Genomic DNA, 54,828 nt, shown 5'->3' on the forward strand with positions numbered 1-54,828 from the left:
CGCGACGAGCTTGCGCAAGCGCATGGGGAATTTCCTCTCGGCGGTGGGGACCGGGCCTGCGCGGAATGCTCGCCGCAGGTTGCCGAGAAGCATAAGAAACCGTTATTGCGATCAGGAACCTACTTTTGGCTGCCATTCGGCTTTGCGAATTGTTTACCATTCGATTATTGTCCAGATTGCCGGAGAACGTCGACTCGGTCGGCGATATCCCGGGCGTCCGCATTGCCGGAAAACCGCCGGGCCGCCGAGGTCAGCGAGTGCAGCCGCTGCCGGGTCCGCGGCGACCGCAACGCGGCCGCCAGCTCGATCGCCTCCCGCCCGACGGCCGAGGCGACGTCGAGGTCGCCGTCCAGCGCGTGCACCGTGGCCAGCCAGATCAAGGTCAGCGACCGGCTGCGGGTCATCCCGCGGCCGTATCCGGCGATCGCCTCGGTGAGCGCGGGGATCCCGTCCCGGCCGTGCCGGATGTCGACCACCTGCGCCAGTTCCGCGTGCACCGTGCCGACCATCGCCGCGAGGTCGGTGGGCCCGAAGAACTCGGCCCACGGCGAGGGCTGGCGATCGGCGGCTTCCGCGAACTCCTCGCGGGCGCGGCGCAGGTAGGTCAGCGCGCCGCCGACGTCGGCCTTCTTGGCGTAGGCCCAGGCCTGGTTGGCCGACAGGATCGCCTGCGCGAGCGTCGACCGCGCCAGCACCGCCGCGTCCCGGCCCCGCTCGAACTCCGCCAGCGCCGCGTCGACGGCGCCGTAGTGCAGGTGCAGCCGTCCGGTGCGGTAGTGGATGTTGGCCCGGAGGTCGTCGTTGCCCGCCTGCCCGGCGAGTTCCAGCGCCCGCGCGAACGCGGCCAGCGCGGCGGCCGGGCGGTCCTGGTCGAAGTTCGTCCAGCCGGCGAGGTTGTACAGGTCCGCGACGGCGGTGCAGAGCCGCGTGAAGACGCCGGGCTTGGTCACGCCGTCCAGCAGCGCGACAGCGGCCGGGAGCCGCGCTTCGACGGCCGCTCGGCAGGCGCCGCCGCCGTAGCGGTAGTCCAGCGCCCTCAGTTCCGCGACCGCGTCTTCCCACCGCCGCACGTCGGCTATCCCCACACGCGTACCGCGGAGGTCTTCCTGCCCGTCGTTGCCGGTCATGGCGGCCCTCCGTCCGAAGAGAGCCGCCACCACGGGCAGCCCTCGGGTCATTCCCCGCCGGGCCGGGCCGGTGCCCTCTCCTTCGGGGTGTTGGCACCGGGGAGCACCCCGGTGGCGGTCAGCACCACGCCGGTGGCGGTTTCCGCGATCTTGACGGCGGCCAAGAGGCCGGTGAGGGCGAGCGAGCCGCCAAGCCCCAGTCGGGCGAACTCGTCTTCGGAGGTTTCGGGGCCGCGCTGACGCGGCAGCGCGCCGGTCACGATTCGGCCTTCCGGCTCGTTCCGGACGCACTCGCGCGATAACCGCGGGTAATCAGCCGCTCCCGGGCGACAAAAATCCACCGGATGGTCACCATCCTGGTTTCTTGATGGCCCCTCATCGAATTGACCGCGAACCGAATACGCGCGCTCACAGCGCCGCCTCCTGTGTTGGCCGAACAATTCTTGACACCATTGGGGCGCTCCGCGACCCGCCCGTCTCCGGTCGCGCCGCCCACCGGAATCTGCCACTGCTCCACGACTTCAAGCTCACGATAGCCAGCGCCTGCCACAGCTTCAGCCACCAAGCAGGCGAACCAGGGTACTGCACGTGCAGTTGCACAACCGACGTCGAACCGGCATTCGCAAGGCCCGAATGCAGTTTCATACAGCCGATTCAAGAAAACGGATACTGGTATGACCGGCTGCGGATTCCCGATTCCGGAAGCGGCACCCTTGCGGGTTTCGCAGTGGATCAGGATTTGACGAGATCCACCCAGTCACGCACGGTTTCCGCGGCCACCGGCGCCTGCCACCCGCCCGGCCGCACCGCACTCCCGACATGGAACCCGCGCACCCCGCCCGCGCGCAACAGGTGCACCTGCTGCGCCCGCAAACCCCCGCCGACGAGCAACTCCGGCCCGCTGTCGCGCTGCGCGAGCCGCTGCAGCACCGAAAGCCCGCTCGCGACGCCGTTCGGGTGGCCCGCGGCGAGCACCGTGTCGCAGCCGAGCGCGGCCAGCTGGTCGTACGCGCGCAGCGGGTCGCGCGTCCGGTCGATGGCGCGGTGGAACGTCCACGGCAGGCCGTCGATCTCCTTGATCAGCGCTTCGCAGGCGTCCACGTCGATCTCGCTGTCGACGGTGAGGAAGCCGAAGACGAACTCGCGTGCGCCCGCATCGATCAGCCGGGCGGTGTCCGCGCGCAGCCCTTCGAGGTCGCCGACGGCGAAGGACCCGTTGTCCCGCAGCATGACCCGGACCGGGAGATCGGTCGCCGACTGCACGTCCCGGAGCGTCTCGACCGACGGCGTCAGGCCGTCCTGAGCCATGTCAGCGACCAGTTCGAGGCGGTCCGCCCCGCCCGCCTGCGCGCCTTCGGCGTCCGCCGCGTCCAGCGCGATCACTTCCAGCAAGGGCGTCTTCGAGCTCATGCCTCAATCCGTTTCACTGGTTCCGGGTGTCGTCTCCCCTCGCGTGCCGCCCTCGCCGGAAGCCGCCTTGAAGGCTCGTCATCCGCTCGCGCACCGCTTCCGGGGAAAGTGAGAGTATCGGCCGCTGTTCCGGCACCGCTCCCGGCCCGGCGGCCACGTCGTCGGTCTGGAGGAACGGCCACGTGTCCTCCGCGCCGTCTTCCTGTTCCAGTTCGGCCGGGGTCGGCCACTCGTACTCGGGCTCGATCGCGGCCGGCGGCGAGACCGGCCGGAGCCGCGGTTCGGTGTCCTCGTCGTCCGGGTTCGCCGCCCCGCCCGCACTTTCACGTGAAAGTGCGGCGCTCGCGTCCCCCGCACTTTCACGTGAAAGTGCGGGGGTGGGGGCGGGGGTGGGGGCGGGGCGGCGGCGAGCGCGTGCCGCGGCTCCGGTTCGGCCGGGCGCGGTTCTTCGGCCACCGGACGCGGTTCCGCCGGGCGGCGTGGCTGTTCGGGCGCCGCGGCCGCGTCGAACCAGCGGGACAGGACGTCGCGGTAGGCGGGCATCCGCTCGGTCGGGGCGTCGAAGTCGAGGTGCGTGTCGTCGTCCGCGACCGGCCACTCGGGCGCCTGTTCGCGGGCCACCACCGGGGCCCGGCGCGGCGGGCCGGCCTCGATCGACGGCGGGGACAGCTCTTCCGGTTCCGGCTCCGGCTCGGGTTCCGGCGGGGTCAGCGGGGCGAGCGGCGCCAGCAGTTCGGGCTCCGGCTGCGCGGCCGGTTCGGCGGGCGGGGGCGGTGCGGGCATCGGCGGCAGCTCGACGATCAGGGCCGACGGCACCAGGACCGTCGCGACCAGCCCGGACTCCGCGCCCGCGCTCAGGCTGACGTCGATGTGGTGGCGGGTGGCCAGCGTCGCCACCACGAACAGCCCCATCCGGCGCGACACCTCGACGTCGACGTCCGGCGGGTGCGCGAGCCGCACGTTGGTGCGGTCGATCTCCGCCTGCGGCATGCCGGCGCCGTGGTCGACGATCTCGATCTGCCAGTCGCCGTCGTGGGTTTCGGCGCTGGACACGGTGACCGTCTCGTCGCCGGAATAGCGGGTCGCGTTCTCGAGCAGCTCCGAAACGACGTGCACGAGGTCGTTGACGGCCTCGCCGCGCACCGCGACCTGCGGCGCCGGGCCGAGCTCGATCCGCTGGTAGTGCTCGACCTCCGAGAGCGCGGCGCCGACGATCTCGTCGGCCGAGACCGCGCCGGCGTCCTCGCGCGCGGAGTCGTGGCCGGAGAGCACCAGCAGGTTCTCGCTGTTGCGCCGCATCCGCGTGGCGAGGTGGTCGAGCTCGAACAGCCCGGCGAGGGTGTCCGGGTCCTGCTCGTCGGCCTCCATCCGGTCGAGCACCGACAGCTGCCGCTCGACGAGGTCCTGGCTCCGCTGCGAGAGGTTGACGAACATCGCGTTGACGTTCTCGCGCAGCATCGCCTGCTCGCCGGCGAGCCGGACGGCCTCGCCGTGCACCGCGTCGAACGCGCGCGCCACCTGGCCCACCTCTTCGCGGGTGAACACCGGCACGGGCGCGACGGCCAGCCGTTTCCGCAGGTTCTCCGGTGCGGGCTCGGGGTCGGTGAGCAGGTTCTGCACGGCCGCGGGCAGCCGGTGCTCGGCCACCTCGAGGGCGGTCCGGCGCAGGATCCGCAAGGGGCGCAACAGGGACCGCGCGATGACCACCGACAGCACGCCCGCGACGAGGAGGACGCCGAGCACCACGCCGCCGTCCCAGAGCGCCGCCGTGCGGGCCTGCGCCGCCAGCGCGTCGGTGCGTTCCTGCAACTGGACCAGCAGCGCCTGCTGCACCTGGTGGGTGAGGTTCACCGTGTGGGTCGCCGAGGTGTCCCACTGGTTCGGGTCGAGGCCCGAGAGGTTCTGGGCGTTCTCGGTGCGGGTGAGCGCGGACTCGACCATGTCGTTGCCGATGTCGACGACCAGCCCGATCACCGTGTCGTCGAACATCCGCTGCTGGTCGGGCGTCGCGAAGGTGCGGTAGTCGTTGCGCGCGGCGGCCAGCTCGGCCTCCGCGCCGAGCAGCGCGCGCGTGCGGTCGCGGTTCAGCGTGCCCGCCGCGAGCGCCTCGGCCATCACCGCCCGCTTGACCGACATCTGGTCCTTGATCCGGGCCAGCGCGTTGCCCGCCAGCCGCAGCCGCGCGAGCTCCGGGTCGGAGACGTCGGCGGCGGCCGAGTCGCTGATGTCGAGCAGGCCGGAGATCAGCTCGCTGTAGGAGCGCAGGACCGCGTCGGCGGGGAACGCCGAGTGTTCCGCGGAGAACCGGAGGCCGCCGAGCACGCGCAGCCGGTCGTCGGTCTGCTGCAGGCTGTCCGCGGCCTTCGCGTCCAGCCGCGGCTTGCTGTCGGCGAGCGTCCGCTCGAACGTGCCGATCGCCTGGTCGACGCGGTTGCGCTGGGCGGTGAGGTCGGCGGTGTCGCCCTGGCGGTTCTGGGCGACGAACCGGACGGTGAGGTCGCGCTCGCGCTGCAGTTCGTGGACGGCTTCGGCGACGGTGCTGTCGACGCGGCCGCGGGTGGCGAACTCGGCGAGCTGCTGCGCGTCGCGCAGGTCGGAGCTGATCCGCAGGCCGACGAGCGCGATCACGGCGAGCGCCGGGATCAGCAGTACGGCGAAGAGCTTCGTGCCGAGGCGCCAGTTCCGCAATCGCCAGCGGCCACCGGCCGGACGCGGATCCGCCGCGTCGCCGCCCTTGCGGGGACGCTTGTCGCGACGGGTCACCTGGTTTCCTTTTCCACCGCGGGCGGGAACCCGCGGATCTGACAACACTCGAACCTACTGAACGGTAGCCCGCACCGTGGAGATCCGAAAGCCGCGCTGGCGCGATCCGGCCCTGCCCGCGATCGTATGGGGCGCGGACCATACGATCCAGCACGAGAACCAGATTCTCGCGGTAGGTGAAGGTTCATGATCAGACGCGGACGGACGATTCCGCTGGTAGCGGCGCTTCTGGCGACCGCAGGGTGCAGCGTGTTCTCTTCGGGCACCCCGGCGGCCCCGCCACCGCTGGAACGGACGACCCTGCGCGTCGGTGTGGGCAACGCCATCGACACGGCCCCGCTGCGGATCGCCGTGGCGAGCGGGAAGTTCGGCACCACCGGGCTGAACGTCCAACTGGTGGAACTCGGTGCCGACGACGGGCTGGCCAAGGTGGCCGCCGGCGATCTCGACGTCACCTTCGCCTCCGACATCGCGATGTTCCGCGCGGCGGCCGGCGGGTCGGCGTTGCAGCTGCAGGGCGAGGCCTACACGGCCGGGCCCAACACGATGGCGCTGGTCACCCTGCCCGGCTCCGACTACACCGTGCCGACGGCGAAGAAGTCGCCCGAGATCGCGGTCAACACGCTCGACGACATCGGCGCGCTGGTCGCGCGTTCGGTGCTGGTCACCGCGGGCGTCGACGGGGCGAAGATCAAGTTCCGGCAGGTGGGCTTCGACGGGATGCCGCAGGCGCTCCAGGCGGGCGACGCGGACGCGGCGCTGATGATCGAGCCGTACATCACCCGCGCCGAGAAGGACCTCGGCGCGCACATCCTGGCCGATGGCGCCCGCGGTTCGACGCTCGACTTCCCGCTGTCCGGCTACGCGTCGGCCAAGCCGTTCGCGCAGGCCAACCCACGCACCCTGGCGGCGTTCCGCACGGCGCTGGGGTCGGCCCAGCAGAGCGCGACCGACCCGGCGGTGGTCCGCGACGCGCTCCCGAAGTTCTCCGACATCGACTCGACGACGGCGGCCCTCATCTCGCTCGGCTCGTACCCGGCGTCGCTCAACGGCATCCGGCTGCAGCGGGTGGCGGACCTGATGCACAACTCGGGCCTGCTGGCGAACCGCCTCGACGTCCAGGCGCTGCTCCCCGACCAGAACGGTTATTAGCTACCGCCATATTTGCACTTGGTCTACTTTTGCACTCAGTCTACTTGAGGAGTGCGTGATGACCGACGTCCTGATCACCGGTGCCGGCCCCACCGGGCTGGTGCTCGCCGCCGAACTCGCCATGGCCGGCGTCGAGGTGACCGTCCTGGAACGCCGCACGGGGCCCGGCCTGCCCCGGCCGGTCGGGCTCCAGCCCCGCACCGCCGAGCTGCTCGAACTCCGCGGCCTCGACCCCGCCGGCCAGGAGGTCGACGGCCCCAGCGGGCACTTCGCCGGGCTCCCGGTGCCGCTGGACCACAGCGTCTGGCGGACCCGCCACCCACGGGTGCTCAACCGCACCCAGGACGACGTCGAGGCGATGCTGGCCGAGCACGCCGTGAAGCACGGCGCGGTCGTCGAACGCGGCCACGACGTGACCACCGTCGAGGCCGACGACGACGGCGTCACGGTCGACGGCCGGCGGGCGCGCTGGCTGGTCGCCTGCGACGGCGCGCACAGCACCGTCCGGCGGCTCCTCGGGGTGCCGTTCCCCGGCCGCACCGAGACCTACGTCGCCACGCTCGCGCACGTCCGGCTCGCCACCGCGTCCGCGCTCGTCCCGGCCCGCGCCACGCACTTCAGCGAGGTCACGCGGCAGGCGAACGGCTACTGGGCGATGCTCACCCCGCTCGGCGACGACGGCCACCGGTTCGTCTTCGGCTCGGCGACGCGGCAGCCCGGTCGCGACGCACCCGTGTCGGACACCGAAGTGACCGAAGCGCTGACGGCCCTGTACGGCGCCGAGACGCGCCTGGGCGAGGTGTACGGCGCTTCGCGGTTCAACGACGCGACGCGGCAGCTGGAGCGGTACCGGCACGGCCAGGTGCTCTTCGCCGGCGACGCCGCCCACATCCACCCGCCACTCGGCGGGCAGGGGCTCAACCTCGGGGTGCAGGACGCGATGAACCTGGGCTGGAAGCTGGCCGCGACCGTCCGCGGCACGGCGCCGTCCGGGCTGCTGGACACCTACCACGCCGAGCGCCACCCGGCGGCCGCGCGCGTGCTGCGGCATACGGCCGCCCAGCGGGTGTTCACCACGCCCGACCGGAGCGAGAACGTCGAGGCGCTGCGCGAGATCGTCGTCGACCTGATGCGGACGCCGGACGGCAACCGGTACTTCAGCGGGCTGCTGTCCGGCCTCGGTCTCGGCTACCCGGGCGCGCACCGGGTCCCGGACCTCGACCTGACGACCGCGGCCGGCCCGACCCGGCTTTCGGCGTTGCTGCGGGACGGCCGCGGCCTGCTACTCGACCTCGGCGACCACCCGGTCCCGGCGGGCTTCACCGGGCAGGTGCGCCGGGTGCGCGCGAGCACCGGCGACGCGGAGTACCGCGGCCGGCTGCTGCTGGTCCGCCCGGACGGGTACGCCGTCGACCCCGCCGAGCTGGGCCGCTGGTTCGGCTAGATGTTCTCGCCGGTCTTCACCAGGCAGACCGTCCGCCGCGGCGGGCCCTGGTACATGAGGACCTTGTCCGCGTTCTCGCCGCAGGCGTCTTCGTCACCGAAGCCGGAGACGACCTGGACGCGGTCCTGCGCCGCCGGGTCGGTGCAGCTCACCTTGGTGATGGTCGTCTCGTCCTCGACACCGCGCACGCAGTCGCCGGACCGGACGTTCAGCACCAGGCAGAGCGTCTCGCCGGAGCCGGAACCGAGCCGGAACCGCACGTAGTCGCCGGACGCGCACGAGATGGCCCCGCGGTAGGCGTTTTCGACCTTGTACGTCGCGCTGTCCGAGCCGCAGCCGACGCGGTGGTAGGCGGTCCGGTCGCCGCTCTCCCGCGTCAGGTACAGGCAGTCGCCGTCCCCCGGCGTGCCGCTGCCGTCGAGCGAGTTGAGGCCCAGCGCGGCCAGCGAGCCGAGCCCCAGCGCCAGCACGACGCAGGCGGCGAGCGTGATCCGCACCTTCACGGTGAACCAGTGCGGGATGGCAGGCTGCCCCGAAACCGGCGGCATCGGCGTGTACTGCGTCGCGTAGTCGGGCGTCCGGAACGGGTTGTCGTCGGACGGTGGTGTGGTCAACGTGCCCTCCAGTGATCCCCTCGGCACCTCGTCCCATCGAAGCCGGCCGCGAGCGAGGCACGTATAACAGTAGTTGTGACTGATGGCCCGCTGATCGTCCAGTCCGACAAGACCGTGCTCCTGGAGGTCGACCACCCCCAGGCCGACGACGCGCGGATCTCCATCGCGCCGTTCGCCGAGCTCGAACGGGCGCCGGAACACGTGCACACCTACCGGATCACGCCGCTGGCCCTGTGGAACGCGCGCGCCGCCGGCCACGACGCCGAGCAGGTCGTCGACGCGCTGACGACGTACTCGCGCTTCCCGGTGCCGCAGCCGCTGCTGATCGACGTCGTCGACGTGATGGGCCGCTTCGGGCGGCTGCAGATCGCCAACCACCCGGCGCACGGGCTGGTCATGTCGACCACCGACCGCGCGGTGCTGGCCGAGGTGATCCGGAACAAGAAGATCAGCCCGATGCTGGGCGCGCGGATCGACGACGACACCGTCGTCGTGCACCCGTCCGAGCGCGGGCGGCTCAAGCAGGCGCTGCTGAAGGTCGGCTGGCCGGCCGAGGACCTCGCCGGGTACGTCGACGGCGAGGCGCACCCGATCGCGCTCGACGAAACGGACTGGCAGCTGCGCGACTACCAGCGCCAGGCCGCGGAGGCGTTCTGGGCGGGCGGCTCCGGCGTCGTCGTGCTCCCGTGCGGCGCGGGCAAGACGATGGTCGGCGCGGCGGCCATGGCGAAGGCGGCGGCGACGACGCTGATCCTGGTGACCAACACGGTCGCCGGGCGGCAGTGGAAGCGCGAGCTGATCGCGCGGACGTCGCTGACCGAGGAGGAGATCGGCGAGTACTCCGGCGAGAAGAAGGAGATCCGGCCGGTCACCATCGCGACCTACCAGGTGATCACCCGCAAGACCAAGGGCGAGTACAAGCACCTGGAGCTGTTCGACTCGCGCGACTGGGGCCTGGTCGTCTACGACGAGGTCCACCTGCTGCCGGCGCCGGTGTTCCGGATGACGGCCGACCTGCAGTCCCGGCGCCGGCTCGGCCTGACCGCGACGCTGGTGCGCGAGGACGGCCGCGAGGGCGACGTCTTCTCGCTGATCGGGCCGAAGCGCTACGACGTGCCGTGGCGCGACATCGAGGCGCAGGGCTGGATCGCGCCGGCGGAGTGCACCGAAGTCCGCGTGACGCTGACCGACGCCGAACGGCTCGAGTACGCGACGGCCGAGGCCGACGAGCGCTACAAGCTGGCCGCGACGGCGTTGACGAAGACCCCGGTGATCAAGTCGATCGTGCAGAAGCACGCTGGCGAGCCGACCCTGGTCATCGGCGCCTACCTCGACCAGCTGGAGATGCTCGGCGACGAGCTCGACGCGCCGGTCATCCAGGGCGCGACGCGCAACAAGGAGCGCGAGGAGCTGTTCGACAAGTTCCGCCGCGGCGAGATCAAGACGCTCGTGGTGTCGAAGGTCGCGAACTTCTCGATCGACCTGCCCGAGGCGTCGGTGGCGATCCAGATCTCGGGCACGTTCGGTTCGCGGCAGGAGGAAGCCCAGCGCCTCGGGCGGTTGCTGCGGCCCAAGGGCGACGGCCGGCAGGCGCACTTCTACTCGATCGTCTCGCGCGACACGGTCGACACGGAGTACGCGGCGCACCGGCAGCGGTTCCTCGCGGAGCAGGGCTACGCGTACCACATCGTCGACGCCGACGACCTGCTCCGGCCGCTTTGACCGGCCCCATCGACGACCTGGACCGCGCGGTCGCGGCGGCCGGCGGCCTGCTCGACCGCGTCGGCCCCGGGCAGTGGACCGCGCCCACGCCGTGCGAGAAGTGGACCGTGCGGGACCTGACGGGTCACCTCGTCGGCCTGGACCTCGTGCTCACCGCGATGTTCTCGGACACCCCACCGCCCGACCGCGCGGCCGACCACCTCGGCGACGACCCCGCGGGCGCGTTCCGCCGGTCGTCGGCGGCCCTGCGCGCGGCCGCGGCCCGCCCCGGCGCACTGGACCGCGTCCGCACGACCCCCCTCGGCACCACGACCGGCACCGACCGGCTGCGGTGGCGGGTCGCGGACCTGCTCACGCACAGCTGGGACCTGGCGCAGGCGACCGGGATCGAGGTGGCCGTGCCGGACGACCTCGTCGAGCGGTCGCTGGCGTTCGTGCTGGACCAGCTGCCCGCGCAGGATCGGAGCGGCCGGTTCGCCGAGGCGCGTTCGATCGACGACGACGCCCCGGCCCTCGACCGGCTGGCGGCGTTCACCGGGCGTGCGGTTCCGTGGCGCGCTGAGCGTTGAGCGGGCGGCGCCCCGGCTGTTCAGCGCAGGAGCCCCTGGCGGCCCCGGCCGTCAAGCGCGCGACCTTCGCGCCCCTCACCGGCTGAGCGGGCCCCTGGCGCGCTGACCGTCGACCGAGCGTCCCTCGGCCCCGCCCCGTCCGGCGCGTGGCCCCTGGCGCCCCAACCGCTAAGCGAGCCGCTCGAGTTCGGCCCGGGCGTGCGCGACGCGGCCGGTTTCCTCGCCGCCGGCGCGGGAGATCTCCCGCGCGAGGTCGCCCGCCGCGTCGAGGAGGTGGCGGGCGCGGCGGCGGCTGTGCACCTGCTTGCGGAACTTCTTGCGGTCCTTGCGCAGACCGCTGACCGCGTCGAGCAGCGCGGGCCCGACCACCCCGGCCTCGGCTTCCGGCCCGAGCAGGTCCCGCATCCAGCTCCGCTCCCGGCCGGCGGCGCGGCGCAGCACCGCGACCAGGGCGACGAGCTCGACGGCCGCGATCGCGAACGGCAGCACGACGGCCAGCGAACCGCCGCCGGCGAGCCCGGTCATGTCGTCCCAGGCGAAGTGGAACACCATCGCCACCGCCATGCACAGCACGCCGAGGACCACCCGGCGCTCGCCCCGCGCGCGGCCCAGCACCCACATCAGGCCCGTGCAGAAGATGGCGCTGAACAGCGCGTGCGACACGACCCCCGTCGCGCCGCGGATGACGAAGATCTGCAGCGACGTGCCGAGCTGGTTCGCGCCGAAGGTCTGGGCGGCGCCGTTGTAGACGTAGAGCACGTCCTCGAACACCTGGAAGCCGAGGCCGATGAACGCGCCGATGATGAACCCGTCGTAGGCGCTGCGGACCAGCCGCGGGGCGAGCCCGATCAGCAGGACGAGACCGAGCGCCTTGCCCCACTCCTCGTTGATCGGGGCGGTGAGCCCGGCGGCCCAGCTGTTCGCGAAGGCGGTGCCGCCGAGCTTCGTCCAGATCTCCAGCAGCGCGCTGTTGGCCGGGAGCGCGATCCAGAACGTCGCGGCGACGCCGCCCCAGGCGAAGCCCGCCGCGAGGAGCCCGCCCGGCTGCGCGGTGTAGCGGTTCTGGTGGCGCAGCAGCAGCAACCACGGTACGAGGTACAGCGCGAACAACAGCACGCCGCCGGTCAGCGCCGGGGTGTAGAAGCCGCCGTCGCCGAAGTACCGCACGATCGCCAGCGCCCCGCCGCCGAGGCCGAGCAGGTACACCCAGAAGGCCAGGTTCTGCGGCTGGAAGAACCGGAACGGCTCGCCCCAGCCCGACTCCTCGATCGCGGCCAGCTGGGCCGCCTTGGCGCTCATCGGGCCGCGCCCGGGGTGATGCTGCGCAGGAACGCCGTCACTTCGTCGCGGTAGCGCTCGAACTGGTCCGGCCCGGTGCGCACCCGGACCAGCAGCGCGGGTGCGGCGTCGACCGGCTGCCCGACCTTGAAGGCGACGTCCAGCGCGTCGCCGGCCGGCCCGGTGCCGGCCTGGACGACGCCGGTCAGCCCGGCGGCGGTCGTGACGCTGCCCCGGGCCCCGTCGACTCCCGGCGCGTCGCCCTCGGCCCGTTCGACCTGGTCGAGGAACGCGTCCGCCGACCCGGTGTAGGGCGCGCCGCGGAGCTCGATGGACGCGCCGCCGGTGGCCAGGGTGATCTGCAGGTTCGTGGGGCTCGCGGGTACGGCGGTGCCGGTCAGGGTGCCGCTTTCGAGCTGCCAGCCCACCGGTGGGACCGCCGTCGCCCCGCCGCCGAGGTCGAGGACGTCGCCGGCCTTGGTCTCGTTGTGCCACGGGATCGCGGAGTTGAGCGCGGGCAGCCCGTAGATCAGCACGAGCGCCACGCCGAGCGCGAGCAACGCGGGTTTGAAGGTCCGCCGGTCCAGCCCGGCGAACCGGTGCTCCACGGGCACCCAGCCCCGCGGCGGTTCCTGTGCGCGGTCGGTCACCGGCGGCCCCCTCTTCTCCGCGGGAACTGTAAGCAGGCTCCATCCGGTTCGCACCTTCTCCGCTTCGGCCACCCCTTCGGCCCAGCGAATCGTCACAGGAGCAACTTCCACCTCACGAGTCTCGCTCATGCTCCTGACCTGCAGGTTTGCGGATTCACTCGAACGGATGAGCGGGGGAATCGCTGGAAATTGTCGGACCCTCGAACTACTGTTCGAGGAGCAGTAGCCGAACACAAGTTCGAGGGGACGTCCATGACGATCGCACCGCTCCGCCCCGGTACGCCCGCGCCGCCGGTCCAGACCCTGCCACCGGGGTCGTGGCACGGCCGGCTGTGGGTGTCCGACCTGCCCTTGACCCGGCCGGAGCGCTACCTCCGCTGCGTGGCGGAGTTCGAGCGGTCCGGGTTGTGGCCGGTGCTGATCCCCCACGACCAGCGCTTCGCGGCGAACGGCGAGGACTGGATCGACGACCGCGGCCGCCTCGCCCCGGCAGGCCACCGGGTGGCGGCCGCCGACCCGGCGGCGGCCCTGTCCCGCTGGTGGGACACGTCCTGCTGCGACGGCGCCTGCCTCCGCCCCTTCGGCGCCCGCTTCCCGGGGCTGGCGAAGCGAAGCCCGCGCAAGTCGGACCCCTTGGCGGAAGCGGGCAACACGGGTTCGATCCTGGCCACCCGAGCCCCGCACCGGCTGGGCTTGGTCCAGACCGAGCGCCCCGCCGACATCCCGGCGCTGCTGGGCTGGACGGGGATGATCAAGTGCACGGACCAGGTGGCCGAGCTGTCGGCGGTGTTGCGCAGCTGGGAGGACCGGTTCGGAGCAACGCTGGTGGTGCTGGGCTTCGACGCGATCGAGCTGTCGGTGGCAGCACCCCCACGCAACCAGGCGAGGGCATTGACGGTGGCGGCGGAACACCGGGCGTTCAGCCTGCCGACGTTCGCGGGGCAGCCGGGGAATTTGCGGGAGTACGCGTCGGGGTTGGTGCAGTCGCGGCATTGGAGGTTCTCCTGGGCGTAGCGAGAAAGCGCCCACGGGTCTCCGCTGCGGGGAGGTCGATCGCGGGCGGGGATCCCGGGCGGGGCGGCGGATCCAGGCAGGGCCGGGACCCGAGCTGGGCCACGGGCTCCGAGCGGGGCGCCGGGTCCGCGGCCGGGAGACGGCGCAGCCAGGTCCACCGCTCCAGGCAAGGCTGCGGATCCGGGGCCAGGGCAGCGGCTCCGGGCAGGTCCACGGTCCGGAGCGAGGCGGCGGATCCGGATCCGGGGCTGGCGGCAACTCCGGGCAGCACGACGGTTCCGGGGCGGGGCGGCGGATCCGGCCAGGGCGGCGGATCCGGGCACCGCTGCGGTTCCAGGCAGGGCCGGGACCCGAGCTGGGCCGCGGACCCGAGCGGGGCGCCGGGTCCGCGGCCGGGCGACGGCGCCGACCAGAGCCCCCGCTCCGGGCAAGGAGGTGGGTTCGGGGCCAGGGCAGCGGTTCCGGCCAGAGCACCGGGCCGGGCCAGCCTGCTTCCCTTGCCCGGCCACGTCTCCGCGCGACCGTCGTGACCGTGCGCGCCCCGCGTGGTCAGGCAATCACCCGACTCCACTTCACCCCGGCGGTGCGATGAGCAAACGCTTCAAAGGCCCACTGAGACGGCCGTCCCCGAACTCAGGTCGCTTGTCCCGACCCCCGGTCCACCAGTCCGGCCGGCGCCGGGTTTCGACTCGCCGTCGAGCGGGAAACACCCCTCGCGGGAAGGCGGTGAGGGCGATCGCCGAAATCCGGATCGGGACGTCGGGCTGGCGCTATCCGCCCTGGCGGGGCGTCTTCTACCCGCACGGGCTCGCTCAACGGCGGGAGCTCGAATACCTCTCGCGGCGGATGAACGCCGTCGAGATCAACGGCTCCTTCTACTCGCTCCAGCGCCCCGAGCGGTACCGCGCGTGGTTCGACGAGACGCCGGCGGGGTTCCTCTTCGCCGTCAAAGGCGGTCGCTTCATCACGCACATGAAGCAGCTCCGCGACGTCGAGACCGCTCTCGCGAACTTCTACGCCTCCGGAGTCCTCGCTCTCGGCGCGAAACTGGGTCCGTTCCTCTGGCAGCTCCCGCCCCGGTTCGCGTTCGACCCGGACCGGCTCGCGAACTTCTTCGCGCTCCTGCCCCGCACCACCACCGAGGCCGCCGAGCTGGCCAAGAAGCACGACGACAAGCTCAAAGGCGCGCCCTACCTCGAAAGCGGACCGCGGAAACCGCTGCAGCACGCGCTCGAAGTCCGGCACCTCAGCTTCGCGCAGCCCGCGGCGACGCACCTGCTGCGGGAACACGACATCGCGCTCGTCGTCGCCGACACCGCGGGCAAGTGGCCGTTCCTCGAGGACCAGACCGCCGGCTTCGCCTACGTGCGGCTGCACGGCGACGAGGAGCTCTACGTCAGCGGCTACTCCGACCAGGCCCTGCGCACCTGGGCCGACAAGATCAAGACCTGGCACGACGGCGGGCGGCGGGACGTGCACGTCTACTTCGACAACGACGTCAAGGTGGAGGCGCCGCGCAACGCCGAGTGCCTCGCCGACCTGCTCGGGGTGGCTCCGCCGGGTGAGCAGTGAGCGGACAGTGAGCGGGGTCCGCTTGACTCGTCGGGCGGGCGGACCCGCTTGCGTGCTGTCGCTGGGGGTCGGCACGCGGGCGGTCCGCCGCACGTACCCCGTCACCCTCCCGCGCTCACCGACGCCGCCAGCTTGGCGCGGACGTCGTCGGCGTCCGGGTGGCCCAGTTCGGTCAGCAGCCGGACCGAGCTGAGCCAGCACTCGCGGGCCAAGGCCTCAGCGCCGTACCTCGAATAGATGGTGCCCAGCTGGGCCAGGACGTCCGCGGCTTCGTACTGCTCGCCCATCTCGAAGAACATCGTGACCGAGTCGTGGATGCACGCGATGCCCTCGTCGAACCGGCCGAGGCCGATCAGGGCCAGGCCTCTGGTGTGCTGGGTGAAGCGGGTGTCCACCGGCCGGCCGTCCGGGCCGACGACGGCCAGTGCCGCGTCCGCCAGGCGCAGGGCCTGCTCGTGGTCGCCCATCGACGTGCACACGTCGCCGAGCGCGCGCAGCACGCTCGCTTCGAACTGGCCCATCCGCAGCTCGCGGACGATCTCCAGGGCCTGCTTGCCGTGCTCGTACGCCCACGCGTACTCGTCCAAGTTGTGCGAAGCCAGCGCCAGGTTGTACTGCGCCCGCGCCTCGCCCTCCCGCGCGCCGAGCTCGCGCTGGATCGCCAGCACCTGCTCCAGGTACCGCCGCGATTCCGCGTAGTTCCGGGCGACGCCGTTGACGACGCCGAGGCCGCTGAGGATGCCCGCCTCGCCGGGGCGGTGGCCGCTCGCCCGGGCCGCTTCGAGCGCCACCGTGAACACCGAACGCCAGTCGTCCAGGCGCGAGCGCGTCACGAAGTAGCTCTGCAGCAGCCAAGCGAGCTTCCAGCAGACGTCGTCGCGGCCGAGCCGGCGCGCCAGGTGCACCGCGGCGATGAGGTTGGCGGACTCTTCGACGAACCAGTCCAGCGCCTCGTGGTGGGAGCCGAAGGAGAGACCGCCGTCGAGGTCGTCGAGCTCCAGCAGCCGGTAGTAGCGCTCCGGCCGCATCCGGCGGGACGCGTCGAGGGCCGACGCCAGGTACCAGCCCAGCAGCCGGTCCAAGGCCGCGGCTCGCTGCGAAGCCGAGTCGACCTGCGAAGCGACTTCGCCGGCGTAGGCCCGGATCAGGTCGTGGAACTGGTAGCGGCCCGGGCGCGGCTGGGCCAGCAGGTGCGCGGACGCCAGGGTCTCCAGGACCGCACGGGCCGTCGCGAGGTCCAGCCCGGCGACCGCGGCCGCCACCGGGGCGGTGAAGTCGGCGCCGGTGGCCAGGCCGAGCAGCCGCAGCAGCCGCGCCGCCGGTGGCTCCAGCGCCTGGTAGGAGTACGACAGCACCGAGCGGATGTTCGTCCCTTCGCCGTCGGCGAGGTCGAACGAACCGAGCAGGTCGTTCTCGATCGAGCCCGCGAACTCGTCGAGCGGCAGGTCGGGGAACTGCGCCGCCCGCACCGCGAGGATCCGGATGGCCAGTGGCAGCCCGCCGCAGTGGCGCACGAACCGTTCGGCCGCCGCCGGGTCGCGGGCCACCCGCTCGACGCCGATCGTGGCCGCGAGCAGCTCGGCGGCGTCCTCGTCGCCGAGCTCCTCCAGCGCGATCCGACGCGCGCCGTGCGTCGCGACCAGTCCGCGCAGCTGCCAGCGGCTGGTGACCACGACCAGGCAGCCCGGCCCCGGCAGCAGCGGGCGCACCTGCTCGGTGCGGTTGGCGTTGTCGAGCAGGACCAGCAGCCGCCGTCCCGCGGTGTGCGTCCGCCAGCTCGCCGCGCGGCCGTCGAGGTCGGCCGGGATCGCGTCGCACGGCACGCCGAGCGCGGTGAGCATCGCCTCCAGCGCCGTCGACGGCTCGACCGGTTCGCCGGGGCCGTAGCCGCGCAGGTTCAGGTAGACCTGCCCGCCGGGGAACCGGTCGGCGATCTCGTGCGCGAAGTGCACGGCCAGCGTCGTCTTGCCGAGGCCGCCCATGCCTTCGACGGACGCGATCGGCGTCGACGCGCCGGCGTCGACCGCCTCCGGCACCAGCGCGTGCAACGCCTTGAGGTCGGACTCGCGCCCGGAGAAGGTCCGCAGGTCGGCGGGCAGCTGGTGCGGCACCTGCGGTTCGGCGCCCAGCCGGTAGCGGGCCAACCGGGCGGACTCGTCGGCGCCGGTGAGGATCGCCTGGCGGGTGCGCTGCAGCGACGGCCCGGGGTCGAGCCCGAGCTCGTCGGCGAGCACCGCGCTGATCCGGCCGTACACGTCGAGCGCGTCAGCTCGCCGGCCCGACCGGTACAGCGCGGCCATCAGCTGCTCGTGCAGCCGCTCCCGCAACGGGTTTTCCCTGGTCAGCCGGGTCAGTTCGGGGATGACGGTGGCGTACTCGCCGACGTCGAGCAGCGCGTCCGCCCACTGTTCGCGGACCCGCAGCCGTTCCTCGGCCAGCTGGCCGGCTTCGTCGCGGTGGAGCGCGTCCGACTCGACGTTGAGCAGCGCCGGCCCGCGCCACTGTTCGAGCGCCTCGGCGAAGTGCGCGGCCGCCCGGCGGCTCTCGCCCCGGTCGAGTTCGGCCTTGCCGCGGGCGGCGAGGGCGCGGAACCGGGACAGGTCGAGCAGGCCGTCGTCGAGTTCGATCAGGTAGCCGCCGCTTTCGGTGCGGATCGCGACCTGGTCGCCCAGCGCCCGGCGCAGGCGCAGCACGTACGTCTGGAGCGCGCCCTTGGAGCGGCGGCGGTCGTCGGCCCACAGCCAGCGGCCCAGCTCCTCGACCGGCACGACCCGGTTCGCGCGCAGCAGAAGCCCGGCCAGCACGATCAGCGGCCGGCTGCCCCCGAGCGGTACCGGGCGGCCGTCGGCCGTGACCTCGGCCGGACCCAGCACGCGGAAGTCGAGGACCACGGGGTCATTCTCTCCTCCGAATGCGCGGTTCTGCATCCGTTCGCCGATCCTGGGACGGTGGCATGATCGGCCTTGATGAAGGTCTACGCGATTCCCCTGCGCACCCGGTTCCGCGGCATCACCGTCCGTGAAGGCGTCCTGCTGCGCGGCCCGGCGGGCTGGGGCGAGTTCTGCCCGTTCGCCGACTACTCGGACGCCGAGAGCGCGCCCTGGCTGCGGGCGGCGCTGGAAGCGAGCGAAGCCGGCTGGCCGGCGCCGGTCCGCGACCGGGTCGAGGTGAACACGACCGTCCCGGTGGTCGCGCCCGAGAAGGCGTACGAACTCGTGCGCGCGTCCGGCTGCCGCACGGCGAAGGTGAAGGTCGCGGACCCGCGCGTCTCCCTGGCGGACGACTGCGCCCGGGTCGAGGCGGTCCGCGACGCGCTCGGCCCGGACGGCGCGATCCGCGTCGACGCCAACACGGCCTGGGACGTCGACACGGCGGTCCGCGCGATCACGGACCTCGACAAGGCGGCGGGCGGGCTGGAGTACGCGGAGCAGCCGTGCCCGACGATCGACGACCTGGCCGCGGTGCGCCGCCGGGTGGGCGTCCGGATCGCCGCGGACGAGTCGATCCGCCGCGCGGAAGACCCGCTGAAGGTGGCGGTCGCCGGAGCGGCGGACATCGCGGTGCTGAAGGTGGCGCCCCTCGGGGGCGTGCGGCGGGCGCTGGAGGTCGCGGAGGCTTGCGGGCTGCCGTGCGTGGTGTCGTCGGCGGTGGAGACGAGCGTCGGCCTGGCCGCCGGCCTGGCACTGGCGGGCGCGCTCCCGGAACTCGAATTCGCTTGTGGACTGGGCACGATTTCGTTGCTGACCGGCGACGTCTGCGCCGACTCGCTGTCCCCTGTGGACGGTCACCTGCCGGTGCCGCGCCGGGCCCCGGAGCCCACGGACGCGTACCTGGCCGCACCCGGCGTCCAAGCCTCGTGGGAAGCGCGCCTGGCGAGGGTGCGCGCGCTCACCTGACCCCGAGTGCGAAGTTCAGGGTCGGGGTCCGGGCCGTTCCCGATGTGGTCAGGGTGACCTGCGAGCCAGTATTGAGCCATGACGAACAGCGTGTACACCCCCGCCAAGAAGCTCCGCCGCAGCCGCTCCGACAAGATGCTCACCGGCGTCTGCGGTGGCTGGTCCACCTACCTCGGCATCGACGCCAACGTCCTGCGCATCGGCCTGGTCGCCGCCGTGTTCCTCTCGGTCGGCATCGCGATCCCGATCTACGTCGCGGCCGCCATCCTGACGCCGGAAGAGGACTCCTGACGGGGGCGGGCGCCGGTTCGCAGGGGGAACCGGTGCCCGCCGGGGGTGCGTTCGGCCGAGCACGGTAGGCCGGGCGGCGCAAAAGCACGGCGCGGGCCCCGTTCGAGGGGTTAGGGTCCGCTCTCGTGGATCAAGGGAGCAGGACGGCCGCGAAGGTCGTCGTCGGGATCCTGGGCGGCCTGTACCTGATCGCCGGGCTGGGGTTGACCGCCTTCGCCGCGTTCTTCGCGCTCGCGTTCAACGACACCGGCAGCACGACGGTCACGAAGACCGTGCTCTACACCGCCGCCGGGCTGGCGATCTGGATCCTGCTCACCGGGATCGGCGCGATCGTCGTCGCGCTGGAAGCGGAAGAAGCGAGCACCGCCTGGCTCGGGGGCCTCGGCGTGCTCGCGCTCGGCGTCGTCATCTTGGGCGCCTACGCCGTCTGGTTCTTCACGAAACCATAGGAAAAGCCCGGCCCGCCGAAGCGGACCGGGCTTTTCCCGTCAAGCGACCGGACTCAGAAGTCCATGCCACCCATGCCACCGGACGGGTCGGCGGGAGCGGCCGAAGCCTTCTCCGGCTTGTCCGCCACGACGGCCTCGGTGGTCAGGAACAGCGCCGCGATGGAAGCGGCGTTCTGCAGCGCGGAGCGGGTGACCTTCGTCGGGTCCGGCACGCCGGCGGCGAGCAGGTCCTCGTAGACACCCGTGGCGGCGTTGAGGCCGTGACCCTGCGGCAGGCCCTTGACCTTCTCCACCACGACGCCGCCTTCGAGGCCGGCGTTGATCGCGATCTGCTTGAGCGGGGCCTCGACGGCCACCTTGACGATGTTGGCACCGGTGGCCTCGTCGCCCTCGAGCTTCAGGCCCGCGAACGCGGCTTCGGCGGCCTGGATCAGGGCCACGCCACCACCGGCGACGATGCCCTCTTCCACGGCGGCCTTCGCGTTGCGCACCGCGTCCTCGATGCGGTGCTTGCGCTCCTTGAGCTCGACCTCGGTCGCGGCGCCGGCCTTGATGACGGCCACGCCGCCGGCCAGCTTCGCGAGCCGCTCCTGCAGCTTCTCGCGGTCGTAGTCCGAGTCCGAGTTCTCGATCTCGGCGCGGATCTGGTTGACGCGACCCTGGATCTGGTCGGCGTCGCCCGCACCCTCGACGATGGTCGTCTCGTCCTTGGTGATGACGGCCTTGCGGGCCTTGCCCAGCAGGGACAGGTCCGCGTTCTCCAGCTTGAGGCCGACGTCCTCGGAGATGACCTGGCCACCGGTCAGGATCGCGATGTCCTGCAGGATCGCCTTGCGGCGGTCACCGAAGCCCGGGGCCTTGACGGCGACGGACTTGAAGGTGCCGCGCATCTTGTTGACGATGAGGGTGGCCAGGGCCTCGCCCTCGACGTCCTCGGCGATGATCAGCAGCGGCTTGCCGGACTGGATGACCTTCTCCAGCAGCGGCAGGACGTCCTTGACGGTGGAGATCTTGGAGCCGAAGAGGAGGATGTACGGGTCCTCGAGCTCGGCTTCCTGACGCTCCGGGTCGGTCACGAAGTAACCGGAGATGTAGCCCTTGTCGAAGCGCATGCCCTCGGTGAGCTCGAGCTCGAGACCGAAGGTGTTGCTCTCCTCGACGGTGACGACGCCTTCCTTGCCGACCTTGTCCAGCGCCTCGGCGATCAGCTCGCCGATGGTGCGGTCAGCGGCCGAGATCGAGGCGGTAGCAGCGATCTGCTCCTTGGTCTCGATCTGGACGGCGGCCTTGTGCAGCTGCTCGGTGACGGCCTCGACGGCCGCCTCGATGCCACGCTTGAGGGAGATGGGGTCGGCGCCGGCGGCGACGTTGCGCAGCCCCTCGCGGACGAGGGCCTGGGCGAGCACGGTGGCGGTGGTGGTGCCGTCACCCGCGACGTCGTCGGTCTTCTTGGCGACCTCCTTGACGAGCTCGGCCCCGATCTTCTCCCACGGGTCCTCGAGCTCGATCTCCTTGGCGATGGAGACACCGTCGTTGGTGATGGTCGGCGCGCCCCACTTCTTCTCGAGCACGACGTTCCGGCCCCGCGGGCCGAGGGTCACCTTGACGGCTTCGGCGAGGGTGTTCAAGCCGCGCTCAAGACCGCGGCGGGCGTCCTCGTCGAACGCGATCAGTTTGGCCATTGCGGTGTGGTCCTCCGGTATTGGGCGCCACCGCCGCGCTGGTCGACAGCGGCGGCAGCAGGACTCTTTCCTCGGCCAGGCTCGGTGCCCGCGACGGACGACTGCACCCGGGTGGGGGTCAGCCTCACCGTCCCGACCTTTGGCACTCGACGGCGTCGAGTGCCAAGACCGTGTTTAGCACTCTCGGGGGGAGAGTGCAAGAAGACCTGCTCAGCGCCGCACGATCAGTTGCTCGGCTTGATGGTGATCGACGTCGGCGGGGCGTTCAGCGACGACGTCGGGTTGGTCTGCGAGTCGCCGCCGGGGCCGACCGGGATGTTCGGGGCCGTCGTCTGGCCACCGCCGCCGCTGTCGTCGCCGTTGAACAGGAAGATCGCGCCCACGACCAGGCCGGCCACGACGACCAGCCCGAGGACGATGAAGATCCACTTCTTGCCGCCGCTGCTCTTCGGCTGGTGGAACGCGCCGGCGCCGCCCGCGGGCATCGGCGGGCGCAGGCGCATCGGGTCCTGGCCGTAGCCGGGCGGTGGCCCCTGCGGCGGCATGCCCGGCTGCTGCGGGTAGCCGTAGCCCTGCGGGGGCATGCCCTGCGGCGGCATGCCCGGCTGCTGCTGCGGGTAGCCGTACCCGGGCGGCGGGCCCTGCGGCGGCATCCCCTGGGGCGGTGGCCCCTGCGGACCGCCAGGACCTTGCGGCCCCTGGCCGTAGCCGGGCTGCTGCTGTCCTCCGTACGGGTGCACGGGGGCCCCCTCTCCCTGCGGTGCGCTGTTCTGGTGCGGCCCCTGTTGTACCTGACCAGGACGGTGCGGCGCGGGAACTCCACCCGAATTGGACCCGGGCGGGCCCGGCGGGGTGTCGGACGTGGCCAGCTGGCCGAGCGCGCGGCGGGCGGCCGCGACCATCTCGACGCAGCTCGGGTAGCGGTCGGCCGGGTTCTTCGCCATCCCCTTGCGGACGACCTCGTCGATCGACGGCGGCAGCGCGACGGCGCGCGAGATCGCCGGCGGTTCGCCGTTGAGGTGCCCCTTGATCACCGTCGGCACGTCGCCCTTGAACGGCGGGCTCCCCGTCAGGCACGCGTAGAGGACGCACGTCAGCGCGTACTGGTCGGTGCGCCCGTCCAGCGGCTCGCCGCGCAGGTGCTCCGGCGCCGCGTACGTGGGCGAACCGAGGAAGTCGCCGCCGCGCGTCCGGTGACCGGTCGCACCGCGGCGCGTCAGCCCGAAGTCGGCGACGTAGACGTGCTCGCGCGACGTCTCCTTCTTCGTCACGAGCACGTTCGCCGGCTTGACGTCCAGGTGGACCAGACCACGGTTGTGCAGGGTGTCGAGGGCGTCCGCGACCTGGTCGAGCATCGTCAGGGCGCGCGCGGGCGCGATCGGGCCGCCGGCGATCAAGCCGGCGAGGTCACCGCCGTCGACCATCCGCATGGCGATGTACAACATGCCGTCGAGCTCGCCGAAGTCGTACAGCGGCACGACATTGGCGTGGTCGATCGCGGAGGTGTTGCGCGCCTCGTCGACGAACCGCTCGCGGAACTCGGCGTCGGCCCCGAGGTGGTCACCGATCACCTTCAGCGCCACCTTGCGGCCGAGACGCACGTCCGTGGCCTTGTAGGTGACGCTCATGCCGCCCTTGCCGAGCACCCCGTCGATGCGGTAGTTGCCCAGCCGGCGACCGGTGAGGTCCCCCGACACATCGCCTGTCACGCCCGCAGCCTAACGCCCCAGGTTCGGCGCTTGCCGGGGGTTCGCCGATCAGGTGAGCGAGTGGCTACGAAACCTTCCGCACGTCGGCTGCCTGGCTACGACCGTCGCGGCCGGACTGCACTTCGAACTCGACGCGATCGCCTTCGTCCAGAGTGCGGAATCCTTCGGACTGGATGGCCGAATAGTGGACGAAGACGTCCGGCCCCTCCGTGGATTCGATGAACCCGTAGCCCTTTTCCGAGTTGAACCATTTGACGGTGCCGACAGCCACGGCGCCCTCCCTCAGCACAAAGGATCCGCTGGCCCGAGCGGATGCCAGCGGCGGAAGTGCCAATCACGCTACCGGAATTATTGTCCGCGGCAATGGGCAATTCGTCCGAAGATCACGTGCCCGAAAGGCGTCTGTTCCGCGCGTGCACGAGCACGGTCCCCGGCCCCGCGAAGTCGACGGCGAGCCCTTCACCGCTGCGCAGCGACTGCGAGCCGCCCGGGTCGAGCGCCCGCAGGCGGCACTGGACGGTGTCCGGGTAGGCCAGCAGGTAGTCCGGCCGGACCGTGACCAGCTCGCCCTTGCCCAGTTCGAACGCGTCCACCGGGCCGGGCGCGGCCAGCACGAGCGGGCCGGTTCCGCTGTAGTGCTCGAGGAACCCCGAGTCGGCGCCGAAGAGCTGCTGCAACGGCGTCCAGTTCGGGTCGTGCCGGACCGTCGAGGGCCTTACCAGCACCGCGTCGCGGTGCACCGACCAGCCGGTGCTGCCGCCGACGTCCAGCGGGTAGACGTCGCCGGGGCGCAGCGGCGCGAAGTCGATCCAGCCGCCGTCGGACGGCGCGGTGTAGACCACCGCCGTCGCCTTGCTCGCGCGGACGCCGCCGCGGCCGGCCGGGGTTTCGGTGACCCCGAACCGGCTGGCGAGCAACGTCTCGGGTGCCGCCTGCACGGCCTCGCCCGGGTCCAGCAGGACGCGGGCGACGCCGAAGCCGGGCGTGTGCCGGGTCTGGACGCGCATCAGCGGGAGGGGACGTGGGAGATGATCCAGTTCACCAACGCGGACGGGTTGCGCGTCTGCGTCATGATCTGGCCCGGGCCGACGAAGTCGAACACCAGGCCTTCGCCGCTCTTCATGGACTGGATGATGCCCTGCGCGACCTTCCGGATCTGGTACTGCACGGTGTCGGCGTACGCGACCACGTGCCCGGTGTCGACGGTGACCATCTCGCCCTGCTGCAGTGTGATGGTCTCGACCGCGCCGTAGCAGGAGACGAGCAGCTGGCCCTGTCCGGTGGCGTGGGTCAGGAACCCGCCCTCGCCGCCCATCAGGTTCTTCATGCCGCCCCACTTGGTCTCGGTCTGCACGCCGTGCGACGACGCGAGCCAGCAGCCGCGGGTGACGGCCCAGCCGGTGCGGCCGTCGAGCGGGATCACCTGGATGTCACCGGGCAGGTTGGCCGAGACGTCGACCCAGCCGCCGTTCTGCGGCGCGGTGAAGGTGGAGATGAAGAAGGACTCGCCGCCGAGGAAGGCGCGGCCGAGCCCCTTCATGATCCCGCCCTGTGCCTGCGACTGGACCTGCACGCCGTAGCTGGTGGCCATCATCGCGCCGGATTCCACCTGGCACGGCTCCCCGGGCGCCAGCATCAGCCGGGCGACGGCGAACGAAGGCTGTTGACGGACCTGAACCTGCATGCTTGCTCCCCATCGGCGTGCTCGTGACGGGCAGAGTCTTGCACGAGCCCGAAAGGCGGGGAGGATGGTCCGGTGATCTCCGTCGACGACTACCGCGACCGCGTCGCCGAACTGCTCGGCACCGCACCCGCGGCCACGCTGCCCCTCGCCGCCGCGGCCGGCCTCGTGCTGGCCGAGGACGTGCGGGCCGGCGTCTCCCTGCCGCCCTTCGACAACTCCGCGATGGACGGCTACGCGGTCCGCGCCGCCGACGTCACCGCGGCGCCGGTGACCCTGCCGGTGGCCGACGACATCCCGGCCGGCCGGGTCGACTTCCGGCCCCTCGAGCCGGGCACCGCGCACCGGATCATGACCGGTGCCCCGCTGCCGCCCGGCGCGGACGCGGTGGTGATGGTGGAGGACACCGACGGCGGCACGGAGACCGTGACGATCTCGGCGCCTGCCCGCGAAGGCGCGCACATCCGGCGGACCGGCGAGGACGTCGTGGCCGACAGCGTCGCCCTGCACGCCGGGACGGTCCTCGGCCACTCCCAGCTCGGCCTCGCGGCCGCGGTCGGGCTGGCCGAGGTCCGGGTGCACCGGCCGCTGCGGGTGCTGGTCGCCTCGACCGGCACCGAGCTGATCGACGCGCCCGCCCCGCTGCGGCACGGCCAGATCTACGAGTCCAACAGCGTGATGCTCGCCGCCGCGATCCGCGCCCTCGGCTGCGAGGTCGACGTCGTCCGCAGCGTCGTCGACGACGTCGAGGAGTTCCGCAAGGTCATCGAGCCGAAGCTGGCCGACGCCGACCTGCTGGTGACGTCCGGCGGCGTCAGCGCGGGCGCCTACGAGGTGGTCAAGGACGCGCTGACCGGCCAGGGCGTCGAGTTCGCCAAGATCGCGATGCAGCCGGGCGGGCCGCAGGGCTGCGGGCGCTGGCAGGGCGTGCCGGTGGTGACGTTGCCCGGCAATCCGGTGAGCGTCCTGGTGTCGTTCGAAGCGTTCCTGCGCCCGGCGCTGCTGACGGCCATGGGCCACACCGACGTCTCGCGGCGGCGCGTGCGGGCCCGGCTGACGGAGGAGATGAGCTCGCCCGCCGGCCGCCGCCAGTACCGCCGGGGCGTGTTCACGCCGTCCGACCGCGAGGTGACCGGGATCGTCGGGCCGCGCGGCGGGCCGGGGTCGCACCTGCTGGCCGCGTTCACGCAGGCCAACTGCCTGATCGTGCTGCCGGAGGACGTCACTTCGGCAGCGGTCGGGCAAGAGGTGGACGTGCTGCTGCTCTGACCGGGAACTCGCGCAGCTTCCGGTACGGCGCGAGCAGCGGCAACGCGACGATCAGCGAGCCCGCGGCCACCCAGAGCGTCTCGCGGATGCCGATCGCTTCGCCCAGCACGCCGCCGAGGACGCCGGCCACCGGGATCGAGCCGTAGTTGACGATCGACATGCTCGAGTTGATCCGGCTGAACAGCTCCGGCGGGCAGTACTGCTGCCGGAACGTCGTGACCAGCACGTTCGCGGCGACGACACCGGCGCAGACCCCGAACAACGCGAGCACGAACGGCACCAGGCCCCAGCCCGGCTCGCTCAGCGGCCCGAGCAGCAGCATCGGCGCGGCGAAGCCCTCGCACAGCAGCCACGCGCGCGCGGCGCCGAAGCGCGCGGCGAGCCGCCCGGCCGCGGCCGCGCCGAGCACCCCGCCCGACGCGGCCAGCGCCAGTACCAGCCCGACCAGGCCGGGCGCGGTGCCGAGCGTGCGGGACAGGAAGACGATCTGGATCGAGCTGTACCCGGTGAGGGCGAGGTTCGAGACGGCGCCGAACGTCATCAACGACCGCAGGTACCGGTCGCGCACGACGAACCGGAGGCCCTCGGCGATCTGGCTGCGCATCGACGCCTTCGGCTTCGGCACGACGGTTTCGCGCGCCCGGATCGCCCGCACGCACAGCACGGAGACGCCGAAGCTGACCGCGTCCGCCAGGATGCCGCTGACCGGGCCGAACACCTGGGCCAGCAGCCCGGCCACGCCCGGCCCGGCGACCTGCGTCGCGGACTCGCTGCCCTGCAGCTTCGCGTTGGCTTCGAGCAGTTCGTGGTCGCGCGCCAGCACCGGCAGGTAGGCCCGGTAGGCGAGGGTGAAGAAGACCTTCGCGACGCCGCCGAGCAGGGCGGCGGCAAGCAGGTACGGCAGGGTCAGCAGGCCGAAGGCGGCAGCGAGGGGCACGCTGCCGAACACCACCATCGAAACGGTGTTGCAGACCTGCATCACCGGGCGCTTCGGCAGCCGGTCGACCCAGGCGCCGGCCGGCAGGCCGATCACCAGCCACGGCAGCCAGGCCACCGCCGTCAGCAGCGCGACCCCGAAGGTGCTCGCCTGCAGCGTGACCACCGCGACCAGCGGCAACGCCGTGCTCGCGACCATGCTGCCGAGCATGCTGGTCGTCTCGCCGGTCCAGAGCAGCCGGAAGTCCCTGTTCCCCCAGAGCCCCTTCACGGCTTGCCCAGCGACGCCCGTGCGGCGAAGAAGACCGGCCGGCGCTCGACGGCGTCACCGGGTTCGGTGCGGTTCTCGAACTCGCTGATCAGGAGGAAGATCCGCTCGTTCAGCTCGTCGAGCTCCGCGCGCGAGAGCCGCACCCACGTGTCGATGCTGAACGGCGCGCCACGCCACTCTTCGGGGTAGCTCTCCCGGTTGGCGATCCATTCGCGGGCGACCGCCACCTGGTGGTCGAGCACGAGGACTTCGGCGGCCTCGGCGACCGGGTCGCCGGGGAAGTCGGCCGCGGCCCACCGCAGGGTCTTCGCACTGCGCTTCCACCACCGCTCCCGCTGGTCGCGGGCCAGTTCCGGGGCCTCCTCGACCAGCTTCGCCGCGGCCAGGACCTTCATGTGGTGGCTTACGTTGCCGACCGCCTGCCCGGTCTTCCCGGCCAGCATCGACGCGGTCGCGGGGCCGTCGAGGCGGAGCAGCTCCAGGAGCCGGCGGCGCAGCTGGTGCGACATGGCCGCCAGCACCTTCGAATCCCGGATCTCCCGGATGTCGTCGCTCATGACGCACAAGAGTAGTTGTACAAGAATAATTGCGCAATGACTCTTGTACAACTGCTCGCGTAAGCTCCCGCCATGGGTTTCGTCGCGTGGGTGATCTTCGGTGCGATCGTCGGCTGGGCCGCGAACCTGGTCGTCGGCGGCCGGGCGCGGCGCCGGCAGGGCTGCCTGGTCAGCGTGCTCGTCGGCGTGGTCGGCGCGGCGCTGGGCGGGCTGGCCTACCGGCTCGCGACCGGCCAGGAGAAGACGTTCGACTTCGACTTCCCCAGCTTCGGCGTGGCCGTCCTCGGCGCCGTCGTGCTGCTGGCGATCCTGCGGCTCGTGAGCGGGCTCGGCCGTCGTCCGAGTGACCGTTGGTAACTTTTCCCGGACGAATCGTGATCGACAGGCCTTCAGCCGCTAGACTGCTTCGTCACGCGCATTGCCCGGTGGCCGGGTGCATGCGCCGTCGGGGGGCGGATGCACCCGGCCCCCATTTCTCTTCGCTTCGATGACGACGTCGACGGCGCGCACCGGGTCCACCAGCGACGGCAGCGGCACCTCGTCGATCTCCGCGCGCCACGCACCGAACAGCTCGGCCAGGCGAGCGTCGGCGGGATCGCGGTGATCGGTCATCGTCCCTCACAGGTCGGGCGGGGCAGCGCCCCGAACGGCGTCAACTACTTAGAGTCATCGGTGAAATCGACCTTCCGTTACCGGGATGTGGTCGCTCCCACCCTTCGCGGTGACCCCCTCGCGGAGGAGCCACCGAGGGGGACTCGGACACGCTCACCTGGGGCAGCGGTAGCGTGGTGGCGCCCGTACGCGGCTGCCGGACCCCGGCGCCGACCCGTTCTTCCGACACGAAACCAGGGGACCCGACCATGAGCGGCACCCGGCCGGAGCCCGCCGGCAACCCAGTCGCGCACGCCGTCCAGCTCGCCCGCGAAACGCTGCCCCCGATGCACCCCGCCGGTCGCCCGTTCGTGGCGGGTGGCGCGGTCGCGACGCTGGTCGCCCGCCGGTTCTCCAAGCGCCTCGGCGTCGTCGGCGCGCTCGCGACCGTGGCGATGGCCGCGTTCTTCCGCGAGCCGAAGCGGGTCCCGCCGCCGCGCGACGGCGTCGCGCTCGCGTCGGCCGACGGTCTCGTGTCGCTGATCGAGGAAGCCGTCCCGCCAGCCGAGCTCGGCCTGCCCGCCGAACCGCGGATGCGCGTCTCGGTGTTCCTCTCGGTGTTCGACGTGCACGTCCAGCGCGTGCCGGCGAACGGCGTGATCGAGCGGGTCGCCTACCGCCCCGGCAAGTTCCTCTCCGCCGACCTGGACAAGGCCAGCGAGGACAACGAACGCAACTCCGTGCTGATGCGCACCGAAGACGGCCACGAGCTCGTCGTCGTGCAGATCGCCGGGCTGGTCGCGCGCCGCATCCTCTGCGAGATCCGCGAGGGCGACAAGGTCGGCGCCGCCGCGACCTACGGCATCATCCGCTTCGGCTCGCGGGTCGACCTCTACCTGCCGCCGGGCTCGCGCGTGCTGGTCGCCAAGGGCCAGCGCACGGTCGGCGGCGAGACCGTGATCGCGGAACTCCCTGCCTCGCCGGCGAAGGGCTGATCGATGGTCCGCGTGACCACCCCCGGCGTGCGGTTGCTGCCGAACGCCATCACCGTGCTGGCGCTGTGCGCGGGCCTCTCGGCCGTGCAGTTCGCGCTGACGAAGAACTTCGCGATGGCGATCGCCTCGATCGGCATCGCCGCGGTGCTCGACAGCCTGGACGGCCGGATCGCCCGCCTCCTCGATGCGACGTCGAAGATGGGCGCGGAGCTGGACTCGCTGTCCGACGGCATCTCGTTCGGCGTGGCCCCGGCGCTGGTCGTCTACGTCTGGCAGACCGGCGCGGACCGGATCGGCTGGGTGGCGTCGCTGATCTTCGCCGTCTGCATGATCCTGCGCCTCGCGCGGTTCAACACGCTGCTGGACGACACCGAGCAGCCGCCGTACGCCAGCGAGTTCTTCGTCGGCGTCCCGGCCCCCGCGGGCGGCCTGCTGGCGATGCTGCCGCTGGTGGCGTACCTCCAGTGGGGCGAGGGGTGGTGGTCCTCGCAGTACGTCGTGTGGGCGTGGACGATCGCGATCGCGGCCCTGCTGATCAGCCGCATCCCGACGCTGTCGCTGAAGACGGTCAAGGCCCCGGCCAAGGCGATCGCCCCGCTGCTGCTCGGCGTGGCCCTGCTGGCCGCGGCGATCATCCAGTTCCCGCTGGTCGCGCTGCTCGTGGCGATGATCCTGTACCTGGCGCACATCCCGTACTCGGTCTACCGCCACCGCTGGCTGGCCGCGCACCCGGAGGCCTGGACGGTCCCGCCGCGCGAGCGCCGCGCGATCCGCCGGGCCCGGTCGTCCCGCCGGCTGGGGCTGCGTCCCCCGCTGCGCCGCCGGGTCGCGGGCGCGGCGATGCGCGCGGTCCGCTTGCCGCGCGAAACGGTCCGGACGCCCCGAGGCAGCGAGAACGGCCAGGGCCCGCGCCGCCGCTCGTGGCGCCAGATCGGCCTGCGCCGCAAGTAGTCCTCAAGTCCGCGGGCCGCCGATCAGCAGGTCCAGCTGGTAGCCGAAGTCCGGCACGCAGTCGCCCGACTCCAGCGCGGGCAGCGCGCGGTGCAGGCTCGGCAGCGCTGCCGGCGTCACCACCCGCCGGACCACGACCCAGCGCGGCTTCCGGCCCCGCCGCTCGCCCGGCCGTGCGGGACATCACCTACTTCGACGCCTGGGAGCGCACCGGATCGCTAGGGTGAACGGCGTGAGCCACCCCCAGATCACGCTGACCGTCCGGCACACCCCGTCCGCGCTGGACACCCGCCGCGGCGTCGTGCGGCTGCACCCCGAAGTCCTCGACGCGCTGGGCCTGCGGGCCTGGGACGCGGTGCACCTCACCGGGGCCCGGGTCAGCGCCGCGCTCGCCGCGCCCGCCGACGAGGCCGGGGTGCCCGGGGTGCTGCTCACCGACGACGTCACCATGTCGAACCTCGGGGTCACCGAGGGCTCGGAGGTCGTGGTCGCGCCGGCCGAGGTCGCCGCGGCGAGGACGGTGACCGTCGCGGGGTCACGGCTCGCCAGCGTCTCGGTCAGCCCGCACGTGCTGCGGCTCGCGCTCATCGGCAAGGTGCTGACCGTCGGCGACGCCGTTTCGCTGCTGCCGCAGGACCTCGCGCCGACGCCGGGGTCCGACCCGGCCGGGCTGCGCGGTCAGCTGTCCCGGGCGATCGGCGCGACCTGGACCAACGAGCTGCTCACCGTCACCGCGACCGAGCCGGGCGGCCCGGTCGCGGTCGGACCGTCCACAGTGGTCGTCTGGCGCGACGGCGCGCGACCGGCCGCCGAGCCCGCCGCGCCCCGGACGGCGACCGCGCTGGTGCGCACCTCCGCCGTGACCGCGGCCGAGGAGTGGATCGATGCGGAGATCGTCGAGGACGAGGTCGCCGTCGAGGAGGTCGTCGAACCGGCCGTCCCGCTGGCGGACCTGATCGGTGCCGAAGCCGCCGTGCGCAAGCTCGGCGAGTGGTTCGACCTGGCGTTCCACCGGCCCGAGCTGCTCGCGCGGCTGGGCGCGCCCGCCCACCTCGGCGTCCTGCTGTCCGGGCCCGAAGGTGTCGGCAAGGCGACGCTCGTCCGGTCGGTCGCGAACGAGGCCGACATCCGCGTGGTGCCGCTGGCCGCGCCCAACCTCGCGGTCCTGGACCCGAACGTCGCGGTCGCGCGCCTGCGCGAGGCGCTCCGCTCCGCCGAGGGGCCCGCGGTGCTGCTGCTCACCGACGTCGACGCGCTGCTGCCCGCGGCTTCCCCGCCGCCGGTCGCCACGGTCGTGCTGGAAGAGCTGCGGACGGCCCTGCGCCGCGGGCGGTTCGCCGTCGTCGCGACGACGGCCCGTGCGGAGTCCGCTGACCCGCGGCTGCGGGCCGCCGACCTGCTGGACCGCGAGCTCGGCCTGGCGCTGCCGGACGCGAAGACCCGGCGCGAGCTGCTGAACGTGCTGCTCCGCGACGTCCCGCTCGACTCGGGCATCGACTGCGGCGTCCTCGCCGAGAAGACGCCCGGGTTCGTCGCGGCCGACCTGATCGCACTGCGGCGGGACGCGGCGCTGCGGGCCGCGCTGCGCCAGCGCGACACCGACGAGCCGCGGATCTCCCAGCAGGACCTGCTGGACGCGCTGGCCACCGTCCGCCCGGTGTCGATGTCCACTTCGGACAACCTGGCCACCGGCGGGCTGACCCTGGACGACGTCGGCAACATGGTCGACGTCAAGCAGTCCCTCACCGAGGCCGTGCTGTGGCCGCTGCGGTACCCGGACTCGTTCGCCCGGCTCGGCGTCGAGCCGCCGCGCGGGGTGCTGCTGTACGGGCCGCCCGGCGGCGGCAAGACATTCCTGGTGCGGGCGCTCGCGGGCACCGGCGCGCTGAACGTCTTCGCGGTGAAGGGCGCCGAGCTGATGGACAAGTGGGTCGGCGAGTCCGAACGCGCGGTGCGGGAGCTGTTCCGCCGGGCCGCCGAGGCCGCGCCGTCGCTGATCTTCCTGGACGAGATCGACGCGCTGGCCCCGCGCCGCGGGCAGTCGTCGGACTCCGGCGTCGCGGACCGCGTGGTCGCGGCGCTGCTCACCGAGCTCGACGGTGTCGAGCCGATGCGCGAGGTCGTCGTGCTGGGCGCGACGAACCGGCCGGAGCTGGTCGACCCGGCGCTGCTGCGGCCAGGCCGCTTGGAGCGGCGCGTCTACGTCCCGCCGCCGGACGCCGAGGCCCGCGCCGCGATCCTCACGGCCAGCTCGAAGAACACGCCGCTGGCCTCCGATGTGGACCTCGCCGAGGTCGCGTCCACTCTGGACGGTTACTCGGCCGCCGACTGCGCCGCGCTGATCCGCGAAGCGGCCCTGACGGCCATGCGCGAGTCCCTGGAGGCCCGGGAAGTCACGGCGGCGCACCTGGACGCGGCCCGCAAGACGGTCCGGCCCAGCCTCGACCCGGCCCAGCTCGCGACGCTGGAGGCGTACGCGAAGACGCAGGCCGGGGAGTGAACGAAGGGGCCATCACCCGATGGCCCCTTCCGGTCAGCTGCCCTTGTGGCCGGACTGGTATTCCTTCGTCACGATCACTATCAAGCCGGGGCTCGCGCTCTCGATGCCCGGGAAGCGCGGCTCGGCCTTGATGCCGAACTCCTGGGCGAGCTGCTTGGCCGCGGCTTCCTCGTCGGTGCCCGGGCGGTAGAACGCCGTCGTCGTCGGGATGACGCCCTGGGAGTAGTTGCTGACCTCGTTGACGTTCCAGCCGCTGCCGCGGAAGTCCTCCGCCGCCCGGTCCGCCAGGCCCTTGATCGTCGAGTTGTTGAAGACCCGGACGGTCACCCACTTGTTGGACGCCTGCTGGTCACCGGGCTGCCCCGGCTGCCCCTGCGTCGGCTGGCCGGGCGCCGGGCTCGTCGGCGACGGCGGCGTGGGCGAGGTCGGGTTCGTCGAGGTCGACGGCGGCGTGGCCGTCGACGAGGTGGCCGGCGGCGCGGACGTGCCGCCGGAGGTGCCCGGCGGCGTGGACGAAGTACCGCTCGGCCCGGCCTCGTTGGAGCCGTCGCCGCTCAGCGCCGTGATCCCGCCGACGACCGCCGCGACGATGGCGACGCCGATCAGCACGACGCCCGCGGCCTTCATCGGCCGGGACATACCCGAAAACACACTCATTTCAGCTCGATCCCCAGTCGCCGGGCGCCACGCTTGCGCTGACGGGCGGCTCGCGTCTTCTGCAGCCGCCGCACCAGCATCGGGTCGGCTTCGATCGCCTCCGGCTTCTCCAGCAGCTTGTTGAGCAGCTGGTAGTAGCGCGTGGCGGACAAGTCGAAGCGCTCGCGGATGGCGTTCTCCTTCGCCCCGGCGTGTCGCCACCACTGGCGCTCGAAGGCGAGGATTTCGACCTCGCGTTCGGTCAGGCCGGGCACGGGCTTCGGCGGCGACGGCTGCGGCTCAGCCATCGACTCCGCGGCGTCCATCCGAGTCCCTCTCAATCGGGCGTATGGCGAATCAGACCTAGCTCTTCCGCGGGCGCCATTCAACCACGGAAGCGGCCGCCGACGTGGGCATCGACCCCGGCGCGTCACGGTCTGATGCAGGTCTACCAGAAGGGTCCGACTAAACTGGCTCGCCGTGACCATCCACCCCATCGTTATCGCCGGCGAACCCGTGCTGCACCAGCCGACCCGGGAGATCACCGAGTTCGACGACAAGCTGAGCACGCTCGTCGACGACATGTTCGAGACGATGTACGCCGCCGAAGGCGTCGGTCTCGCGGCCAACCAGATCGGCCTCGACCTGCGGGTGTTCGTCTACGACTGCCCGGACGACGAGGGCGTGCGCCACAAGGGCGTCGTCGTCAACCCGAAGCTCGAGACGTCGGAGATCCCGGAGACCATGCCGGACCCGGACGACGACTGGGAGGGTTGCCTCTCGGCGCCCGGCGAGTCGTACCCGACGGGCCGCGCGAAGTGGGCGAAGGTGACCGGCTCCGACATCGACGGCAACCCGATCGAGGTCGAGGGCACCGGCTACTTCGCGCGCTGCCTGCAGCACGAGACCGACCACCTCGACGGCTACATCTACCTCGACCGCCTGGTCGGCCGGCACGCGCGCGCGGCCAAGAAGATGCTCAAGCACAACAAGTGGGGCGTCCCCGGCAACAAGTGGCTCCCGCCCAAGACCCCCGAGGACGATGGCGCCGTCATCTGATACCGCGAAGGGCCCCTCGAAGCCGAGGGGCCCTTCGCCGGTTCAGCAGCCGAGGAAGTGGCAGCGGACCACCCGCGGCGTCTCCAGGACCGAGCCCGCCTTGACGTCCCAGGCGAGGCGGACGTACTGGGCGTGCGTCCAGGCCAGCGGGGTCGCCGAGTTGTTCGGCGTGCCCGGCGGGAAGCCGGTCTGGCCGGACGGCGCGTTCTCGTCCCACACCTGCTCCGGCATGGTCTCCGCCGAGCTGCTCACCCGGCCGAGGTCACGCAGCCGCCGCGCGGCCGAGGCCGGGTCGCCCAGCGTCAGCTCGTACTCGCCGCGCTCGCCGGCGAGCAGCGGCCACAGCCGGCCGAACGTCGTGCGGCTCTCGGCCGGGAACGTGTAGTCCCACGGCGAGCCGTCGGCCTGCTCGCCGTAACCGTCCTTCGTGTACCGGTGCCAGAACTGCCCGGTGGGCGTGGTGAACGCGATGTCCTTGTCGGTGACCTTCACGCTGTTCTCGATCACCGGGTCGTCCGCCCGGTAGATACCGAGCCGGACCAGGTCGAGGAAGCCCGCGTCGGTGACCGCGCGCTGGTCCATCGTGACGCTCGAGTTGCCGAGGTTGTACTTCGTCGGAGCGTTGGCGTTCGCGTCCTTCGTGAGCCGGACGAAGTACGGGTCCTTCGACAGCGGCCCGTTCGTGGTGATCGTCTGCTTGGGCAGGTCGGCCTTGAACTTGTCCGCCGCGGCGAGGTACCGGGCGGCGTCCGCCGTCGCGCCGTTGTGCGAAGCCAGATCCGCGGCGCAGACGAGCCCGGCGATCACCGACGCGATGGTCGACGGGGACCAGCCGTCCTGCTCCTCCCAGCGCTCCTGCTGGGTGTACGGCGCCGGCTGCCCGTCCGGGCCGACGTAGCCGATGATGAAGTCGGCGGCCTTCCGGACGCCGGGCCACAGGTCGGTCCGCCCGAGCTGCTGGGCCAGCACGATCGGGAAAGCGGTTTCGTCGAGCTGGATCGACGTCCAGTACGGCACGCCGTCGACGCGGCTGTTCTGCGGCATGTGCCCGTCGGCCTGCTGCTGCGTGCCGAACATGTAGCTCACCGCGCGGTTCGCGGCGGCCTGGTCGCCGCCGGCGGCCAGGCCGGTCGCGATCTGGTAGAGGTCGCGCGGCCAGACCAGGTGGTAGGTGCCGGACGGCGACCACTCCGGGTCGTTGTTCCCGAACCGCCACGGCATGCTCGGCGACGCGATGAAGGCGCCCGGGTGGTGCTTGTCCTCGCTCGCGGCGAGGGTCAGCATCGACGCTTTGTAGAGGTCGCGTTCGGCGTCGGTCTTCAGCGACGACGGCGGCTTGCTGATCCCCCGCAGGTACTGCGCCCAGCCGCGGTCGTACGCGCGCGTGATGTCGCGGACGCCGCGTCGCTGCGACGCCTGCGCGCTGCCGAGCGCGTCGGCGGCCTTCGCGCCCATGCCGAGCGCGAGGGTGACGTGCCGGTTCCGGACGCCGTCGGCGTTCGTCTGCCCGGTCAGCAGGACGTTGCCCTTGGCGGCGGTGTCGTAGGTGTTCAGCTTGAAGGTCTTGGTGAGCTGCGTGTTCCCGTCGGACGAGCCCGCGTAGCCGACGCTGGTCTTCGTGAAGGCGGGCTTCGCGACCAGCGCGGCGGCGTTCGTCGCGTCCTGCGCGGTGAGGGTGTCACCCTTGCGCGCGGCCGAGTCGTCGGAGCCGTCGTTGGTCAGGTCCGGGTCGGCGACCGCGTAGAGCTGGTACGGCCGCCCGGTGAGCGACTGGAAGTCGACGTCCACCAGCACGGTCGTGGCGGCCGGGTCGGTGACGTAGGTCTTGCGCAGGCGCCAGCGGTGCTGGTCGTCGGTGATGGTCTGCTCGTAGGTCAGGCTGTCGTCGTCGGTCCGCCGGACCTGCTGGGACTTCGCCGAGTGGTCGATGTCGGCGAAGCTGCGGCCATCGGTGACGACGAAGTTCATCGACCGGACGCTCGGTGTCGACAGGTCCGGGTAGTAGACCTCGGACAGCTGGCCGCCTTGGAGCGTGAACCAGACGTTGGACGAGCGGTCGTGGGCGGTCCCGAAACCGGTCTTGTTCGCGGGCAGCCAGCTCGGATGGGCGCCCGGGGCGCCGGGAGCCTCTCCCTGGGCCACCGCGGTCGCCGGGATCAGGCCGGTGACCAGCAGCCCGGCGAGGGCGCCGAACATGAGTTTGCGCATATCAACCCCACAGAAGATCGCTTCTGCACCGTTACAGAAGCGCTTTGGGAGTCTGCCGCCGAATCTTCACCGGCGCATGGTCCGATCCGGTGAACCACTGACCGTCACTGGTCCGGTAACCCGCTTGCCCACCGTGTCCGGTTCGCGCACGCATCGGGCGATGCCGAACCTGCTCGCGTTCATCCCCGCCGCGTTCCTCATCGCGATGGTCCCCGGGCCCGCCACGGTCATGCTGATCAAGCAGTCGGCCCGCGGCTCGAAGCGCACCGCGTTCGCGACCATCGCCGGCATCGAAGCCGGCATCGCGTTCTGGGGACTCGCGGCGGTGTTCGGGTTGACGGCGTTGCTCGCCGCTTCCCAAGCGGCGTAAGATATCCTGCGCTTCGCGGGCGCGCTCTTCCTGATCCGCCTGGGGATCAAGGCCCTGTTCTTCCGGAGTTCCGGCGAGGAGAAGGAAATCCGGCCCGGCGCGAGCTTCCGCTCCGGTCTCGTCACGAACATCGGCAACCCGAAGGCGGGCGTGTTCGCGCTGTCGTTCCTGCCGCAGTTCGTCCCGGCGCACGCGGGCACCGGCGCGCTGCTGGTCTGCGTCGCGGCCTGGATCGCGGTCGACGTCAAGAAGTGGCTCGAGCGCACCTCGGGCGGGCTGCTGGTCGGCTTCGGCATCACCGTCGCCCTCGAAAGCCGAGGTTCACCAGCAGCGAACGGACTTCCCGCCGAACCGGGCGCACACTTGTAGTACCTGCAACGGTGTAATCGAGGTGCCCCATGGACGACGCGATGGACGCCTACTCGCGCACGGTGAGCACGGTCGCGAAGACCGTCACCCCGCACGTCGCCGGGGTCCAGCTCGCGCGCGGCAGCGGGTCGGCGGTCGTCTTCGCCGACGACGGCCACCTGCTCACCAACGCCCACGTCGTCAGCGACCACCGGCGTGGGGCCGCCACCTTCGCCGACGGCAGCGAGGTGCCCTTCGACGTCGTCGGCGCCGATCCGCTGTCCGACCTCGCCGTCCTGCGGGCGCGCGGGGAGACGCCGCCGGCCGCGGCGCTCGGGGACGCCGACCGGCTGGTCGTCGGGCAGCTCGTGGTCGCCGTCGGGAACCCGCTCGGGTTTTCCGGGACCGTCACCGCCGGGGTCGTCAGCGCGCTCGGGCGGGCGCTGCCGGTGCGGCACGGGCGCACCACCCGGTTCGTCGAGGACGTCATCCAGACCGACGCCGCGCTCAACCCCGGCAACAGCGGCGGCGCGCTCGCCGACTCCACCGGCCGGGTCGTCGGGGTCAACACCGCCGTCGCCGGCTTCGGGCTCGGGCTCGCGGTGCCGATCAACGCGACGACCCGCCGGATCATCGACACGCTCGTCGTCGAAGGCCGGGTGCGGCGCGCCTACCTCGGCGTCGTCGGCGTGCCCGCGCCGCTGCCGGACGACGTCGCCGAGCGCACCGGGCAGCGCGCCGGGCTGCGGGTGCACGAAGTCGTCTCCGACGGGCCCGCGGACCGGGCCGGCCTCCGGGCGGGCGACCTCGTGCTCACCGTCGGGCGCACCCGCGTCTCCGACGCCCAGGGCATCCAGCGGCAGCTGTTCGCGGAAGTGATCGGCACCGCGCTCCCGATCACCGTGCTGCGCAACGGAGCCATGGTCGACGTGTACGCGACCCCCGCCGAGTTGGTCGGGTGAGGTGACCGGACTTGAGTATCCCGACCCGGCGTGGCATGGTCGGGGGCACAACACCAACGCGGGAGCTCGCGCCATGGCGGGCTGAGAGGGTGACTGGGGTTTCTCCCGGCGTCACCGACCGCATGAACCTGACCGGGTAATGCCGGCGTAGGGAGTGAAAGTCGTTGACGACGCTGGAAAACAATGCTGCGCTGAACGTCACGACGGGGCCGATCACCGGGTCCCGCAAGGTGTACCACCAGACCGAGTCCGGACTCCGGGTTCCGGCCCGCCGGATCGACCTCTCCAACGGCGAACACTTCGACGTCTACGACACTTCGGGCCCGTACACCGACCCCGAAGCCTCGATCGACGTCCACAGTGGACTGCACCGGCTGCGCGCCGGCTGGGCCGACGGCCGCGAGCACAACACCCAGCTCGGGTGGGCGAAACAGGGCGTCGTGACCAGGGAAATGGAGTACATCGCCGCCCGCGAGCGCGTCGACCCGGAGTTCGTGCGGGCCGAGGTCGCCGGCGGCCGCGCGGTGATCCCGGTCAACCGCAAGCACCCCGAGTCCGAACCGATGGTCATCGGCAAGAACTTCCTGGTGAAGATCAACGCCAACATGGGCAACTCGGCCGTCTGGTCGTCGGTCGAGGAAGAGGTCGACAAGATGGTGTGGGCGACCCGCTGGGGCGCCGACACGATCATGGACCTGTCCACCGGCAAGCGGATCCACGAGACGCGCGAGTGGATCATCCGCAACTCGCCGGTCCCGGTCGGCACCGTGCCGATCTACCAGGCGCTCGAAAAGGTCAACGGGGAGCCGGAAAAGCTGTCGTGGGAGGTGTACCGCGACACCATCGTCGAGCAGTGCGAGCAGGGTGTGGACTACGTCACCGTGCACGCCGGCGTGCTGCTGCGCTACATCCCGCTGACCGCCCGGCGCGTCACGGGGATCGTCAGCCGCGGCGGGTCGATCATGGCCGCGTGGTGCCTCGCGCACCACCAGGAATCCTTCCTGTACACGCACTTCGAGGAACTCTGCGAGCTCCTGCGCCAGTACGACGTCACGTTCTCCCTCGGCGACGGCCTGCGCCCCGGCTCGATCGCGGACGCCAACGACCGCGCCCAGTTCGCCGAGCTGGAAACCCTCGGCGAGCTGACGCACATCGCGCGCTCGCACGACGTGCAGGTGATGATCGAAGGCCCCGGCCACGTGCCGATGCACAAGATCAAGGAGAACGTCGAGCTCGAAGAGAAGCTCTGCGGCGAAGCGCCGTTCTACACCCTCGGTCCACTCGCGACGGACATCGCGCCCGGGTACGACCACATCACGTCGGCCATCGGCGCGGCCCAGATCGGCTGGTACGGCACGGCGATGCTGTGCTACGTCACGCCGAAGGAGCACCTCGGGTTGCCGAACCGCGACGACGTCAAGACCGGCGTGATCACGTACAAGATCGCCGCGCACGCCGCGGACCTCGCCAAGGGCCACCAGTACGCGCAGGAGTGGGACGACGAGCTGTCGAAGGCCCGCTTCGAGTTCCGCTGGAACGACCAGTTCAACCTCTCGCTCGACCCGGACACCGCGCGGTCGTTCCACGACGAGACGCTGCCCGCCGAGCCGGCCAAGACCGCGCACTTCTGCTCGATGTGCGGGCCGAAGTTCTGCTCGATGCGGATCACGCAGGACGTCCGCAAGTACGCCGAGGAGCACGGTCTGTCCACTGTGGAGGCCATCGAGGCCGGCATGGCGGAGAAGTCGGCGGAGTTCTCGGACGCGGGGAACAAGGTCTACCTGCCCGTGGTGCAGCCGTGACACCCCGGACCGCCCTCACCATCGCCGGCTCGGACTCCGGCGGTGGTGCGGGCATCCAGGCGGACCTGCGCACGTTCTTCGCGAACGGCGTCCACGGGCTCGTCGCGCTGACCGCGGTCACCGTGCAGAACTCGCTGGGCGTGCAGGGTTTCACGGAGATCCCGGCCGACGTGGTCACCGCCCAGATCAAGGCGGTGGCGTCCGACATGGGCGTCGACGCGGCGAAGACGGGCATGCTCGCGACGGCCGAGATCATCCGCTCGGTGGCGAAGACCCTGGACGAGCTCGGCCTGGACTTCCCGCTGGTCGTCGACCCGGTGGCGGCGTCGATGACCGGGCACGCCCTCCTTCGTGAAGACGCGCTGGAGGCGATCCGCACGGAGCTGTTCCCCCGTGCCACGCTGGTCACCCCGAACCTCGACGAAGTCCGGCTGTTGACCGGGATCTCCGTCGTGGACGCGGCCACCCGGCGCGCGGCGGCCGAAGCCCTGCTGGAGTTCGGCTCCCGCTGGGTCCTGGTCAAGGGCGGCCACCTGGTCGGCACCGAAGACTGCGTGGACCTGCTTTCGGACGGCCGCGAGTTCATCGAGCTGAGCGGCCCGCGCTACATCACGGAGAACACCCACGGCGGCGGCGACACCCTGGCGTCGGCGATCACGGCGTCGCTGGCGAAGGGCAGTTCGGTACCGGACGCCGTGGCGGCGGGGAAGAAGTTCATCGAGCGCTGCGTCGCCGATTCCTACTCGCTGGGCGCGGGCGTGGGCCCGGTCTCGCCGTTCTGGGTACTGGACCGCTCGTGAGGGTGAAACAGGGTTAGAACCCTGTTTCACCCTCACGAGGGGGTCAGCGGGTCGTGAGGCGTGGGGCGTCGACCGCCCAGTACCAGTTGTTGCCCGCCGCGTACAGGCGCCACGTGAAGCGCGCCGCCGTCGCGCCCGCCGGGACGGCCACCGAGGTCGTCGTCGGCTGGGCCAGGACGTCGCCGCCCTTGTTGGCCGTCGACGACTCCGGGCCGTACGACAGCACCGGGCGCTCCGGGCCGCCGTCGAACGAGACCGTCAGCGCGCCGCGCTGGGTGCCGTCCTGGCGGTAGTGCGAGATGAAGCCGACGTCCACAGTGGACTTACCGGACACCGGCAACGTCGGCGAGACGAGCGAAGAGTCGAACGTGCCGAGAGACGAGGGCGATCCCTTGTCGTCCCACTCGTCCGGGTCCGCCACCGCGAACACGCCGCGGGCGCGCACGTTGGCTTCCCGCTCCTGGCCCGGCGCGGTGCGCGTCCAGAAGTCGTCCGTCGTGAACGCCCAGCCCTGCCATTCGGTGCCGCCCGCGGGCATGCCCGACGCGGTCCGGACCGTCCAGCCCGCAGGCGCGTCGTGCGTCCAGCCCAGCACCGAAGCCGGGACGCCGCTTTCGTCCACACGGGACTTCAAGACCGCCGAATCGAAGGCATCCGCCGGCACCGTGCCCAGCGCGTAGCCGTCCGAAGGCGCGGAAAGACCCAGGTGCCGCAGCGCCGTCGGGGCGACGTCGACGATCTTGGGTGCCACCGCCGGCGTGCCCGCGGGCACCGCGCCGCCCGCCGCGACCACGAACGTCATCCGCTCTTCGGGGCTGTCGCCGCCGTGGCCGCCCGGGCCGGTGTGGCCGTGGTCGGTGGTCAGCGCGATCAGCCAGTCCTCGGCGGCGTACGTGGCCCGCGAGCTGATCGCCGACAGCAGCCGGCCGATCAGGGCGTCGTCTTCCCGCAGCGTCGCCGCGTACTCCGCCGAGTCGGCGCCGTGGGCGTGACCGGCTTCGTCGGTCTGTCCGAAGTAGACAAAGGACGCATCCGCCCTGTCCCGCGCGAGGTGCTTCTCCGCGTCGGCCGCGAGCTGCGGGTCGGTGTTCTCGTAGCCGGCGCTGTCCCCGTCGAGGACGTACTTGCGGTCCTGCCCGGTGCGCAGGATCTTGTCCCCGATCGGCTTCCAGTCGACCGCCGCGTACGTGTCCAGCGCCGGGTTCGCCGACTCCGCCCTGGCCAGCCAGCTCGGGTACGCCGCCAGGTTGTTGCCGGTGAACGCGTTGTCCTTCACGAGGTGCTTGTCGGGCCAGACGCCGGTGAGGATGGACGACCAGCCCGGCCCGCTGAGCGTGGGCGCCATGCCGCTGCCGTAGAGCGAGCTGCGCGACGAGTACCCGCGCCGGACGAGCGCGTGCACGTTCGGGGTGTCGGCCGCGAGGAGCTTGTCGAACCGCGTGCCGTCGAGCCCGATCACCAGCACCTTGGGCGTCTTGGCCGCGCCCGCGGCCACGCCGGTGGTCAGCCCGGCGGCCGCCACCAACGCCGTGACCAGGCAGAACAGTCTCCGCATGAACCCTCCAGAAAATTGGTTCGGACGAGTTATCCGGAGGTTAGGGAGCGACGGCGACCACGAGGTGAACGCCCGGCGAAACCCGGCGAGCCATCAGCGGACCGGCTGCAGCTCCCGCCCGTCGTACTCCGCGCGGGCCGTGCGGATGCGGCCGAAGTTCGCCTGCGACCACGCGCTCAGCGCGACCAGGTGCGCGCCCACCTCGGCCCCCATCTCCGTCAGCGCGTACTCCACGGTCGGCGGCGTGGTCGGGTACACCGTGCGGGTCAGGAAGCCGTCGCGCTCGAGCCGGCGGAGGTTCTGGGTCAGCATCTTCTGGCTGATGCCGTCGACCGCGCGACGCAGCTCGCCGAAGCGGTGGGGGCCGCGGGCCAGCGCGCCGAGCATCAGCGCCGTCCACTTGTTGGCCAGCAGATCCAGCACTTCGCGGCACGGGCAGTTGCGAAGGTACACGTCCCAGGTGGTTTCCATCGGGTACCTACTCCACTTCGAAGTGCCTTCTGGCGAAAAGTGACGAACACTCCGAGTATAAGACGCAACCCACGAACGAAGGAGTGAAGGAATGCGCATCGTGACCCAGCAGGCCCTCGGCGGGCCGGAGGTGCTCCGCGTCACCGAGGCACCGCGGCCGGAACCCGGGCCCACGGAGGTCCTGGTGCGGGTGCGGGCCGCCGGGATCAACCCCGTCGACTGGAAGGTGCGGGCGGGCGGCGGGTTCCTCGGCGAGCCGCCGTTCACCATCGGCTGGGACGTCGCCGGCGTCGTCGAACAGGCCGGCTTCGGGGCCACCGGCGTCCGGGAGGGCGACGAGGTGCTCGGCATGCCGTGGTTCCCGCGCCCGGGCAACGCCTACGCGGAGTACGTCACCGCGCCGTCGCGGCACTTCGTGCGCAAGCCCGCCGTCCTCTCGTTCGCCGAGGCCGCCGCGCTGCCGCTGGCCGGGCTCACCGCGTGGCAGGGACTGGTCGACGTCGCGGGAGTCCACGAGGGACAGCGGGTGTTCGTCGACGCCGCGGCCGGCGGGGTCGGGCACCTCGCCGTGCAGATCGCCAAGGCGCGCGGGGCGCACGTCATCGGCACGGCCAGCGCGGGCAAGCACGACCTGCTGCGCGAGCTCGGCGTCGACGAGCCGATCGACTACCACGACGAGAACGCCACGACGTCCGATGTGGACGTCTACTTCGGACTCGTCGGCGAGGCCAGCGACCTGCGCTGGCTCCCCGCGATCAAGCCGGGCGGCCTGCTGATCGGCGTGCCCAGCGGGGTCGCGGACCGCGTCGAAGCGGCCGCCGCCGAACGCGGTGTGCGCACGAGCCGGATCCTCGTCGAACCCGACCGCGGCGGGCTGGCCGGCCTCGTCGAGCTCGTCGAAGCCGGTCAGCTGAAGGTCCGCGTCGAACAGGCCTTCCCGCTGGAAGACGTCGCCAAGGCGCACGAGCTGGGTGAGTCCGGGCGCGTGTCCGGGAAGCTCGTGCTGACCCTCTAACCCCGGGCGACCACCTGCGGCAGCACGGTCGTGAGCCCGGTCCAGTCCGCGGTGACCACCGACGCGTGCTGCTTCGCCAGGTCGGCGACGCGCTGGTTGGCCTGGTCGACTGTCGGGTTGTGGGCGTCGATGGCCGGCGCGACGTTCTGCGCGTCGGTCATCACGACGTAGTAGTGGTTGGCGTCGTACCACCACGGCCCGGTCTGCGTCACCCACGTGTTCGCGTCGCCGTCGAACACCACGAACCACGGCTTGAGGTCGGCGGTGTACTTGTCCCGCGGGTCACCGCCGGCCGCGCCGTGCACGGTCGGGAAGATGTTCGCGTCGCCGAGCTTGCCGGCGTTCTTGAGCCCGACCAGGTACCGCGCGTACTCGACGTCGGTCTTCAGCGTGTCGGTCGGGTTCCCCTCCTCGACCGTGCCCGGGATGATCTCGGTGATCACCCGGCCCCGCAACGCGTCCACCGACGGCCAGTTGTCCGCTTTGGCCGCGTCGTCGAGCGTGCCGTAGCCGCCGAGCAGCTCGGCCGGCCGGAAGGCGACGCTGCCGAGGTGCGCGCGGAACGTCGCGTCCAGCTCGTCCGGGCCCATCCCGGTGTTGTCCGAGAAGCCGGTCTTCATTTCGAGCTTGAGCGTGATCGGCGTGTGCCCGGGGTGGGCCGCGAGCCAGATCCGGATGTCGTCGAGGCAGTACTCCAGGTTCTTGTTCTTGCCGCCGCTGTACAGCTGCGACGCCGAGGTGGCCGCGACGCAGTTGTTGCTGTTCCCCAGCGGGTTCGAGTGGCTGACCTTCCACTCGTGGGTGAAGAAGTCCGGCCAGACGTCCAGCTCGATCAGCGACGAACCCGCGTCGAGCGCCCGCGCGAGGTAGTCGTAGGCCGCCGGGTCGTAGGTGTTGTGCACGCCGACCGTCGTGACGTGGGAAAGCTTCGGGCTGTCCGCGTTGGCCGCCGTCGCTCCGGAGAGCACGAGCGCGGCCGTGAGGAGTGCCACCGAGGAGAGCTTCATCCAGGCTCCTTCGCCCCGTGAACTGGTGAGTAGCCCACACAATGTGCCACCGTGGTTGACTCTTGATGAAGCAAAAGAGGCTGATTGGCCTAGACCAGAAGTCGGGAAAACACCATGACGACGAGCCTTCCGACCGCGTTGACGATCGCCGGGTCGGACTCCGGCGGCGCCGCCGGGCTGCAGGCGGACCTGCGCACGTTCCTGACCTGCGGCGTGCACGGCCTGGTCGCGGTCACCGCCGTCACCGTCCAGAACACCCTTGGCGTGCACGACCGCGCCGACCTGCCCCCGCACATCGTCGCCGGGCAGATCGAGGCCGTGGCGGCGGACATGGGCGTCGGCGCGGCCAAGACCGGCATGCTGGCCTCGGCCGAGATCATCCACGCGGTGGCGGCCGCGTGCGACGAGGCGTCGATCGGCCGGGACGCCGAGATCCCCTTCGTCGTCGACCCGGTGGCGGCGTCGATGCACGGCCACCCGCTGTTCGACGAGGCGGGCCTGCACGCGCTGCGCGACGAACTCCTCCCGCGCGCGACGGTGCTGACCCCGAACCTCGACGAAGTCCGGCTGCTGACCGGCCTGACGGTGACCGACCGCGAAGGCATGCACACCGCGGCCGTGGTGCTGCACCGGATGGGCCCGCGGTACGTCCTGGTGAAGAGCGGCCACCTGCAGTCCGACCCGGAGTGCGTGGACCTGCTCTTCGACGGCTCGACGTTCGTGGAGCTGCCGGGCAAGCGCTACTCGACGCCGCACACGCACGGCGCGGGCGACACGATGGCGTCGGCGCTCACCGCCGGGCTCGCGAAGGGCATGCCCGTGGTCGAGGCGGCCCGCTACGGCAAGTGGTTCGTCTCGCACGCGGTCGAGCACGCCTACCCGATGGGCGCGAAGGTCGGCCCGGTTTCGGCCTTCTGGCGGCTGGCGCCGGAGGAGCGCTGAGTACCCGCCCGGCTACGATCCCTGCGTTTACTGATCCTTGACCCAAGCAGGGGGCGGCCTTGACCGGACGCGAGCGGGCGGCGAAGGTCCTCGAAGACCGCCGCTTCCAGAACTTCATCATCGCCGTGATCGTCTTCAACGCGGTCACGCTCGGCATGGAGACCTCGACGTCGATCATGGCCGGGTACGCCGGCCTCCTGCACGCGCTCGACCACATCGCGCTGGGCATCTTCGTCACCGAGCTGCTGGCGAAGTTCTACGCCTACCGCGGCCGCTTCTTCCGCGACAACTGGAACGTCTTCGACCTGCTGGTGGTCGGCATCGCGGTGATCCCGGCGACCGGGCCGTTCGCGGTGCTGCGGTCGCTGCGCGTGCTCCGGGTGCTGCGGCTGATCTCGGTGGTGCCGTCGATGCGGAAGGTCGTCTCCGGGCTGCTCGCCGCGATCCCCGGCATGGCCTCGATCGCCGCGCTGCTGGCGCTGATCATCTTCGTGGCCGGGGTGATGGCGACGAAGCTGTTCGGCGCCATCGACTCGGGCGACTTCGGCGACCTCGGCACGTCGCTGTTCACCCTGTTCCAGGTGATGACCGGGGAAGCCTGGCCGGACATCGCGAAGACGATCATGGAACAGGCGCCGATGGCGTGGATCTTCTTCGTCGTCTACATCCTGGTGTCCAGCTTCGCGGTGCTGAACCTCTTCATCGCCGTCGTGGTCAGCGGCATGGAGGACGAGCTGCGCCAGGACATCCGCGAGGAAGAGGCGAAGCAGGCCGAAACCCAGGCGGCCGCGAACCGGGAAATCCTCGACGAGCTCCGGGCCCTGCGCGCGGAGCTCGCCGAGCTGCGACAGCAGGCCGCTTAGCGGAACGCGGCCGCGTTGCGGGCGGCCCAGTCCGCGAAGGTGCGGGGCGCGCGGCCGAGGACCCGTTCGACGTCGGGGCTGACGCGCACCTCGGCGGGGCTCGGCGAACCGAGGATGTCCAAGGTGTCGTCGGCGAGCTCGGCCGGCATGCTCCGCGTCATGCCCGCCTTGGCCTCTTCGCGGGTGAGTTCGTGGAACCGCACCGGCGAACCCAGCGCGGCGGCGATGGCCGCCGCCTGCCCCCGCGGTGTGATGACCTCCGGCCCGGTCAGCTCGTACGCGCCGCCGGAGTACCGGTCGTCCAGCAGGCAGGCCGCGGCGACCTCGGCGATGTCCGCCGGGTCGATGATCGGCACCCCGGTGTCGCCGAAGGGCGCGGCGACGACCCGCTGCGCGCGGACGCTTTCCGCCCACCACAGGGCGTTGGACGCGAAGCCGCCCGGCCGCAGGATCGCCCAGTCGACGCCGGATTCCCCCACCGCGTCCTCCAGCTCGCGCATCGCGACCCGCGTGGCGCCGAAGGGCCTGGTCACCACGCCCAGGGTGGACAGCAGGACGATCCGGCCGACCCCGGCGCGCGCGGCCCGCTCGACGATGTCGGCAGGATTCGCCCCGACGGCGTGCAGGTCGCCCGACAGCAGCAAGAACAACGCCTTCGCGCCGGCCAGCACCGGCTCGAGACCGGCGGGTTCCGCCAGGTCGGCCACCACGTGGCGGACGCCGTCCGGCACCGGCGCGGCGTGCCGCGACACCGCCGTCACCGGCTGCCCGGCCTCGGCCAGCGCCCGCGTCAGCGGCGCGCCCACGTTCCCGGTAGCCCCGGTCACCACGATCATGAACAGCTCCTTCGTCCGATTTCCCGAGTGCTCGGAACGGTAGGAGCGGAGCTAACTTCTGGTAAGTACATACCTTTGGGTAAGCTCAGGACATGACCGGAGGCCCGCAGCTCACCCCGGCCGGCACCGAGGCCCGGTATGAGGTGTTTCACACCGACTGCCTCGCGCGGGACGTGGTCGGCCACGTCACCAGCCGGTGGGGCATCTGGGTGCTGATCTCCTTGCAGCGCACCGACCTCAGGTTCTTCGAGCTGCGGGAGAGCATCGAGGGCATCAGCGAGAAGATGCTCGCCCAATCGCTGCGCGCGCTGGTCCAGGACGGCCTGATCTGGCGGCGGGTCGAGCCGACGACGCCGCCGCAGGTCACCTACGGGCTGACCGAGTTCGGCCGGGACGTCGGCGAACCGCTGCTGGAGCTGTTCGACCGGATCACGCGCCGGCTCGCGGACTAGCTCAGTCGTCGGCGATCAGGGCCTCGAGCGCCGGGATCGCCGCCGTCAACGCCTCGCGGTGCTCGGGCGACAGCCGGTCGAGGCGCCGGTTCAGCTCCTGCACCCGCGTCGACCGGACGCCGGAGACGAGCCGCTCGCCCTCCTCGGTCGCCTTCGCCAGCCACGCCCGGCGGTCGACCGGGTCGGACTCGCGGCTCACGTAGCCGGCCTCGACGAGGGACGCGATGATCCGCGACATCGTCGCCGCGGCGACGCCCTCCTTGGCCGCGAGGTCGCCGAGGCGGAGCTGACCGGAGTTCACGAGCGTCGCCAGCGCCGAAATGGCGCCGTGGCCCGGGCCCGGCACGCCGGCTTGCCGCAGTGACCGGGACAGCCTTCCGACGGCCAGGTACAACCTGCCCGAGACGTCCTGGACCGATGTGCTCGTCACGGCTGGCTCCTTCTGCCCTGCCCCGCCGCCGGTGCGCCGGAAAGTGCCGTCCACCTTACGGGTCCGGGGTGCGGGTTCGGCGTCAAGGGACCTCGGTTCACCGGGGTGGACTCGACGCTTTCGCCCAGAAGCGCTGCGGCACCCGGCCCGCACCGCGAGCCAGGTGACCGGCCACGACGGCCGACCGCATCGCCGACGCCATCCGCTCCGGATCGGCCGCCCGGGTGACGGCCGTGGACAGCAGGACAGCGTCGCAGCCGAGCTCCATCGCCAGGGTCGCGTCCGACGCCGTGCCGATTCCGGCGTCCAGGATCACCGGCACGCCCGCTCGCGACACGATCAGCTCGATGTTGTGCGGATTCCGGATGCCGAGCCCGGTGCCGATCGGCGCGCCCAGCGGCATCACCGCGGCGCAGCCCGCCTCTTCCAGGCGCAGCGCGAGCACCGGGTCGTCGTTCGTGTAGGCGAACACGGTGAACCCGTCGGCGGTCAGCCGTTCGGCCGCGTCGAGGGTTTCGATCGGGTCCGGGAGCAGCGTGCGGTCGTCGGCGTGCACCTCGAGCTTGATCAGGTCGGTACCGAGGGCTTCCCGCGCGAGCTGCGCGGTGAGCACCGCTTCGGCGGCCGTGCGGCAGCCCGCGGTGTTCGGCAGCAGCCCGATGCCGAGCCGCTTGAGCAGTTCGAGGACACCGGAACCGCCTTCGGCGTCGGCGCGGCGCATGGCGACGGTGGTCAGCTCGGTGCCGGAGGCGACCAGTGCGCGTTCGAGCACGGCGAGGTTGGCCGCGCCGCCGGTGCCGATGATCAGCCGGGACGACAGCTTGGCGGTGCCGATGACCAGCGGTTCTTCGTCCACTTCAGCCTCCCTGGACCGCGGTGAGCACGTCCACGCCCGCGCCCTTGGGCACGGTGGTGGCCGCCCAGTCGGCGCGGCGGACGACGACGCCGTCGACCGCCACGGCGATCCCGGGCCGCTGTCCGCCGGACGCGTCGAGGACGTCGGCGACGGTCGCGCCGTCCGGGAACTCCGTCCACTCGCCGTTGAGCTTGATCTCCATCACACGTGCTCCTTCTGGTGCAGCCGGACGGGCGAAGCCGCCTCGACGCCTTCGGGTGGCTCCTCCCCCTCGAGCCAGGCGACCACGGCGGCCGCGGTCACGGGGGCCATCAGCAGGCCGTTGCGGTGGTGCCCGGTCGCGGCGAAGACGCCGTCGTCCAGCACACCGATGTAGGGCAGCACGTCCCGGCTCGCGGCCCGCAGCCCGGCGGCGGTCTCGGCCAGCTCGTACTCGGTGATCGCGGGGAAGACGCGTTCGGCGCCTTCGAGCAGCTCGCGCACGCCGCGCGCGGTGACGGCCCGGTCGAAGCCCGCCTCGTACTGCGTGGCGCCGAGGACGAGCTCCTGCTCGCCGCGCGGGACGAGGTAGATCGGCCGGCCCTCGACGACGGCCCGCACGGTGTGCGCGGGCGGTGGCAGGCAGCCGCGACGCGGCTTCAGCCGCAGGATCTCGCCCTTGAGCGGCCGGACGGCCCCGGCCAGCTGCGGGTGCAGCCGCCCGGTCCAGGCGCCCGCGGCGAGCACGACGGCTTCGGCGTCCGGCAGCGTTTCGACGCGCTCGCGCACGAACCGGACGTCGTGGTTGACGCAGGCCGCGTACAGCGCGTTGAGCAGTTTCCGGTTGTCCACGGCCAGGTCGCCGGGCACGTGGAGTCCACTTCGGACGGACCCGACGCCGGGTTCGAGCCGCTTGGTCTCCCGTGCGGTCAAGCGTTCGGCGGCGCGGCCGATCGAGTGCAGGTAGCCGGCGAGGATGTCGAGGTGCCCGGCGTCGGCGCTGTCGAACGCGACGACGAGCGTCCCGTGCCCGGCGAGGCCCGGGTCGACGCCTTCCCGCGCGAGGTCGCTCGCGAAGCCGGGCCAGCGTTCCAGCGAAGCTTCGCCGAGGCTGAGCACGTCTTCTTCGCCGGGCCAGGCCTCGGTGACCGGGGCCAGCATGCCCCCGGCCAGCCAGGACGCGCCGCCGCGGGCGGGCTCGGGATCGTGCACGGTGACGTCGTGGCCCGCCTTCGCGGCCCGCCACGCCGCGGACAGGCCGATCACGCCGCCGCCCACCACTGCCAGGTTCGTCATGGGATCACGCTCCCTGCGCCGGCATGACCCGGATCAGGTTCCACGGTCGGAGCGGCAGCTCCCTCTCAGCCCGTGCCTCGGGCTCCCGTGCGGACTCCCTCACCCTAACTCGCGCGGTACGGTCGCCGCTATGCCCGCCCTCTCCGGTGACAAGATCCGCGCCCGCCTCGACGCGGCGCGCCTGTACCTGTGCACGGATGCCCGCACCTCCCGCGGCGACCTGGCTTCGTTCGCCGACGCGGCGCTGGCCGGCGGTGTCGACGTGATCCAGCTGCGCGACAAGACCGGCGGCGCGCCGCTGGAGGCCGCTGCCGAAATCGCGGCGCTGGAGGTGCTGGCCGAGGCGTGCGCCCGCCACGGGGCGCTGCTGTCGGTGAACGACCGGGCGGACGTGGCACTGGCGGTCGGCGCGGATGTGCTCCACCTCGGCCAGGACGACATCCCGGTCCCGCTGGCCCGCCGCATCCTCGGCGACGACGTCGTGATCGGCCGCTCGACGCACTCCCTCGACCAGGCGCTGTCGGCCGCGGCGGAGCCCGGGGTGGACTACTTCTGCACCGGCCCGTGCTGGCCGACGCCGACCAAGCCGGGCCGCGACGCACCGGGCCTCGACCTGGTGCGCGCGGTGGCCGGCTGGGCCCCGGAACGGCCGTGGTTCGCGATCGGCGGCATCGACGGCGACCGCCTGCCTTCGGTGCTGGACGCCGGCGCGTCCCGCATCGTCGTCGTCCGGGCCATCACGGAGGCCGAGGACCCGGCCGAGGCGGCCCGCGCGCTCCGCTCCCACCTGGTCTGAGCCGGATGCGCTGAAGGCCACCATCACGGCACCTGGTGCCCATGGTGGTGGCCTTCAGCGGCGTTACGGGGTCGGGGTGGTCGCCGCGCCTTGGCTGGTGGGCGGGGTGGTGGTGGCCGGGGCCGAGGTCGACGGCTGCTGCGTCGACGTGCTCGGCGTGGTGGTCGGGGTCTCCGACGAGGTCGTCGGGGCCGTCGACGTGTCCGACGGGGTCGTGGTCGTCTCCGTCGGGGAGACCTGGGTGTCCGTCGGGGTCGTGGGCGTCGTCGACGGGGTTGTGTCGGGGTGACCGCCGCCGCCGAAGATCTTGCCGATGCTCGTGCCCGTGCCGCCGCCGATCTGGGTGCCCGTCGCCGACTCGAAGCCGACGATCGCCAGGATCGCCACCGCGAACGCCGCCACGCTGGTGCCGATGATCAACGGCCAGCGCAGTTTCCGCAGCCGCGAGGGTCCGGCCTCCTCGGGTTTCGGCAGCTGGACCGTGGGTTGTTCGGTGAGCGGCAGCTCTTCGGGTTCGACCGCCCCGCGCCGCCGGATCCCCGACGTCGCCAGCACGCGGGCCTTGAGCGCCGCTTCGCGCGTGCGTTGCAGCGAGCGCAAGTACAGCTCGCCGCCGACCGTCGACACCACGCTCGCCACGCCCGCGCCGACCACCGTGCCCGCCACGCCGAGCGTCGAGCCCAGCAGCGCCGCGGTCACCGCCGCGAGCGCCGCCGCCGCCACCTGGGCGATGCGAAGGCCCGACTTCTCCTCCGTCTTTTCTTCGGAAGCCGCTGAGTTCTCCTTTGTCATGATCCCGATCCGGTAGTCCGTCTTCTCCCCTTGTCCAACGGTTAAGGCGCGCGAGGAACTCCCCTCGTTGCCGCGGCGTGAGGAGGACCACTCCGTCTGTCCACAATAGACACTCCAAACCGAACGATTTCTTGACATACTCGGCACATGGAACTGGTGACGATCTCCGACATCGAGGCCGCCGCGAAGCGCGTCGAAGGTGTCGCCGTGCGCACGCCCCTGTTGGTCCAGACGTGGGATCCCCGCGGCACCCTGTGGCTCAAACCCGAGAGCCTGCAACCGATCGGCGCGTTCAAGGTGCGCGGCGCGTTCAACGCGATCGGCTCGCTCGACGACGCCGCGCGCGAACGAGGTGTCATCGCCTACTCGAGCGGCAACCACGCGCAGGCGGTCGCGTACGCGGCGCAGCGGTACGGCGTGCCCGCGGTGATCGTCGTGCCGGACGTCGCGCCGCGGATCAAGGTCGAGGCCACCCGCGCGTACGGCGCCGAGGTGATCGAGGTGCCGATCGGCGAGCACGAGGCGAAAGCGCGTGAACTGGCTGCCGAACGCGGGCTGACCCTCGTCCCGCCCTTCGACGACGCGGCCATCATCGCCGGGCAGGGCACCGCGGGCTTGGAGATCGCCGAAGACCTGCCGGCGGTCGACGTCGTCCTGGTCCCCATCAGCGGCGGCGGGCTGGCGGCCGGCGTCGGCACCGCGATCAAGGCCCGCTGCCCGCGGGCGCGGGTGATCGGCGTCGAGCCGGCGCTGGCCGCGGACGCCGCCGACAGCCTCCAGCGCGGCGAGCTGGTCCGGTGGCCGCAGGCCGACCGCGCCCGCACGATCGCCGACGGCCTGCGCTCACAGCCGTCCGAACTGACCTTCGCGCACCTGCGGGAAGTAGTGGACCAGATGGTCACGGTCACCGAGGACGAGATCCGCGAGGCCGTGCGCGTCCTGGCCCGCAAGGCCCGCCTGGTCGCCGAGCCCAGCGGCGCGGTGACGACGGCGGCGTACCTCTTCCACGCCGGCGAGCTGCCGGCCGGCAAGACGGTCGTCCTCGTCTCCGGCGGCAACGCCGACCCGGCGATGTTCGCGGAGATCCTCGCCGGCTGACCCCCCGCCCCAAGCGCCCCAATGTGGCGTTGGTTGCGTCCAGCGCACCGAACGCCACATTGGGTGCGTCTGACGCACCGAACGCCACATTGGGGCGCTCCGGGCTAGGAGCCGGCGACCGGGGTCGCGCCGCCGCGGACGTGCGTCGGCGGGCCCTCGACGCCGCAGTGGTAGCACTCGCCCAGGTGGGGGCACTCGTCGTCGGGTTTCGCCGTCGGCGGGGGTTCGAGGACGCCGTTGTGGATGCCCAGCGCGATCAGGCCGCCCGCGATGGCCAGCGCCGCGCAGATGATCAGCGCCGTCCGCCAGCCCGCGGTGAGCGCCACCGGGTCCGCGTACGCCTCGCCGGTCAGCCCGGCCGCCGCGGGCAGCACCGCCACCGCCAGCAGTCCGCCCGAGCGCGCGATCGCGTTGTTGACGCCGGAGGCGACCCCGGCGAAGCGGTCCGGGGCCGCGGCGAGGACCGTCGCGGTCACCGGGGCCACGACCGTCGCCAGGCCGAGCCCGAACACCACCACCGCGGGCAGCACCGTGCCGAGGTAGGACGCGCCGGGCGCGATGCGCAGCATCAGCAGCATCCCGATGCCGACGACGATCGGGCCGACCACCAGCTGCGTGCGCGGGCCGATGCGCTGCGCGAGCGCGCCGGAGCGCCCCGAAAGCAGCAGCATGACGACCGTCAGCGGCAGCCCCGCCAGCCCGGCCGCGGTCGGCGAATAGCCGAGCGACACCTGCAGCTGCATGACCAGCAGCATCATCACCCCGCCGAGCGCCGCGTAGACGACGAACGTCAGCGCGTTCGAGAGCGTGAACGTCCGGTCGCGGAACAGCGAGGGCGGCACGAGCGGTTCGGCCGAGCGGTGCTGGACGAGGACGAACGCGGCCAGGCCCGCGATCCCGAGCAGGCCCGCGACCAGCACGATCGGGTCGCCGATGCCGCGGCCCGGCGCCTCCACCAGCGCGCCGGTCACCCCGGCGAGGCCGACGGCGCCGAGCGCGGCGGCGCCGAAGTCCGGGTGGCCGGTGGCCTCCGGGTCGCGCGATTCGGGCACGAACTTCCGCGCCATCAGGACCACGGCGACGGCGATGGGCACGTTGATCAGGAACGCCAGCCGCCACGACCAGACCTGCACGAGGAACCCGCCGAGCAGCGGGCCGGCGG

At 72.0% G+C, this 54,828-nt stretch carries 54 protein-coding genes, 2 pseudogenes and 2 riboswitches (2 of these 58 only partly in view); of the genes and pseudogenes, 25 read left to right on the plus strand and 31 right to left on the minus strand.

The window, feature by feature from the left end:
- The 6 genes and pseudogenes from AB5J73_RS07690 to AB5J73_RS07715 all read right to left on the minus strand — a co-directional run.
- Positions 1-24, minus strand: the start of a protein-coding gene (locus tag AB5J73_RS07690; RefSeq protein WP_370968998.1) for a protease pro-enzyme activation domain-containing protein. Its footprint begins 1,626 nt before the window's first position; 24 of the gene's 1,650 nt are visible here — the first part of the coding sequence; the start codon lies at positions 22-24; its stop codon lies beyond the left edge, outside the window.
- A gap of 140 nt (positions 25-164) precedes the next feature.
- On the minus strand, positions 165-1,127 hold the full coding sequence (locus AB5J73_RS07695; protein WP_370968999.1) for a hypothetical protein: 963 nt from the start codon (positions 1,125-1,127) through the stop codon (positions 165-167).
- 47 nt (positions 1,128-1,174) lie between these two features.
- Positions 1,175-1,387, minus strand: a complete 213-nt coding sequence (locus AB5J73_RS07700; protein ID WP_370969000.1) for a hypothetical protein — start codon at positions 1,385-1,387, stop codon at positions 1,175-1,177.
- Entirely contained in the window at positions 1,384-1,689 is a 306-nt protein-coding gene (locus AB5J73_RS07705; RefSeq protein WP_370969001.1) for a hypothetical protein, read from the minus strand. The genes AB5J73_RS07700 and AB5J73_RS07705 overlap by 4 nt, the downstream gene beginning before the upstream one ends.
- A 170-nt stretch (positions 1,690-1,859) precedes the next feature.
- On the minus strand, positions 1,860-2,537 hold the full coding sequence (locus tag AB5J73_RS07710) for a copper homeostasis protein CutC (RefSeq protein ID WP_370969002.1): 678 nt from the start codon (positions 2,535-2,537) through the stop codon (positions 1,860-1,862).
- Positions 2,538-2,550: 13 nt separating this feature from the next.
- Positions 2,551-5,300, minus strand: a pseudogene (locus AB5J73_RS07715) (nitrate- and nitrite sensing domain-containing protein).
- A gap of 186 nt (positions 5,301-5,486) precedes the next feature.
- Here AB5J73_RS07715 and AB5J73_RS07720 point away from each other — a divergent pair.
- Both AB5J73_RS07720 and AB5J73_RS07725 read left to right on the plus strand, forming a co-directional pair.
- Positions 5,487-6,452 (plus strand): ABC transporter substrate-binding protein, encoded by a 966-nt coding sequence (locus tag AB5J73_RS07720; RefSeq protein ID WP_370969003.1) that lies wholly within the window; start codon positions 5,487-5,489, stop codon positions 6,450-6,452.
- Between the two features lie 58 nt (positions 6,453-6,510).
- The gene (locus AB5J73_RS07725; RefSeq protein WP_370969004.1) at positions 6,511-7,896 is read left to right on the plus strand and encodes an FAD-dependent monooxygenase; all 1,386 of its coding nucleotides are present in this window, start codon (positions 6,511-6,513) and stop codon (positions 7,894-7,896) included.
- Here the strand turns inward: AB5J73_RS07725 and AB5J73_RS07730 are convergent.
- Positions 7,893-8,510 (minus strand): hypothetical protein, encoded by a 618-nt coding sequence (locus AB5J73_RS07730; RefSeq protein WP_370969005.1) that lies wholly within the window; start codon positions 8,508-8,510, stop codon positions 7,893-7,895. The two genes, AB5J73_RS07725 and AB5J73_RS07730, sit on opposite strands and share 4 nt — an antisense overlap.
- A gap of 75 nt (positions 8,511-8,585) precedes the next feature.
- Between AB5J73_RS07730 and AB5J73_RS07735 the strand changes: the two genes are divergently transcribed.
- Together AB5J73_RS07735 and AB5J73_RS07740 are read left to right on the plus strand one after the other, a co-directional pair.
- Positions 8,586-10,232 (plus strand): DNA repair helicase XPB, encoded by a 1,647-nt coding sequence (locus AB5J73_RS07735; protein WP_370969006.1) that lies wholly within the window; start codon positions 8,586-8,588, stop codon positions 10,230-10,232.
- The gene (locus AB5J73_RS07740; protein WP_370969007.1) at positions 10,229-10,801 is read left to right on the plus strand and encodes a TIGR03086 family metal-binding protein; all 573 of its coding nucleotides are present in this window, start codon (positions 10,229-10,231) and stop codon (positions 10,799-10,801) included. The genes AB5J73_RS07735 and AB5J73_RS07740 overlap by 4 nt, the downstream gene beginning before the upstream one ends.
- A 168-nt stretch (positions 10,802-10,969) precedes the next feature.
- Here the strand turns inward: AB5J73_RS07740 and AB5J73_RS07745 are convergent, their stop codons facing one another.
- A complete protein-coding gene (locus AB5J73_RS07745; protein WP_370969008.1) occupies positions 10,970-12,100 on the minus strand; it encodes a PrsW family intramembrane metalloprotease in 1,131 nt (376 codons plus the stop codon).
- Positions 12,097-12,729: a hypothetical protein gene (locus tag AB5J73_RS07750; RefSeq protein ID WP_370969009.1), complete on the minus strand. Its 633-nt coding sequence runs from the start codon at positions 12,727-12,729 to the stop codon at positions 12,097-12,099. Before AB5J73_RS07750 ends, AB5J73_RS07745 begins: the two co-directional genes overlap by 4 nt.
- Positions 12,730-12,981: 252 nt before the next feature.
- Here AB5J73_RS07750 and AB5J73_RS07755 point away from each other — a divergent pair, with 252 nt between their 5' ends.
- A complete protein-coding gene (locus tag AB5J73_RS07755; protein WP_370969010.1) occupies positions 12,982-13,743 on the plus strand; it encodes a DUF4253 domain-containing protein in 762 nt (253 codons plus the stop codon).
- 726 nt (positions 13,744-14,469) lie between these two features.
- On the plus strand, positions 14,470-15,315 hold the full coding sequence (locus tag AB5J73_RS07760) for a DUF72 domain-containing protein (protein ID WP_370969011.1): 846 nt from the start codon (positions 14,470-14,472) through the stop codon (positions 15,313-15,315).
- A 101-nt stretch (positions 15,316-15,416) separates the two neighbouring features.
- Here the strand turns inward: AB5J73_RS07760 and AB5J73_RS07765 are convergent, their stop codons facing one another.
- Positions 15,417-18,206: a BTAD domain-containing putative transcriptional regulator gene (locus tag AB5J73_RS07765; RefSeq protein WP_370969012.1), complete on the minus strand. Its 2,790-nt coding sequence runs from the start codon at positions 18,204-18,206 to the stop codon at positions 15,417-15,419.
- A 75-nt stretch (positions 18,207-18,281) separates the two neighbouring features.
- On the opposite strand from AB5J73_RS07765, the gene AB5J73_RS07770 reads away from it, so the two are divergent.
- The 3 genes from AB5J73_RS07770 to AB5J73_RS07780 all read left to right on the plus strand — a co-directional run bounded on the left by AB5J73_RS07770 (position 18,282) and on the right by AB5J73_RS07780 (position 19,951).
- A complete protein-coding gene (locus AB5J73_RS07770; RefSeq protein ID WP_370969013.1) occupies positions 18,282-19,211 on the plus strand; it encodes an o-succinylbenzoate synthase in 930 nt (309 codons plus the stop codon).
- A gap of 78 nt (positions 19,212-19,289) precedes the next feature.
- A complete protein-coding gene (locus AB5J73_RS07775) occupies positions 19,290-19,502 on the plus strand; it encodes a PspC domain-containing protein (protein ID WP_247017827.1) in 213 nt (70 codons plus the stop codon).
- A gap of 125 nt (positions 19,503-19,627) precedes the next feature.
- A complete protein-coding gene (locus tag AB5J73_RS07780; protein ID WP_125308050.1) occupies positions 19,628-19,951 on the plus strand; it encodes a hypothetical protein in 324 nt (107 codons plus the stop codon).
- A 53-nt stretch (positions 19,952-20,004) separates the two neighbouring features.
- On the opposite strand, the gene groL is transcribed toward AB5J73_RS07780, so the two are convergent.
- The 5 genes from groL to AB5J73_RS07805 all read right to left on the minus strand — a co-directional run bounded on the left by groL (position 20,005) and on the right by AB5J73_RS07805 (position 25,026).
- A complete protein-coding gene (groL, locus tag AB5J73_RS07785; protein ID WP_086857657.1) occupies positions 20,005-21,633 on the minus strand; it encodes a chaperonin GroEL in 1,629 nt (542 codons plus the stop codon).
- A gap of 224 nt (positions 21,634-21,857) precedes the next feature.
- Complete coding sequence (locus tag AB5J73_RS07790) at positions 21,858-23,342, minus strand: serine/threonine-protein kinase (RefSeq protein ID WP_370969014.1); 1,485 nt, start codon at positions 23,340-23,342, stop codon at positions 21,858-21,860.
- A 64-nt stretch (positions 23,343-23,406) separates the two neighbouring features.
- Complete coding sequence (locus tag AB5J73_RS07795; protein WP_003085446.1) at positions 23,407-23,613, minus strand: cold-shock protein; 207 nt, start codon at positions 23,611-23,613, stop codon at positions 23,407-23,409.
- Between the two features lie 112 nt (positions 23,614-23,725).
- Positions 23,726-24,349 carry an AIM24 family protein gene (locus AB5J73_RS07800; protein WP_370969015.1) on the minus strand — a complete coding sequence of 208 codons (624 nt, stop codon included), beginning with the start codon at positions 24,347-24,349 and terminating at the stop codon, positions 23,726-23,728.
- Complete coding sequence (locus AB5J73_RS07805; protein ID WP_370969016.1) at positions 24,349-25,026, minus strand: TIGR00266 family protein; 678 nt, start codon at positions 25,024-25,026, stop codon at positions 24,349-24,351. The genes AB5J73_RS07800 and AB5J73_RS07805 overlap by 1 nt, the downstream gene beginning before the upstream one ends.
- Before the next feature lie 72 nt (positions 25,027-25,098).
- On the opposite strand from AB5J73_RS07805, the gene glp reads away from it, so the two are divergent.
- On the plus strand, positions 25,099-26,292 hold the full coding sequence (glp, locus tag AB5J73_RS07810) for a gephyrin-like molybdotransferase Glp (protein WP_370969017.1): 1,194 nt from the start codon (positions 25,099-25,101) through the stop codon (positions 26,290-26,292).
- Here the strand turns inward: glp and AB5J73_RS07815 are convergent.
- Positions 26,246-27,499, minus strand: coding sequence for an MFS transporter (locus AB5J73_RS07815; protein WP_370969018.1), 1,254 nt, complete (start codon positions 27,497-27,499; stop codon positions 26,246-26,248). The genes glp and AB5J73_RS07815 overlap by 47 nt on opposite strands.
- On the minus strand, positions 27,496-28,056 hold the full coding sequence (locus tag AB5J73_RS07820) for a helix-turn-helix domain-containing protein (RefSeq protein WP_370969019.1): 561 nt from the start codon (positions 28,054-28,056) through the stop codon (positions 27,496-27,498). The genes AB5J73_RS07815 and AB5J73_RS07820 overlap by 4 nt, the downstream gene beginning before the upstream one ends.
- Positions 28,057-28,128: 72 nt before the next feature.
- Here AB5J73_RS07820 and AB5J73_RS07825 point away from each other — a divergent pair, with 72 nt between their 5' ends.
- Positions 28,129-28,413 carry a GlsB/YeaQ/YmgE family stress response membrane protein gene (locus AB5J73_RS07825; protein WP_370969020.1) on the plus strand — a complete coding sequence of 95 codons (285 nt, stop codon included), beginning with the start codon at positions 28,129-28,131 and terminating at the stop codon, positions 28,411-28,413.
- Positions 28,414-28,452: 39 nt separating this feature from the next.
- On the opposite strand, the gene AB5J73_RS07830 is transcribed toward AB5J73_RS07825, so the two are convergent.
- Positions 28,453-28,668, minus strand: a complete 216-nt coding sequence (locus AB5J73_RS07830) for a hypothetical protein (protein WP_370969021.1) — start codon at positions 28,666-28,668, stop codon at positions 28,453-28,455.
- A gap of 248 nt (positions 28,669-28,916) precedes the next feature.
- Between AB5J73_RS07830 and AB5J73_RS07835 the strand changes: the two genes are divergently transcribed.
- From AB5J73_RS07835 to AB5J73_RS07845, 3 genes are all read left to right on the plus strand, one after another.
- A complete protein-coding gene (locus AB5J73_RS07835) occupies positions 28,917-29,642 on the plus strand; it encodes a phosphatidylserine decarboxylase (protein WP_370969022.1) in 726 nt (241 codons plus the stop codon).
- A 3-nt stretch (positions 29,643-29,645) separates the two neighbouring features.
- The gene (pssA, locus tag AB5J73_RS07840; protein WP_370969023.1) at positions 29,646-30,593 is read left to right on the plus strand and encodes a CDP-diacylglycerol--serine O-phosphatidyltransferase; all 948 of its coding nucleotides are present in this window, start codon (positions 29,646-29,648) and stop codon (positions 30,591-30,593) included.
- 232 nt (positions 30,594-30,825) lie between these two features.
- Positions 30,826-33,093 (plus strand): AAA family ATPase, encoded by a 2,268-nt coding sequence (locus tag AB5J73_RS07845; protein WP_370969024.1) that lies wholly within the window; start codon positions 30,826-30,828, stop codon positions 33,091-33,093.
- Positions 33,094-33,126: 33 nt separating this feature from the next.
- Here AB5J73_RS07845 and AB5J73_RS07850 read toward each other — a convergent pair whose 3' ends face one another.
- Both AB5J73_RS07850 and AB5J73_RS07855 read right to left on the minus strand, forming a co-directional pair.
- Positions 33,127-33,750, minus strand: coding sequence for a LytR C-terminal domain-containing protein (locus tag AB5J73_RS07850; RefSeq protein ID WP_370969025.1), 624 nt, complete (start codon positions 33,748-33,750; stop codon positions 33,127-33,129).
- Positions 33,747-34,055 (minus strand): DUF3263 domain-containing protein, encoded by a 309-nt coding sequence (locus AB5J73_RS07855; protein WP_364528646.1) that lies wholly within the window; start codon positions 34,053-34,055, stop codon positions 33,747-33,749. The genes AB5J73_RS07850 and AB5J73_RS07855 overlap by 4 nt, the downstream gene beginning before the upstream one ends.
- A gap of 154 nt (positions 34,056-34,209) precedes the next feature.
- On the opposite strand from AB5J73_RS07855, the gene AB5J73_RS07860 reads away from it, so the two are divergent.
- Positions 34,210-34,788 (plus strand): peptide deformylase, encoded by a 579-nt coding sequence (locus tag AB5J73_RS07860; RefSeq protein WP_370969026.1) that lies wholly within the window; start codon positions 34,210-34,212, stop codon positions 34,786-34,788.
- Positions 34,789-34,830: 42 nt separating this feature from the next.
- On the opposite strand, the gene AB5J73_RS07865 is transcribed toward AB5J73_RS07860, so the two are convergent.
- The gene (locus AB5J73_RS07865; RefSeq protein WP_370969027.1) at positions 34,831-36,996 is read right to left on the minus strand and encodes a glycoside hydrolase family 15 protein; all 2,166 of its coding nucleotides are present in this window, start codon (positions 36,994-36,996) and stop codon (positions 34,831-34,833) included.
- Between the two features lie 205 nt (positions 36,997-37,201).
- Here AB5J73_RS07865 and AB5J73_RS07870 point away from each other — a divergent pair.
- From AB5J73_RS07870 to thiD (AB5J73_RS07885), 4 genes and pseudogenes are all read left to right on the plus strand, one after another.
- A pseudogene (locus AB5J73_RS07870) lies at positions 37,202-37,735 on the plus strand (LysE family translocator).
- A gap of 29 nt (positions 37,736-37,764) precedes the next feature.
- Positions 37,765-38,676, plus strand: a complete 912-nt coding sequence (locus tag AB5J73_RS07875) for a S1C family serine protease (protein ID WP_370969028.1) — start codon at positions 37,765-37,767, stop codon at positions 38,674-38,676.
- Positions 38,677-38,724: 48 nt separating this feature from the next.
- A riboswitch (TPP riboswitch) is annotated at positions 38,725-38,847 on the plus strand.
- A complete protein-coding gene (thiC, locus tag AB5J73_RS07880) occupies positions 38,841-40,478 on the plus strand; it encodes a phosphomethylpyrimidine synthase ThiC (RefSeq protein ID WP_370969029.1) in 1,638 nt (545 codons plus the stop codon). Its footprint overlaps the riboswitch before it by 7 nt.
- On the plus strand, positions 40,475-41,278 hold the full coding sequence (gene thiD / locus AB5J73_RS07885; protein WP_370969030.1) for a bifunctional hydroxymethylpyrimidine kinase/phosphomethylpyrimidine kinase: 804 nt from the start codon (positions 40,475-40,477) through the stop codon (positions 41,276-41,278). The genes thiC and thiD (AB5J73_RS07885) overlap by 4 nt, the downstream gene beginning before the upstream one ends.
- Positions 41,279-41,321: 43 nt before the next feature.
- Here the strand turns inward: thiD (AB5J73_RS07885) and AB5J73_RS07890 are convergent, their stop codons facing one another.
- Positions 41,322-42,833, minus strand: coding sequence for an alkaline phosphatase family protein (locus tag AB5J73_RS07890; RefSeq protein ID WP_370969031.1), 1,512 nt, complete (start codon positions 42,831-42,833; stop codon positions 41,322-41,324).
- A gap of 93 nt (positions 42,834-42,926) precedes the next feature.
- A complete protein-coding gene (locus tag AB5J73_RS07895) occupies positions 42,927-43,304 on the minus strand; it encodes a winged helix-turn-helix transcriptional regulator (protein WP_370969032.1) in 378 nt (125 codons plus the stop codon).
- Positions 43,305-43,395: 91 nt separating this feature from the next.
- Between AB5J73_RS07895 and AB5J73_RS07900 the strand changes: the two genes are divergently transcribed.
- Complete coding sequence (locus tag AB5J73_RS07900) at positions 43,396-44,319, plus strand: NADP-dependent oxidoreductase (RefSeq protein ID WP_370969033.1); 924 nt, start codon at positions 43,396-43,398, stop codon at positions 44,317-44,319.
- On the opposite strand, the gene AB5J73_RS07905 is transcribed toward AB5J73_RS07900, so the two are convergent.
- Complete coding sequence (locus AB5J73_RS07905; protein WP_370969034.1) at positions 44,316-45,326, minus strand: phosphatidylinositol-specific phospholipase C domain-containing protein; 1,011 nt, start codon at positions 45,324-45,326, stop codon at positions 44,316-44,318. The genes AB5J73_RS07900 and AB5J73_RS07905 overlap by 4 nt on opposite strands.
- Positions 45,327-45,440: 114 nt before the next feature.
- On the opposite strand from AB5J73_RS07905, the gene thiD (AB5J73_RS07910) reads away from it, so the two are divergent.
- Both thiD (AB5J73_RS07910) and AB5J73_RS07915 read left to right on the plus strand, forming a co-directional pair.
- A complete protein-coding gene (thiD, locus tag AB5J73_RS07910) occupies positions 45,441-46,268 on the plus strand; it encodes a bifunctional hydroxymethylpyrimidine kinase/phosphomethylpyrimidine kinase (protein ID WP_370969035.1) in 828 nt (275 codons plus the stop codon).
- A 59-nt stretch (positions 46,269-46,327) separates the two neighbouring features.
- Positions 46,328-47,131 (plus strand): ion transporter, encoded by an 804-nt coding sequence (locus AB5J73_RS07915; protein WP_370969036.1) that lies wholly within the window; start codon positions 46,328-46,330, stop codon positions 47,129-47,131.
- On the opposite strand, the gene AB5J73_RS07920 is transcribed toward AB5J73_RS07915, so the two are convergent.
- Entirely contained in the window at positions 47,128-47,967 is an 840-nt protein-coding gene (locus AB5J73_RS07920) for an SDR family oxidoreductase (protein WP_370969037.1), read from the minus strand. The two genes, AB5J73_RS07915 and AB5J73_RS07920, sit on opposite strands and share 4 nt — an antisense overlap.
- Before the next feature lie 92 nt (positions 47,968-48,059).
- Here AB5J73_RS07920 and AB5J73_RS07925 point away from each other — a divergent pair, with 92 nt between their 5' ends.
- The gene (locus tag AB5J73_RS07925; RefSeq protein WP_370969038.1) at positions 48,060-48,419 is read left to right on the plus strand and encodes a winged helix-turn-helix transcriptional regulator; all 360 of its coding nucleotides are present in this window, start codon (positions 48,060-48,062) and stop codon (positions 48,417-48,419) included.
- A 1-nt stretch (position 48,420) separates the two neighbouring features.
- Here the strand turns inward: AB5J73_RS07925 and AB5J73_RS07930 are convergent, their stop codons facing one another.
- The 4 genes from AB5J73_RS07930 to thiO form a co-directional block, all read right to left on the minus strand.
- Positions 48,421-48,849: a MarR family winged helix-turn-helix transcriptional regulator gene (locus tag AB5J73_RS07930; RefSeq protein WP_086863242.1), complete on the minus strand. Its 429-nt coding sequence runs from the start codon at positions 48,847-48,849 to the stop codon at positions 48,421-48,423.
- Between the two features lie 97 nt (positions 48,850-48,946).
- A complete protein-coding gene (locus AB5J73_RS07935) occupies positions 48,947-49,705 on the minus strand; it encodes a thiazole synthase (RefSeq protein WP_370969039.1) in 759 nt (252 codons plus the stop codon).
- A 1-nt stretch (position 49,706) separates the two neighbouring features.
- Positions 49,707-49,907 (minus strand): sulfur carrier protein ThiS, encoded by a 201-nt coding sequence (gene thiS, locus AB5J73_RS07940; protein ID WP_370969040.1) that lies wholly within the window; start codon positions 49,905-49,907, stop codon positions 49,707-49,709.
- Complete coding sequence (thiO, locus tag AB5J73_RS07945; RefSeq protein ID WP_370969041.1) at positions 49,907-50,980, minus strand: glycine oxidase ThiO; 1,074 nt, start codon at positions 50,978-50,980, stop codon at positions 49,907-49,909. The genes thiS and thiO overlap by 1 nt, the downstream gene beginning before the upstream one ends.
- Positions 50,974-51,079, minus strand: a riboswitch (TPP riboswitch). It overlaps the preceding gene by 7 nt.
- Before the next feature lie 31 nt (positions 51,080-51,110).
- Here thiO and thiE point away from each other — a divergent pair.
- Positions 51,111-51,776, plus strand: coding sequence for a thiamine phosphate synthase (gene thiE / locus AB5J73_RS07950; RefSeq protein ID WP_370969042.1), 666 nt, complete (start codon positions 51,111-51,113; stop codon positions 51,774-51,776).
- Between the two features lie 63 nt (positions 51,777-51,839).
- On the opposite strand, the gene AB5J73_RS07955 is transcribed toward thiE, so the two are convergent.
- Positions 51,840-52,568, minus strand: a complete 729-nt coding sequence (locus AB5J73_RS07955) for a hypothetical protein (protein WP_370969043.1) — start codon at positions 52,566-52,568, stop codon at positions 51,840-51,842.
- Between the two features lie 147 nt (positions 52,569-52,715).
- Between AB5J73_RS07955 and AB5J73_RS07960 the strand changes: the two genes are divergently transcribed.
- Complete coding sequence (locus AB5J73_RS07960) at positions 52,716-53,666, plus strand: threonine/serine dehydratase (protein ID WP_370969044.1); 951 nt, start codon at positions 52,716-52,718, stop codon at positions 53,664-53,666.
- Between the two features lie 104 nt (positions 53,667-53,770).
- Here AB5J73_RS07960 and AB5J73_RS07965 read toward each other — a convergent pair whose 3' ends face one another.
- Positions 53,771-54,828 carry the 3' portion of an MFS transporter gene (locus AB5J73_RS07965; protein ID WP_370969045.1) on the minus strand. 466 nt of this gene lie beyond the right edge of the window, so only the last 1,058 of its 1,524 coding nucleotides appear in the window; its start codon lies beyond the right edge, outside the window; it ends in the stop codon at positions 53,771-53,773.

The sequence above is a fragment of the Amycolatopsis sp. cg9 genome (genome assembly GCF_041346945.1).
Classification (GTDB): domain Bacteria; phylum Actinomycetota; class Actinomycetes; order Mycobacteriales; family Pseudonocardiaceae; genus Amycolatopsis.

What these genes read in the sequence shown, in the direction of transcription:
- AB5J73_RS07895 (WP_370969032.1), bottom strand. Translation starts at nt 43,304, where the DNA reads ATGGAAACCACCTGGGACGTGTACCTTCGCAACTGCCCGTGCCGCGAA.
- AB5J73_RS07800 (WP_370969015.1), bottom strand. Translation starts at nt 24,349, where the DNA reads ATGCGCGTCCAGACCCGGCACACGCCCGGCTTCGGCGTCGCCCGCGTC.
- AB5J73_RS07865 (WP_370969027.1), bottom strand. Translation starts at nt 36,996, where the DNA reads ATGCGCAAACTCATGTTCGGCGCCCTCGCCGGGCTGCTGGTCACCGGC.
- AB5J73_RS07770 (WP_370969013.1), top strand. Translation starts at nt 18,282, where the DNA reads ATGAAGGTCTACGCGATTCCCCTGCGCACCCGGTTCCGCGGCATCACC.
- AB5J73_RS07775 (WP_247017827.1), top strand. Translation starts at nt 19,290, where the DNA reads ATGACGAACAGCGTGTACACCCCCGCCAAGAAGCTCCGCCGCAGCCGC.
- AB5J73_RS07725 (WP_370969004.1), top strand. Translation starts at nt 6,511, where the DNA reads ATGACCGACGTCCTGATCACCGGTGCCGGCCCCACCGGGCTGGTGCTC.
- AB5J73_RS07955 (WP_370969043.1), bottom strand. Translation starts at nt 52,568, where the DNA reads ATGACAAAGGAGAACTCAGCGGCTTCCGAAGAAAAGACGGAGGAGAAG.
- AB5J73_RS07720 (WP_370969003.1), top strand. Translation starts at nt 5,487, where the DNA reads ATGATCAGACGCGGACGGACGATTCCGCTGGTAGCGGCGCTTCTGGCG.
- AB5J73_RS07830 (WP_370969021.1), bottom strand. Translation starts at nt 28,668, where the DNA reads ATGACCGATCACCGCGATCCCGCCGACGCTCGCCTGGCCGAGCTGTTC.
- thiS (WP_370969040.1), bottom strand. Translation starts at nt 49,907, where the DNA reads ATGGAGATCAAGCTCAACGGCGAGTGGACGGAGTTCCCGGACGGCGCG.
- AB5J73_RS07835 (WP_370969022.1), top strand. Translation starts at nt 28,917, where the DNA reads ATGAGCGGCACCCGGCCGGAGCCCGCCGGCAACCCAGTCGCGCACGCC.
- thiE (WP_370969042.1), top strand. Translation starts at nt 51,111, where the DNA reads ATGCCCGCCCTCTCCGGTGACAAGATCCGCGCCCGCCTCGACGCGGCG.
- AB5J73_RS07825 (WP_370969020.1), top strand. Translation starts at nt 28,129, where the DNA reads ATGGGTTTCGTCGCGTGGGTGATCTTCGGTGCGATCGTCGGCTGGGCC.
- AB5J73_RS07920 (WP_370969037.1), bottom strand. Translation starts at nt 47,967, where the DNA reads ATGATCGTGGTGACCGGGGCTACCGGGAACGTGGGCGCGCCGCTGACG.
- pssA (WP_370969023.1), top strand. Translation starts at nt 29,646, where the DNA reads ATGGTCCGCGTGACCACCCCCGGCGTGCGGTTGCTGCCGAACGCCATC.
- AB5J73_RS07875 (WP_370969028.1), top strand. Translation starts at nt 37,765, where the DNA reads ATGGACGACGCGATGGACGCCTACTCGCGCACGGTGAGCACGGTCGCG.
- thiO (WP_370969041.1), bottom strand. Translation starts at nt 50,980, where the DNA reads ATGACGAACCTGGCAGTGGTGGGCGGCGGCGTGATCGGCCTGTCCGCG.
- AB5J73_RS07855 (WP_364528646.1), bottom strand. Translation starts at nt 34,055, where the DNA reads ATGGACGCCGCGGAGTCGATGGCTGAGCCGCAGCCGTCGCCGCCGAAG.
- AB5J73_RS07905 (WP_370969034.1), bottom strand. Translation starts at nt 45,326, where the DNA reads ATGAAGCTCTCCTCGGTGGCACTCCTCACGGCCGCGCTCGTGCTCTCC.
- AB5J73_RS07805 (WP_370969016.1), bottom strand. Translation starts at nt 25,026, where the DNA reads ATGCAGGTTCAGGTCCGTCAACAGCCTTCGTTCGCCGTCGCCCGGCTG.
- AB5J73_RS07925 (WP_370969038.1), top strand. Translation starts at nt 48,060, where the DNA reads ATGACCGGAGGCCCGCAGCTCACCCCGGCCGGCACCGAGGCCCGGTAT.
- AB5J73_RS07960 (WP_370969044.1), top strand. Translation starts at nt 52,716, where the DNA reads ATGGAACTGGTGACGATCTCCGACATCGAGGCCGCCGCGAAGCGCGTC.
- AB5J73_RS07890 (WP_370969031.1), bottom strand. Translation starts at nt 42,833, where the DNA reads ATGCGGAGACTGTTCTGCCTGGTCACGGCGTTGGTGGCGGCCGCCGGG.
- AB5J73_RS07850 (WP_370969025.1), bottom strand. Translation starts at nt 33,750, where the DNA reads ATGAGTGTGTTTTCGGGTATGTCCCGGCCGATGAAGGCCGCGGGCGTC.
- AB5J73_RS07900 (WP_370969033.1), top strand. Translation starts at nt 43,396, where the DNA reads ATGCGCATCGTGACCCAGCAGGCCCTCGGCGGGCCGGAGGTGCTCCGC.
- groL (WP_086857657.1), bottom strand. Translation starts at nt 21,633, where the DNA reads ATGGCCAAACTGATCGCGTTCGACGAGGACGCCCGCCGCGGTCTTGAG.
- AB5J73_RS07745 (WP_370969008.1), bottom strand. Translation starts at nt 12,100, where the DNA reads ATGAGCGCCAAGGCGGCCCAGCTGGCCGCGATCGAGGAGTCGGGCTGG.
- AB5J73_RS07755 (WP_370969010.1), top strand. Translation starts at nt 12,982, where the DNA reads ATGACGATCGCACCGCTCCGCCCCGGTACGCCCGCGCCGCCGGTCCAG.
- thiD (WP_370969035.1), top strand. Translation starts at nt 45,441, where the DNA reads ATGACGACGAGCCTTCCGACCGCGTTGACGATCGCCGGGTCGGACTCC.
- AB5J73_RS07710 (WP_370969002.1), bottom strand. Translation starts at nt 2,537, where the DNA reads ATGAGCTCGAAGACGCCCTTGCTGGAAGTGATCGCGCTGGACGCGGCG.
- AB5J73_RS07820 (WP_370969019.1), bottom strand. Translation starts at nt 28,056, where the DNA reads ATGAGCGACGACATCCGGGAGATCCGGGATTCGAAGGTGCTGGCGGCC.
- AB5J73_RS07695 (WP_370968999.1), bottom strand. Translation starts at nt 1,127, where the DNA reads ATGACCGGCAACGACGGGCAGGAAGACCTCCGCGGTACGCGTGTGGGG.